This window comes from Bradyrhizobium sp. IC3195, from assembly GCF_020193585.1.
In the GTDB taxonomy this organism is placed as follows: domain Bacteria; phylum Pseudomonadota; class Alphaproteobacteria; order Rhizobiales; family Xanthobacteraceae; genus Bradyrhizobium; species Bradyrhizobium yuanmingense.
The window spans coordinates 114099-170918 of the sequence record NZ_JADYVG010000016.1; the positions used below are offsets into that span (position 1 = coordinate 114099).

The window sequence follows — 56820 nt, forward strand, 5'->3', positions numbered from 1 at the left end:
ATCTGGCGCAACTTACCGCGGAAGACCGCGCCGCGATGGCCGCCTATCTGAAGTCGCTGCCGCCGGTGCAGGGACCGACGCCGCCCAAGCGCAAGGAGGGCGGCTAGCGCTGCCGGCGCTTCGGCCGTTGTTTTGCGCGTGATCTAAAGCGCGATGAGATTGGGATGAATCATCATCGCGCTTTAGGTAGTTGTTTACGCATGATCTTTCCGGAAAACCGCTTCGCACTTTTCCGGATCATGCTTTAGCCGGTGCCGAACGCCTTGAAGGTGATGATGGTGAGAGTGTCCTGGATGCCCGGCAGCACCTGCACCTTCTCATTCACGAAGTGGCCGATGTCGGTATCCTTGTCGACGTAGAACTTCACCAGGAGGTCGTATTGGCCGGCCGTGGAGTAGATCTCGGAGGCGATCTCGGCTTCGGCAAGCGCATTGGCCACCGTATAGGACTGGCCGAGCTTGCACTTGATCTGAACGAAAAAAGGAACCATCGCGGGCACTCCGAAAGCGTATTCTTCCGGCTAATAGGCCAAAACCGGCTGGATTTAGCAAGCGAACTTGCTGGATCATCCGAGGTGCATTCGGGCGCGATGCTAGGATGGGACCACTGCGGCGGCCAATGCATCCCTCAGGCGCTGGGCGAGCTCGACCTTGCGGTAGGGCTTGGTCAGCACGGCCGCTCGCGCCTGCGCGCGGCCCTGCTCGACCAAGGTCTCCAGCGCGTAGCCCGAGGTGAACAGGACCGGCAGGCCGGGACGCACCCGCCGCGCCTGATCGGCGAGCTCCCAGCCGCTCATGCCGCCCGGCATCACGATATCGGTGAACAGCAAGTCGATGCCGGGATCGCCCTGCAGCTGCTGCAAGGCATCCTTGCCGTTGACCGCGGCGACGACGCGATATCCGAGCGCTTCCACCCTGCGAATGACGGAGGAGCGGACGAACGGATCGTCCTCGACGATCAGGACCGTCTCGTAGCCTCGCGGCGCCGTGTCCTCGCCGTCGGGAAGATCGGCTTGCGACCTACCGGTGCTCGCGCGCGGCAGGTAGATCCTGGCCGTGGTCCCAAGGCCAGCCTCGCTGTAGATCGAGACATGGCCGCCTGATTGCTTGGCAAAGCCATAGACCATGCTGAGGCCGAGGCCCGAGCCCTTGCCGACCTCCTTGGTGGTGAAGAACGGCTCGAACGCGCGTGCGGCGACCTCCGGCGTCATGCCTTCGCCGTCATCGGTAACCGCGATCAGGACGTAGCTGCCGGGTGCGACCTCCCGGTGAACGGCACCGTCATCATCCTCGATCGTGATCAGCTCCGTGGCCAGCGTGAGGTGGCCTCCCGATGGCATGGCATCCTGCGCGTTGAGCGCGAGATTGAGCACGGCGGATTCGAGCTGCGCGCGGTCGGCAAAGGCCAGGATCGTGCCGGGCCCGGAGGTCGTCCTGATCTCGATGTCTTCGCGCAAGGTGCGCTTGAGCAGCTTGAACATGGAATCGAGCAGGCTCCGGCAATCGATCGTCTGAGGCCGCAGCAATTGGCGGCGGCTGAAGGCGAGCAGGCGCTGCGTCAGCTCGGCACCCCGTTCGCCCGATTGGCAGATGTCGTCGGCAAAGCGCCCGAGGTCGGGCCTCGCCTTTAGCTGCTCGCTCAGGTGCTCGGCATTGCCGATGATGACGGTCAGCAGATTGTTGAAGTCGTGCGCGATGCCGCCGGAGAGCTGACCGACCGTCTCCATCTTCTGCGCCTGCTGAAGCTGCTGCTCGGTCAGCTTGCGCGCGGTGAGGTCGTGGACGATGCCGACGAAGATCAATTCGCCGTCCTGCCGCGCCTGGCCGACCGACAGCTCCATCGGAAACGTCGTGCCGTCCTTGCGCAGGCCGACGGCCTCGCCGCCGGTCGCGAAATGCCGCGCCTGGCCGTCGGGCGCCGCATCCGCCCAGCATGCCGACGTTGCGGTTCATCACCCCGTCGGCACGGTAGCCGAACAAGCGCTCGCAGGCCGGATTGAACAGCAGGATGCGGTCCTGCGCATCGAGCAGGATGACGCCGTCGACCGCGGTCTCGACGATCGCGGTGAGGCGCGCCACGCTCTCGCGCATCGCGCGCTGGGCGTCGCGGACCTGCTGCAGCAGCAGCGTGGCGTCGCGGCTCTTGATTTCCTCCTCCTCGAGCGCGGCCTGGACCTGTCGCAGCTCGAACGGCGAGGGGATCGTGAGGATCTTCGGCAGCAGCGGCCAGAGCGCGGCGGCGGTGAAGACCGACGCGACCGCCGTGGCGGCCTTGAGCATGCCCTCGATGCCGTAGATCGGAACCCAGAGCGTATAGATCGACAGCACGTGGGTCAGGCCGCACGCCATGATGAAGATCGCGAACGCCCAATAGACCCAGCCGAACTTGAGGTCGCGCCGCTTGGTGACGAGGATAGCGAGGGCGAACGGGATCGAGAAATAGGCAGCGGCAATGCTGGCGTCGGAAACGACGTGAAGCCAGATCAGCTGAGGCTCCCACAACAGGCAGATGCCGTGCGGCGACAGCATGGACGAGTCGAGGAGACGTTCGAAGAAGGCCCACATCGTTCCACCCCAAGGAGTCTTGTTCAGGTGGCTTGCAGGGCCGGCGGCCCGCAACATGGGGGCGCTGGACGGTTCCACCACCTGACGTCTCGCGTAACCGGCGAAGCACGCTAAGGTACGCGACTATAGCAAGGGTCCGGCGCCGTTGCATTTTCAAGCCCGCATCATTGCGGGCCTTGGTCCGCGCTATGTCCGACTGATTCGCAAGGCACGCAATTGATTCGCGAATCACGCCTGGCGGCGGCCGGCGCGCTTGCTGACGCTCCACGGTCGCGCTACGAGAGGCCATGGCGGCCTCCTCAAGCACATGTCTCCCGCGATGACGACCCCGGTCGCACTCACCATCGCCGGTTCCGATTCGAGCGGCGGCGCCGGCATCCAGGCGGACCTGAAGACCTTTGCCGCGCTCGGCGTCTATGGCGCCTCCGTGATCACGGCGCTGACGGCGCAGAACACGCGCGGCGTGACCGGCATTCACGCGGTGCCGGCCGGGTTCGTCACCGAGCAGATCGACGCGGTGTTCTCCGACCTCGACATCGGTGCGGTGAAGATCGGCATGGTGGCCCAGGCCGCCAGCATCGATGCCATCGCGGCCGCGCTGTCGCGCTGGGCGCCGCGGCATGTCGTGCTCGATCCCGTCATGGTGGCGACCTCCGGCGACCGCCTGCTCGCCGCTGAAGCCGTCGACGCCCTGCGCACCAGGCTGATGCCGCTGGCTGCCGTGATCACGCCGAACCTGCCGGAGGCTGCGGCCCTGCTCGATGCGCCGGTGGCGGCGAGCGAGGCCGACATCGAAAGCCAGGGACGCCGCCTGCTGGCGCTGGGCTGCCGCGCCGTCCTGATCAAGGGCGGGCACGGGGAGGGCGCCGAGAGCACCGACTATCTCGTCACTGCCGAGACCGCGATCGCGCTCGCCGCGCCGCGTGTGGCCACCCGTAACACCCATGGCACCGGCTGCTCGCTGTCCTCCGCCATCGCGGCCGGGCTGGCCAGGGGCGAGGACCTCGAGGCCGCCGTGCGCAACGCCAAGGCCTGGATCAGCGCCGCGATCGCCGCCGCCGACCGCTTCAGCGTCGGCCACGGCCACGGGCCGATCCATCATTTCCACAAGTTCTACTGAGGCGGGCACCTGAACGCGCGCCCCATCCTTCGAGACGACCGCTTCCAGCGGTCTCCTCAGGATGAGGCTAAGCAGCACTGTGCCCGTTGAAGCTAGGGCCGCACACTCGGTCCTCATCCTGAGGGCCCGCCAAGGGCGGGCGTCTCGAAGGATGTGCCGCGGGGAGGTTTGCCTCAGAGAAGAGCGGGGGCTTGCGCCCCTGCGGCGCCATGTCGCCTGATTGTCGCATGCGACTGATATTCGCGGGGAGGGCGAGGCAAGGCGTGATTCGTATTTGAAGGTGCCTCAAGGGTTCAATCGGTCATCCCCCTGTCACGGGACATTGTTACAGGCTGGCGCATGGGAAGTTACGATGTGAGTGACGAGAGCCCGGAGCGGCGCTTTCGCACGTTGTTCATCTCCGACGTCCATCTCGGGGCCCGCGGTTCACAAGCCGATCTTCTGCTCGACTTCCTGCGCTACCACGATGCCGATACGATCTATCTCGTCGGCGACATCGTCGACGGCTGGGCGCTGAAATCGAGCTGGCACTGGCCGCAATCGCATAACGACCTCGTCCAGAAGCTTTTGCGCAAGGCGCGCAAGGGCGCCAAGGTCATCTACATTCCCGGCAATCACGACGAGTTCCTGCGCAACTATTACGGTACGCATTTCGGCGGCATCGACGTGGTCGAGAACACGGTTCACACCGGCGCCGACGGCAAGCGCTATCTCGTCATTCACGGCGACATCTTCGATCTCGTGGTGCAGAACGCGCGCTGGCTCGCCCATCTCGGCGACAAGGCCTACGACTTCGCGATCCAGATGAACCGCCTGGTCAACTTCTTCCGCCGCCTGTTCGGCGTGCCCTATTGGTCGCTGTCGCAATGGGCCAAGCAGAAGGTCAAGAACGCCGTCAACTATATCGGCGCCTTCGAGCAGGCGCTCGCCGCCGAGGCGCGGCGTCACCAGGCCGACGGCGTGATCTGCGGCCACATCCACTACGCCGTGATCCGCGACGAGGGCGGCATCCGCTACATGAATTGCGGCGACTGGGTGGAGAGCTGCACCGCCCTGGTCGAGCATGACGACGGTCACTTCGAGATCATCACCTGGGCGGATCAGTTGCGGAAGCCGGAGCAGGTGCCACAGGTCGCAGCCAGAGCTGCATAACAAGGACCTCTTGATGCGCATCCTGGTCGCGACCGACGCCTGGCACCCGCAAGTCAACGGTGTGGTTCGGACGCTGACCAAGCTCGCTGACGCTGCAAAAGCGCTCGGCGTCGAGTTCACGTTCCTGACGCCGCAATCGTTCCGCACCTTCGCGATGCCGAGCTATCGCGACGTGCGCCTCGCCATGCCGCGCCCGGCCCGGATCGCAAGGCTGATCGAGGAGGCGCGTCCCGACAGCATCCACATCGCGACCGAAGGGCCGATCGGCCTGATGGTCCGCCGCTATTGCCGCCAGCGCAAGCTGCCGTTCACGACCAGCTTCCATACCCGCTTTCCCGAATATGTCCGCGCCCGCGTGCCGGTGCCGGGCTCGCTGATCTGGCGGGCGCTGCGGCGCTTCCACAGCGCCAGCCGCGCCGTGATGGCGGCGACGCCGGCGCTCGCGCGCGAACTGACCGAGCGCGGCTTCGACAATGTCGTGCTGTGGCCGCGCGGCGTGGACACCACGTTGTTCCACCCGCGCGTCATCGATCTCTGCCTGCCGGCACCCGTGTTCCTGTCGGTCGGCCGCGTCGCAGTCGAGAAGAATCTCGAGGCGTTCCTCGACCTCGACCTACCCGGCACCAAGGTGGTCGTCGGCGACGGCCCGGCGCGCGCCTCGCTGGAAGAGGCCTACCCCGATGCGATCTTCCTCGGCGAGAAGCACGGCGACGAACTGGCGGATATCTACGCGGCCGCCGACGTGTTCGTGTTCCCGAGCAAGACCGACACTTTCGGCCTGGTCCTGCTGGAGGCGCTCGCGAGCGGCCTGCCGGTCGCGGCCTTCCCCGTGAAGGGTCCCCGCGACGTGATTGGCGATGCGCCGGTGGGCGCGCTCGATCACGATCTGCGCAATGCCTGCTTCGCCGCGCTCGATATCTCCCGGCAGGACTGCGTCGCGTTCGCCGCCAATTACACCTGGGAGGCCTCTGCAACGGTCTTTATCGACAGCATTTTGGCGGTCGGGGCGGTGCTGCCCGGTCGGAACGCCGCGGAACAGCCGCGTTTCGTGGCTTGAGGCAAGAAATCCTCTCGCGGAGGTGTCTTGCCCGGGCCTGATCGGCCGCGATAGCATTCCGCCATGACCGAACAGGCCCTTCCGGTCGGCCCTGCCGACATCGATGCCGCAGCGCGCGTGATCGCGCCTTACGCCATCCGCACCCCGCTGTTGTCCTTCCCCGTGCTCAACGAGCGCGTCGGTGCGAAAGTGTTCCTGAAGCCGGAGATGCTTCAGCGCACCGGCTCGTTCAAGTTCCGCGGCGCCTTCAACAAGGTGTTCTCGATCCCGCAGGACAAGCGCGCCGGCGGCGTCGTTGCGTTCTCCTCCGGCAACCACGCCCAGGGCGTGGCGGCGGCGGCAAAGATCCTCGACATGCAGGCCACCATCGTGATGCCAGCGGATGCGCCGCTGTCGAAGCGCGAGCGCACCAAATCCTACGGCGCCGAGGTCGTGCTGTACGACCGCGACAAGGACGACCGCGAGGCGATCTCGCGCGGCATTGCCGAGAAGCGCGGCGCGACGCTGGTCAAACCCTACGACGATCCGTTCGTGATCGCAGGGCAGGGCACCGCCGGCCGCGAGATCGCCGAGGACATGGCAACGCTCGGCCTCGGCCCCGACATCGTGGTGGCGCCGGCCTCCGGCGGCGGCTTGATCGCGGGTGTCGCGACCGCCGTGAAGGCGCGCTATCCGCAAGCCGAGATCGTGGTCGCCGAGCCCGAGGCCTTCGACGATCACGGCATTTCACTCAGCGCAGGCCATCGCGAGCCGCATCCGCCGGCCGGCCGCACCATCTGCGATGCGCTGATGGCCCTGATGCCGGGCGAGATGACGTTTGCGATCAACAGCAAGCTCTTGGCGCGCGGCGTCACGGCGTCGGACAAGGAAGTCGGCGCGGCGGTCGCCTTTGCCTATCGCGAGCTGAAGCTGGTGGTGGAGCCCGGCGGCGCGGTGGGGCTTGCTGCGCTACTCTCGGGCCGCCTCGATGTCGCCGGCAAGAACGTCGTCATCGTGCTGTCAGGCGGCAATGTCGATGCGGATCTGTTCGCGGAGCTGGTGGCCTGATCGTCATTCCGGGGCTCGCGCAGCGAGAGCTATGATGCGCAATTGCGCATCTGAGAATCCATAACCACGATCGGGAGTATGGATTCCGGGCCTGCGCCTTACGGCGCATCCCGGAATGACCAAGAACAGACATGAAGAAGGGGCAGAGCGTTTCCGCTCTGCCCCTTTGTCGTCTCGCTCGCCGCAATCAGTGCGTGAAACCGCCGCGACGGTTGCCGCCATTGTTCATGCTCGGCGCTTGGTTCATCGACTGCCGGAAGTTGTTGTTGCTGCTGACCATGCGGCTCGGCATCGTGTTGAGCTGCGGGCGGGTGTTCTGCACGTTGGTCTGCACCTGCACCTTCTTCACCGGGTTATTGTTGAGCTTGACGATGCCGGTGTTGCCGTTGTTGAGCCGGATCGGGCGGTTCGGAGTCTGCACGTTGACCGGCTTCGACTCGATGTTCGGGCCACCCTTGCCGACATTCACCGGCATGGTCACGATCTTGCCCGGCTTGATGGTGCCGCCATTCGGCATGGTGCTGGTCGCAGGCAGGGTCACGATCTTGCCGATGCCGACCTTGCCGTTGACCGTGTTGGTCGGCGCAGGCAGCGTGACGATCTTGCTCGGGGTCTGCGGCGGCGTGCCGTTCTGCGGGTTCGGCTGGTTGTTGCCGGCAGGCAGGGTGACGATCTGGCCGCCATTGCCGAGCTTGCCGACGACATTGCCGTCGAGCGGCTTCTGCACGACCGGCAGATTGCCGTTCACCTGCGCGCCATTGCCCTGCTGCATCAGCGGCATGTATTTGGGCTGGCCGAGATTGCCGATCTTGATCGTCGGAGCAATGGTCTGCGGCGCCAGGAACTTGGTCGCCTGCATCAGGGGGATCTGCTTCGGCTGCACCTGCAGCTTCAGCGCGACCTGCGCATAGGGACTGTTGCCGTAGCTGTCATAGAAGCTCTTGTAGGCGAGCGGCGAGTTGGCGAGCACCGCCTTGTGCCAGGCCTGCGAGATCAGGATGTTGTTGAGCAGCCAGCGGATGTGGTCGCACAGCGGGTCGTGCGGGTACATCCGGATGAACTCCTGATAGTACTCCGGCCGGCCCTCGGACACGACGTAGTCATAGGCCTGGCGGGTGGAGCGGCTCGGCAAATTGGAGGCCATCTGCACGACCGGCGCCTTCACCGGCGCGCGGTTGGCGGCAACGGCGGTGTCACCGAAGAAGGTGAAGTCGCTCGTCAATGACGAGCTCTCCCACGGAATCTGCGCGCCGCTGGTGGTCTGGTTGACCTGCAGGCGCACGCGCTTGAACAGCTGCTCGATCGGCACGTTGGGCTCGCGCGCGACGTTCAGGAACGCCTGTGTGTACGGGCTGTGGCCATTGGTGCCGTCGAGCGCCTCGGCACCTGGCGCGGTCGAGTAGCCGACGATCGAGCCGTTCGGCGCATCGACGATTGCCAAGCCACGGCCGGCGTCGTTGATTTCAGGGAAAGGGTTGTTGCGGCAGGCATCGAGGATGACGATGCGCATGCGGCTCGGGATCGTCTCCAGCGTCGACATCACGTCGACGAGGCGCAGCGAATTGTTGACCAGCTCGGTCGGGCTGGAAACCTTGGCGTCGACCGGAACGAGATAGTTCTCGCCGGCGAGCTGCACGCCGTGTCCGGCGTAATAGACCATCGCCACCGTGTTCGGACCGCGCGAGGCGACCTTGGCGGAGAAGTCCTGGACGACGCGGAGCATGTCGTTCTGGGTCAAGTCGGTCGCGGCGACCACTTCGAACCCGGCGGAGTTCAGGAACTGCGCCATCGACTGGGCGTCATCGTCGGGATTCGCAAGCTGCGGCGCGTTCTGGTAGTTGGCATTGCCGATCACCAGCGCCACCCGCTGCTCCGGGCCTTGCAGCGCGGTGGGGGCAGGCTGCACGGGGGCGACTTGCGCGGAAACGGGCCCGCAGGCGAAGCCGAACAGGCTTCCCAGCAGGCTCGCCGTCATGAAAAAGGGCTTTAGGCGGAACATGGCGTGCTCCTTTGGCACTCATCTCGATGCGAGATTGGTTGCGCGCAAGCTTGGCCGCGTTCGACCCTTGCGGTCCGTGATCCCTGTCACCATGCTGGCCTCCGTGATCTGAATCACGCTCGGAACCTGCTATGGTTGGCGATCGATTGGGAGGACGTCCGCCACATGCTGAAATCGATCGATCCGATCCTCACCCCCGATTTGCTCTGGCTGCTCGCCGCGATGGGCCATGGCGACGACCTCGTGTTCGTCGACGCCAATCACCCCGCCACCCGGATCGCGCAGAGCACCTCATCGCAGCGCCTGATCCAATTGCCGGGCATGACGATGGAAACTGCCATCCGGGCCATCATGTCGGTCTATCCGCTCGACGATTTCGATCCCGATCCGGTGCGTGTGATGATGCCGGTCGACGATCCCGACCGCGTGCCCGAGGTGCAGCGCGCCGTGCTCGCGGAGATCGCACGTGCGGCTGGCCGGCCGGTCACGCCCGGCAAGCTCGCGCGTCCCGATTTTTATCGCGCGGCAGCGGCAGGCTTTGGCGTCGTGCAGGTCGGTGACAGCAGGGGCTATGGCTGCTTCCTGATCAGGAAGGGCGTGATCGGTTAGGAATATCATGAAGCATCCTCACTGATCGTGTTCGGCGGCCTTCCAGGTACCGGTAAGACGACGATCGCTCGCGAACTCACCGCCAGGCTGGCGGCAACCTATCTCCGTATCGATGCGATCGAGCAGCCATTGCGGGACGCAGGTTTCATCGTCGGCGCAGCCGGCTATGCCGTTGCCAACACGCTCGCCGCCGAAAACCTCAAGCTCGGGCGCATCGTCATCGCGGACTGCGTCAATCCCGTGCTGGCAAGCCGCGCCGGATGGCGGCAGACTACCTTGCGAACCGGCGCAGGCATCGTCGAGATTGAAGTGATTTGCAGCGAACCGGCGTTGCACCGGCAGCGCGTGGAAAACCGGCTGCCTGACATTGACGGTCACAGGGTCCCAACCTGGGATGACGTCGTGAGCCTGACTTACGAGCCGTGGGATCGGGAGCACTTGGTGCTCGATACGGCCGAGAGTTCGCTCGATCATGTCCTGGACGGCGTTGAAGCGCATGTGCGCACAAGATCGGCTAGTCGTCTTACTGGCGTTTGCTGGGACGAAACGCCTCGCACTCGAATTTGAGTGGCCTTCTCGCATCCGCCTGTCTATCGTCGATTCATGTCTCGCCTTCTGTGTCTCTTCGTTGCTGTCGTCCCGTCGCTGCTGCCGGCTGTGGCACCGGCCGAGCCCGTGCAAAAGCGCCCCAAGCCGGTCTGGAAGGGCTACGGCTTTCTGCCGGGCTATCGGCAGCCGCTCAGCAACAGCATCCCGCTCTACAAGCAGAAAGACGCCATGCGCCGCCTGTCGCGCGCCGACCGGCGCCATTGGTACATCGACCCGGTTCCACAATATTATCGCTGGGACGGCGAGTGGCACTATTTCGGTCGCCCCGGATTCAACGGCGGCCGCTACAACGGCGGCAGCTATGGCCCGTGCTGGACGCGCACGCCGATCGGTCCGATCTGGAATTGCGGGTGAGGCGCTGACAGTCAGGGAAAGCTGCGGACAACCTCGATCAAGCCGACGATTGCGGCATTGAACGCATCGAGGTCCTCGGCCGGAATCCAATACTCCAGATGTGAGCGTCCGCCCGCTTCCTGCGCATCGTATTTTTCGATGAAGCTGCGCTTGACTGCAAAACGGGTCACGAAGCCCGATCCGCTCGCCGGGACATTCCAGTCCCGCGCGATCTTGATGGCGTAGTCTTCGGTCAGCACCGGATAGAAGATCGGCTGGTCGGGCAGGCGCGGCGGAAACGCGCCCATGCCGGATTGCTGGATCAACTCCAGCTCTTTTGGACCGACGGGCCGCCAGAGAGTGAGGGTATCTTCGGTGGGGGACATGGGCGTGAGGTCCAAGATCGACCGTCGTCGTTGCGAGCGCAGCGAAGCAATCCAGAATCCTCCGCGGAGACAGCCTGGATCGCTTCGCTGCGCTCGCAATGACGGTGTGGGGGGAGTGCGCGCCCCTTACGAAAAGAACGCGATCTTCTCGGCCTGGGTCATGCGGCGGATCGGGGCGAGCGGGTCGTTGGCCGGTGCGCGGGGTTTTTGCAAGATGCCGCTGGCGAGGATGGTGGCGCCGAGCGAGGCGTCGGACATGGACGCGGACATGGACGCGGGCAGGGGCGAGGGCATCGGCAGCGTCGCGGTCGGGGCTGCCGCCATTGATGCTGCGGCCGCCATGGCCGGTGCCTGCTGCTCCATCACTTCGGCGGCGGCTTCCGCGATGGCGTCGGTGAGGCGCGCGAGCGAGTCCAGCGCGATCGGCGCGTCCGCGGCGGGCTCTTCGGCGATGGCTGCGAGGACAGGCTCGGCTGCGACCGGCTCCGGCTGTTCGGTGGCAATAGGCGCCACGACATCCGAGAGCGCCGGCTCCGGCGTCGCGGCTGCCATCTCCACCGGCTCGATGATCTCGTCAAACTCGGGATCGGGCGCGGCCATCTCCATCGCGATGGCCTCGAGGATGGCTTCGTCCTCGGCCTCGGCTGCGGCGTCGAGCGAGAACTCCTCGCTTGCTTCCGTCAAGACCTCCGGCTGAGCGGCCGGCTCTTCAAACGCGACGGCTTCGAGCTCGGCATCATTAGGCGCGCCGCTTTCGAGCGCCGCGCTTTCGGAAGGGATCTGGCTTTCGGCCGCGATCCCCTGTGCGGCAGCCGCGTCCATGGCCTGCTCGGCCATGGCGGAGGTTTCAGCGACGGCCGCTGCTTCGACGGCCGCATCGAGTTCCGGAGCTGCCGCGATCTCTTCGCGTGTCTCCGTAAAAGCCACGGATGCATCGCCCGCCATCGCCGCCGACTCGACGGGCGAGGCTGCTGCGACTGATGACGGCGCCTCCTGCGCCGGAGCAGGCGCGGCCTGCGGCGTTGCGTCGCCGTCGAGCTGCTCGACTCGATCCTTCAGCAGATCGAACGCAGCCTTGAGCTCGATCCGGGGATCGAGGGTCGAGATCTGCCCGCAGGCGGCCTCGATCGAGGCCAGCTGCGAATCAATGAGGTCGCAGATTCGCCCGTCGGCGCCGATCTCGCGCCAGCGCCAGGAGATCTCCTTGATGATGCGTACCCCGCGCGGGATCGGCGCGAGACTCGCCTCGATCGCGCCGGGATCGAACGCGGCGAGCGCGATCGTCTCGGCCTCGCGGATGGCGCGGCGGATATCGACCAGCGCCTCGGGCAGGCGGTCTTCGACGACCGGTTGCCGCTGTGCCGCAAGGGTTTCCTCGATTTTGGCAACCGCATCCAGCACCATGCGCGTGTCGGCATTGCGGTTGCGCTTGGCATATTCGCCGAGGAACCAGCGGCCGCGCGCGGTCTCCATGAAGGCTTCGCGGATCGCGTCGTAATCCTGCTCGTTCGGCGCGGCCGCGCGGGCAGACATTGGCGAGAGGGCGAATGCTTCGTTGGCCATGACAATCTCGTCGCGCAAATCAGTGCGCGTTACTGTAACGATCACCACGATATCGACCGAATCGCAATTGGTTTGATGCAGTCCGAATCACAAATCCCCATCGCGGCAGCGACGAAGCGGCGATTCGCCGTGAGCCTCGCCGTGTTCTATTCGGCCTTCTTTGCGGTCCTGGGCACGCATGTGCCGTTCTTCCCGGTCTGGCTGAAGGCGATCGGCATCGACGCTGTCTGGATCGGCATCATCGCCGCGCTGCCGGCGATCACGCGCTTCACCACGCTGCCGCAAGTGACCGCCTTTGCCGAAAAGCGGCAGGCCATTCGCGCCGCCATCATGGTGTCGGCGCTGGCCACCGCGATCGGATTTACGATGGTCGGCCTGCAGCAGCAGCCGCTGGCGCTGTTCCTGGTCTACGCGCTGACCTGCACGATGTGGACGCCGACGATGCCGCTGACCGATGCCTATGCGCTGCGCGGTGTCGCCCGCTACGGGCTCGATTACGGACCCCTGCGACTGTGGGGGTCGGCGGCGTTTGCCGCCGGCTCGCTCGCCTGCGGCTATCTCGTCGACATCATTGCTCCGCGCGACCTGATCTGGGTCATCGTGGCCTGGGCCGTCGTCGCGGTCGCAGCCAGCCTGCTGCTGCAGCCGCTCGACGATCTCAGGCACAGGACGCCGGAGCGGCACGCCGGCAAGCCGCTGCTGCGCGATGCAACCTTCTGGGCCGTGATCGCGTCGGCGGCGCTGATCCAAAGTAGTCACATCGCTTTCTACACCTTCTCGGCCATCAACTGGCAGCTGCAAGGCATCAGCGGGCTGACCATCGCGGTGCTGTGGACGCTGGGCATCGTGGCAGAGATCGTCGTGTTCGCGCTGTCGCCGCGCTTCTCGCTGCAGCCGTCCACGCTGATAGCCATCGGCGGCGTGATCGCCGTGCTGCGCTGGATCGTCACCGCGAGCGAGCCGCCGCTCGTGCTGCTCGCGATCGCCCAGCTCGGCCACGGCTTCAGCTTCGGCCTGACCATCGTCGGCACCATGAACCTTTTGGCGCAGCGCGTGTCTTCGCATCAGATCGCGCGCGGGCAGGGCTATTACGCCGCCTGCAACGGGCTCCTGGGGGCGGCGACGTCGATCGCATCAGGCGTGATCTACGCCCGCATCGGCGACAATGTCTATTACGTCATGGCGGCGATGGCCGCTGCCGGTGCCATTCTGATCTGGTCGGCGCGGCATCGCCTCACGGCTCAGCCCCAGAGCGAAGCGTCCGGCGGGTAGACCAGGCTGCCGTCATAACGCAGGCCGTGGTCGCGGTCGCGCGCCAGCAGCAAGGGGCCGTCGAGATCGACGAAGCGCGCCTGCGGCGTCACCAGCATTGCAGGCGCCATCGACAGCGAGGTCGCGACCATGCAGCCGATCATGATCTCGAAGCCGAGCGCCCGGGCAGCATCGGCCATGGCCAGCGCCTCGGTGAGGCCGCCGGTCTTGTCGAGCTTGATGTTTACGGCGTCGTAGCGTTCGCGCAAGGGCGCAAGCGAAGAGCGGTCATGCACGCTCTCGTCGGCGCAGACGGCGAGCGGGCGCCTGATCCGCGCCAGCGCTTCGTCGCGGCCTGCCGGCAGCGGCTGCTCCACCAGGGTGACGCCCGAAGCGGCGCAGGCGGCGAGATTGGCCTCCAGATCGGCCTCGGTCCATGCCTCGTTGGCATCGACGATCAGCTCGGCCTCAGGGGCGGCCTTGCGCACGGCCGCGATGCGCTCCGGATCGCCGTCGCCGCCGAGCTTGATCTTGAGCAGCGGACGGTGCGCCGCTTTGGCGGTCGCGGCGGCCATGGCCTCGGGGGTCGCTAACGAGATCGTGTAAGCCGTGGTGCGCTCTTCCGGGGCCGGGCGGCCCAGCAGGTTCCAGGCGCGCAAGCCCGCCGCCTTGGCCTCAAGGTCCATCAGGGCGCAATCCAGGGCGTTGCGGGCCGCACCTGATGGCATTGCGGCCTGGAGGGTCTCTCGCGTCAGCCCGCCCGCGACGGCCTCCTGCATGGCCTGGATCGCAGCCAGCGTCGCCTCCGGCGTCTCGCCGTAGCGGGGATAGGGCACGCACTCGCCGCGTCCGGTCAGGCCGCCCCGGCTGACCTCCGCCACGACCGTGACGGCCTCGGTTTTGGCGCCCCGGCTGATGGTAAAGCTGCCGGCGATCGGGAAGCGCTCGATTCGCGTCGCCAGAGCTGCAAATTTCATGGAAGTCATTTTGAACTCTGGCGAAATCTGAACCTGCTAGTTACCTCTAGCAACTAACATTAACCCTTGGGGATACCTTCTCTGGGTAAGGGCGCGTGCGCAATCATCTGATTTTCTCCGCCCCGGCACGGGAGCGGACATGAGTGGCGATCCGAAGCTGGAACGGATTGCCAAGGGCAACGCCCTGGCACTGTGCGCCACCGGCACCTGGACCGCGAGCTTTGCGCCGGTCCTGGAGCGGATGGTCGCCGATGCCGAGAAGCTTGCAGACACCCCGCAAAGCATCTTCATCGACGTCTCCGAGGTCGCCAAGCTCGACACGTTCGGCGCCTGGCTGATCGAGCGGCTGCGCCGCAGCCTGACCAAGGGACCCGTCGAGGCCCAGATCGCGGGCCTCTCCGCCAATTATTCCAGCCTCGTGGACGAGGTGCGGCGGGTCAGGGCGACGGCCATGGTCGACAGCGACCCGATCACCATCTCCGGCATGCTGGAGCAGATCGGACGGGCCGTGGCCGGCGTCGCCGGCACGGTGGCGGGCCTCGTCGACATGCTGGGCGCCGTGCTCGCGGCGTGGTTTCGCGTCCTGATCCATCCGCGCTCGTTCCGCCTGACCTCGACCGTGCACCACATGGAGCAGGTCTGCTGGCGCGCGGTGCCGATCATCGTGCTGATCACCTTCCTGATCGGCTGCATCATCGCGCAGCAAGGCATCTTCCATTTCCGCCGCTTCGGCGCCGACATCTTCGTGGTCGACATGCTCGGGGTGCTGGTGCTGCGCGAGATCGGCGTGCTCCTGGTCGCGATCATGGTCGCGGGCCGTTCGGGCAGCGCCTACACCGCCGAGCTCGGCTCGATGAAGATGCGCGAGGAGATCGACGCGCTGCGCACCATGGGGTTCGATCCGATCGAGGTCCTGGTGCTGCCGCGCATGATGGCGCTGGTGCTGGCGCTGCCGATCCTCGCATTCCTCGGCGCCATGGCCGCGCTCTATGGCGGCGGTCTGGTGGCCTGGCTCTATGGCGGCGTCCAGCCCGAGGCCTTCCTGCTGCGCCTGCGCGACGCCATCTCGATCGACCATTTCATCGTCGGCATCGTCAAGGCGCCGGTGATGGCCGCCGTGATCGGCATCGTCGCCTGCGTCGAAGGGCTCGCCGTGCAGGGCAGCGCGGAATCGCTGGGTCAGCACACCACCGCGTCGGTGGTGAAGGGCATCTTCTTCGTCATCGTCATGGACGGCATCTTCGCCATCTTCTTCGCCTCGATCGGGATGTGACGATGGCAAGAGAAACTCAAAGCGAGATCCAGGACCCGATCATCCGCGTCCGCGGCATCACCGTGCAGTTTGGCTCAACGCGCGTGCTGGACGGGCTCAACCTCGACGTCAAGCGCGGCGAGATTTTGGGATTTGTCGGCCCCTCGGGCGCGGGCAAGTCGGTGCTGACGCGCACCATCATCGGCCTGGTGCCGAAGGTCGCGGGCTCCATCGAAGTGTTCGGCGTTGACCTCGATTCATCGAGCGCGTCGCAGCGGCGCGACGTCGAGCGGCGCTGGGGCGTCCTGTTCCAGCAGGGCGCGCTGTTCTCATCGCTGACCGTGCGGCAGAACATCCAGTTTCCGATGCGCGAATATCTGCGCGTCTCGCAGCGGCTGATGGACGAGATCACCATGGCCAAGCTCACCATGGTCGGCCTCAAGCCCGAGGTCGCCGAGCGTTTCCCGTCCGAGCTCTCCGGAGGCATGATCAAGCGCGTGGCGCTGGCGCGTGCGCTGTCGCTCGATCCCGACCTCGTCTTCCTGGACGAGCCGACGTCGGGCCTCGACCCGATCGGCGCCGGCGACTTCGACGAGCTGGTCCGGACGCTCCAGCGCACTTTGGGGCTGACGGTTTTCATGGTAACCCACGACCTCGACAGCCTATACACAGCATGTGACCGCATCGCCGTTTTAGGGAACGGTAAGATCATTGCGGCAGGGTCGATCGCCGACATGCAGGCCTCGCAGCATCCCTGGCTGAGGCAGTATTTTCATGGCAAGCGCGCCCGCGCGGTCATGGGTTGAGAGCTGGGTTGAGTAGCCGGAGCACCTGATGGAAACGCGGGCGAACTACATTTTGATCGGCTCGTTCACGCTGGCGGTGATCGCCGCCGCGATCGGCTTCGTGCTGTGGTTTCAGTCGCTGCACACCACCAAGCAGCGCAGCCCCCTGCGCGTCGTGTTCGAGGGCCCGGCGGCGGGCCTGCGCAACGGCGGCAGCGTCAATTTCAACGGTATCAGGGTGGGCGAGGTGGTCTCGGTGAAGCTGGACAACCCGCGGCGGGTTGTCGCACTCGCCATGATCGAGAATAACGCCCCGATACGCAAGGACACCCTGGTCGGCCTCGAATTCCAGGGTCTCACCGGCGTTGCGGCGATCTCGCTGAAGGGCGGCGAGGAGGCCGCGCCGGCTCCGCCGCTCGACCAGGACGGCATCCCGACGCTCACGGCCGACCCCAACAAGCTCCAGGATGTCACCGAGGCGATCCGCGCCACGCTGCAGAACGTCAACAAGATCGTCGCCGACAATCAGGAATCGGTGAAGAACTCGCTGAAGAACCTCGAGACCTTTACCCACTCGCTGGCGCGCAATTCCGAAAAGATCGACGCCGTGATGGCCAAGGTCGACGGCGTCATGCTCAAGGCCGACAATCTCATGCTCGGCCTCAACACGCTGGCCGGCGGCAAGGATGGCGGCGAGCTGTTCCAGGCGGTGAAGTCGATCCGCGAGCTAGCCGAAGATTTCGACAAGCGCTCGGGCGCTCTGATGGCCGACGGCCGCCGCACCCTCGGCGACATTAGCCGCGCCGTGAACAATTTCGACCGCAACCCGACCCGCGTCCTGTTCGGCGCCAGCAACTCGTCGCAGCCCGCCCCGCCGCCCGAGCCGCCGAAGCCTGCGACAGCGCCGAGGCGTTAGGCGGTAGGAAAGCGCGAATGGGGAGTGGCGAATAGCGAGTAGCGTATACAGCCTTCCTCACGGATCGATCCCAAACAAAAACGGAGCCCGCGAGGGCTCCGTTTTCATTCGCTATTCGCTATTCGCCATTGGCGAGCTTCCGCTCACCCCAGCCGGCCCGCCGCGTGCGCGAGCAGGGTGTAGACCAGGCCCGTCTCCGAGATCAGGTGGCTGCGCAGCTCCTGCGGGCCGCGGCCGTCGCGGGCGACTTCGTCGAGCAGGCGCTCGAACTCGGCGACGTAGCGGTCGACCGTGCCCTTGAAGTTGCGGTCGGCGCGGTACTTGCGGGCGACCTCGTCGAAGGCCTTCTGGCCGGCGGGCGTGTACAGGCGCTTGGTGAAGGCCTTGTTCTCGCCGCGCTGGTAGCGGTCCCACATCTCGGCGGCGAGGTTGCGGTCCATCAGCCGGCCGATGTCGAGTGACAGCGATTCCAGCGGATTGCTGCTGGCCTGCGGCGCCTGCGGCTGCGGCGCGGGTGCCGCGCGGCCGCGGGGAGCCTGACCGGCCGGTGCGCCCTGATTGGCGTCGGTGCGGTTGAGCAGGTCCGACAGCCAGCCGTCACGGCCCTGGTCGTTGCCGCCGGGTGCGACCGGCGGCGCTTCGGTGCGGCGCGCGGCCGGCATGCCGAGGTCCGGCGGCGGCAGCGTCGAGGCGCTGCCGATGTCGCGCATGCGGGTCTCGGGAGCCCGGCTGCCGACGGCCGCCAGCACCGGCTCTTCCTGGCGTTGCACGGTGGCGCGGCCCGCCGTGGTGACGTCGAGCCCGCGGCCGTGCTGGGCCACGATACGGTTGAGCTCGGCGAGCGCCTCGATCTGGTCGACGATCACCTTGCGCATCTGCGCCGTGCTCTCGGCGGCCTCCTGCGGCATCTCGAGTACGCCGCGGCGCAGCTCGTTGCGGGTGGCTTCGAGCTCGTTGTGCATCTCCAAAGCCATCTGCTTCATGCTGGCGACGAGGTTGGTGAACTTCTCGGTCGACTGCTTGAACATCGTATCCGCCTCGTCCGTGGTCTGGCGGTAGATGTCGTGCATGGCCTCGATGGTCTGCCGGTGCTCCTCTTCGGACGCCGCGCGCACCGCCTCGAACTGGCGGGTGATCGCGGCCGAGCCTGCGCCGGCGGTCTCGGCGACGACGCGGGCGATGTCGCGGGCGCGCTCTTCGGCCGCGGCAAGCGATTCATCGAGCAGGCCGGTGAAGCGCGACAGCCGCTGGTCGAGATCGGCCGTGCGCAGGTCGATCGTGGTGACGAGCGATTCCAGTGCCTGCTTGCGTTCGGCGAGCGAGGCAGTGGTGTTCTTGTTGCTCTGCTCGACGACCTGCGCGGCCTCGACCAGCGCCTGGCCATGCTTGTCGAACTGGGTCGACAGCTCGCCGAGATCCTGCAGCGCCTTCGTGGTCTTGCTGTTGAAGACGTTGAGCTGCTCTTCCAGGTTCTGCGTCGCCGCGCCGTTGCGCGAGGTGACGTCGTTCATCGCCGAGACAAAGTCGGCGACGCGGGTCACCAGCGCCCGCTCGAGCGAGTTGAGGTTGTCGTGCGCACCGGTCAGCACCTCCTGGAGCAGGATGTTGCCTTCGCGCAGGCGCTCGAACAGGGCGACCGTGTCGGTGCGCAGGATCTTGCTGGTCTCCTGCATCTCCGTCACGGCCGCGATCGAGACCTGGCGCGACTGGTCGATCGCGGAACGCGAGGCCTGCTCGAGGTCCTTGAGCGACTTGCCGACGGCGCTGGTGGCGACCTCGCTCGCCGCGTTGATGGTGCGGGCGACTTCCGAGCCGTTGCCCATCATGGTCTGCGAGAAGGCCTGGCCGCGCGTCTCGATCGACTTCAGCGCGTCGGAGGTGACGCGGTCGATGTCGAGCGTGAGCTGGCTGGTCTTCGAGCCGATCGCGTCGACCAGTGCGCCGCGCTTGGCGTCGATCATGTTCGACAGGCGGTCGGCCTGCTGCTGCACGTAGGTGACGATCTCGTCGGTCTTGCCGGTCATGGCCTGACCGAAGCTGGAGCTGGCGGCGAGCACCGAGCGCTCGACGTCGGCCGAGCTCGACTTGACGCGCGAGCTCGCCTCGTTGGAGGCGGAGATCAGCGCGTTCTGGGCGTTGAGCGCGCTGGTCTGGATATCGTTGGTCGCGTTGGCGGCGGCCGCGCTCAGCGTACGCTCGATCTCGGTCGAGATCGTGCGGATCTGGCTCGCGGCGTCGGCCGAGGTAGAGGTCAGCGAGATCTGGGCTTCACGCGCGCTGTTGAGGATGGTCGAGGCGGTGTCGGCGCCGACCGCGGTCAGCGTGCGCTCGATGTCCGTCGTCAGCGACTTGATCTGGCCCGCCGCATCGGTCGAGGCGGAGATCAGCGTGCCCTGGGCCTCGCGCACGCCGCTGGTGAGCGCCTCGATGGTGGCGCCGCCGGCTGTCGCCAGCGCGCGCTGCATCTCGGCCGCGAGCGAACGGACCTGGCCGGTTTGTTCTGCGGAGACAGCAAGAAGGGTGCTCTGGGCGTCGCGGGCGCTGGTGGTGATCGTCTCGGCGGTGGTCTGGCCGACCTGAGAGAGCGAGCGATGCACTTCGGCCGCGAGCGACTTGACCTGGCTCGCCGCGTCCGAGGACGCCGTCACCAGCGTGCTCTGGGCCTCGCGGGCGCCGCTCATGATGGTCTCGGCCGTCGAGGTGCCCGCCATCGTCAGCGAGCGCTGCACGTCCGAGGACAGCGCCTTGATCTGGTTTGCGGTCTCGGTCGAGGCCGCGATCAGCGTGCTCTGCGCATCGCGGGCGCCGGCGGTGATCGACTCCGCCGTGGCGGTGCCGGCCATCGATAGCGAGCGCTGCACGTCGGCGGTGAGCGTCTTGACCTGGCTCGCCGCATCCGAGGACGCGGTGACGAGGGTGGTCTGCACCTCGCGGGCGCCGGCCAGGATCGAGGCTGCGGTGGCGGAGCCCGCCGCCGACAGCGTGCGCTCGACGTCGGCCGCGAGCCCCTTGATCTGGGTGGAGGCTTCGCCCGAGGCCGCGACCAGCGTCGACTGCGCTTCGCGCGCGCTGGTCAGGATCGAGTTCGCCGCACCCGTGCCGACCGCGGTCAGCGCCTGCTCGACCTCGGCGGAGGTCATCTTGAGCTGGGCGTTGACATCGGAGGAGACCGTCAGCAGCGACTGCTGGGCGGTGCGCGCGCCGGTCTGGATGGTCTCGCTGGTGTTGACGACGAGGTTGGTGAGCGAGCGCTCGGCGTCCTCGACATGCGAGCGGATTGCGGTCGAGATCATCTCGGCGCGGGACATCATGTCCTCGCTGGCCTGACGTCCGCTGCTTTCGATGCGGCCGGCGACGGCCTCGACGCGGGAGCCGAGCAGGTCCTCGAACTGAGCCACGCGCACGTCGATGTCGCTGGCGACCGAGCCGACCTTGGTCTCGATGGCCTGCTGGATCTCCTGGAAGCGTGCCGTGACCGTGTCGGTCAGATGCGTGCTGCGGCCGTCGATGATCTCGGTGACGCCGGTGATGCGGCGGTCGACCGCCTCGATCGCCTGCGCGGTGCCGTCGGTGAGCGTCGAGGTCAGCAGCGTCAGGCGCGTGTCGATCGACTGCACGGCCTGCGATGCGCCGTTGGTCACGGCGGTGGTCAGGTAGGTGAGGCGGGAGTCGATGGATTCGAGCGCCTGCGTCGCGCCACCCGTGAGCGTGGTCGTGAGGTGGGTCAGGCGGGTGTCGATCGACTGGATGGTCTGCGATGCGCCGTCGGTCAGCGAGCTCGTGAGGTGGTTGAGGCGCGCATCGATGGTTTCAATGGCCTGCGAGGCACCGTCGGTAAGCGAGCTCGTGAGGTGATTGAGCCGTGCATCGATTGTTTCGATGGCCTGCGACGCCCCGCCGGTCAGCGACGTCGTGAGGTAGGTGAGGCGGGAGTCGATAGACTGGATCGCCTGCGCGGCACCGTCGCTCAGCGACGTCGCCAGCGTGTTGATGCGTCCGTCGATGGTCTCGGTCATCGACTTCGCGCGGCTGTCGAACGACAGCTCGAGCGCGGCGACGCGGCCGACGAGCTGCTCGTCGAAGGTCCTGATGTGGCCTTGGATGGTGCCGTCGAGGCTGGCGATCTTGCCGTTCAGCGAGGCGTCGATATTGCCGACGCGTTCGCCGATCGTGGTCTCGAACTGCACGAGGCGCTGGTCGAGCACCGCCGTGATCTGGCCGCCGTTCGACGTGAAGCGGGTGTCGAAATCGTCGACATAGGTCTTCAGCGTCTCGGCGATGTCCTGCGTGCGCTGGCCCATGCGCTCGACGATCTCGCCGCCGAAGGTCTTCACGGTGCGGTCGAACTCGGAGATGTGGCGGGTGATCAGCGCGCCCAGCGTGCCGGAATCGCGGGCGAACTTCTCGACCAGCTCGGTGCCCTGGTTCCTCACCAGCTCGTCGAACGCGCTCATCTGCAGCGACAGCGAATCGTGCGCGGTCTCGGTCTGGCTGACGACCTTGGCGACCAGGGCGTTGACGGTGGCGTCGAGCGCCTCGCTGGCCTTGTCACCGCTCGTCATGATCTGGCCGGCGAGGCGATTGCCGGCGTCGTCGATCTTGGCGGAGATGTCGTTGGACCGCAGCTCGAGCTCGAGCAGCAGCGAGTCCGACGAGTTCTTCAAGGAATCGTGCACCTGCTCGGTACGCTCGGAGATGCCGTCGACGATCGCGGCGGAACGCTGCTCGAACTCGCCGGTGATGCGGTCGATGCGCTCGTTCAGCATCTCGTGGACGCGGTCGGCGAGGTCGACGAACTCGTCGTGGACATGGCCGGTCTTGAAATTGAGGCTGGTGGTCAGCCGCTCGCTGGCGTCGAGCACGGCGCGCGTGGTCTCGTTGCTGGCCTCCTCGAGACGGTCGAGCAGGTCGCCGCCGCGCTCGCCGAGCGCCAGGATCATGTTGTCGCCGGCATTGCTCAGCGCCTGGGTGATGTGGGCGCCGCGCTCTTCCAGAGCGCCGGTGATGGACTTGGCGACCTCGTCGACGCGGGAGGCGATCGCGTCCGAGATCAGCGCGATGTCGTGGCGCAGGTCGATCTGCACGCCGGAAATGGCGCTGCGAACCTGCTCGGCCTGGCCGACCAGGTTGTCGCGCTGATGCGCGATGTCCTGGAGCAAAGCGCGGATGCGCACCTCGTTGTCGGAATAGGCGCGTTCGAGCGCGGCGACCTCATTGGCGACCAGCGTCTCGAGCTCACCGGCGCGCGCGATCGCACGCTCGATGCCGTCGCCCATCGCCGCGACCTCGCGGCGGATGGCCTGGCCGACGGTGACCATGGAATCGGAGGCCGAGCCTTCCGGCTCGGAGAAGCGGATCGCAACCTGCGCCATCGCCTGCGCGATCATGCGCATTTCCTGGCCGCGCCAGACGAGGCTCGCGAGGAAGTAGAACAGCATGACCGGCGCGAAGAACATCGCGACAAGGCCAGCGATCACGAGCACGCCGCCGCTCTGGCCCATGGCGGCCTGGATCGAGGGCAGGAAGCCGACGGTCAGCGCGGCGCAGGCGGCGAGCCAGATGCCGGCGAAGATGGTGGCGAAGGTGTAGACGCTGCGGGCAGGGCGGCCCTTCTGCAGCGCCTGGAGCAACTGGCCGATGGTCTCGCGATCGTCGTTGGCGGCGCGGCGCGCGGTGCGCGGCTCCTCGACCGGGTCGAACACGGTCGAGCGCTCGTTGGCGGCGGGGCGCGGCTCGAAGCTCGGCTCGTCGAAGACCGGAGGCGCGGCCGGCGGCACCGGGGGCGCCGTTTCGTTGCGCATTGCGGCGTTGCGGCTGGTATCGGCCGCGGTGTCGCTGATGTTCAGAGCTTCCTGGATTGCAGAAAGCGCAACTTCTGTAGGGTCTTTGACCTTTTTCGGAGTGTTCGCCATGTTCAGTCCGAGCCCTCGTTACTTGTACGCGTCCCCCCGCGAGCCCTGCGCGCGACGCAAGCCCACAGACCGGATCATGCCGCTTGCGCGGATCTCCGAGCCGTCCCCACCCGGACGGCTTGTCCGCCAATTTCTGCAACATCCTATTGGCAGAGCGTCGCGAATGAAATGCCCGCAATTAAGACATTCTTAATCATCGTTAACAGGATCGCGCCGTAACGCCTTAGCAATCAACGCAATTCTCAACCAGACTCGGCCAATTGCGGCAACTTTTCGTCAATAAACCGGCGGATCTGCGTCAAATCCCCCAAACATTTCGTTAACCATTTCCATGCTTGGGTGAGGGGAATCTGACCGCCGGACCGGCGGCCGTCGCGCGAAGCCGGGGCCTGCGCCATGACGCCTGAACTGCAAGGGATGGACTGGATGCCTTCGCCCCCGCTTGCGCCCATCGACAGCCCGCTCGACCTCGATCACCTCTCTCGAATGACGCTCGGCGACGCTGAGCTGGAGCAGGAAGTGCTGGCCATGTTCGCGGAGCAGGCGGCCCGTCTGCTCGCGGCGATGACCGCATTGCCGGCCGAGACCGGCACGCTTGCGCACAAGCTCAAGGGCTCGGCGCGCGGGATCGGCGCCTTTGCGGTCGCTGATGCCGCTGCCAGCCTGGAGACTGCGATCCGGACCGGCCATGGCCGGCCCCACGCCTTCGCCGCGCTGAAAGAGGCGGTGGCCGAGGCCCGCGCTGCCATCGCGGCGATGCTGAAGCGTTGAGCCGATGCGGCCGGAGCTGGGTTCTAGTCGCTTGTTTTGACGCGTTTTCTTCCCGCAAAGCGGGAATCATTTGGCTTCAAAACGCTATGGCGCCGGGCTGACCGACCCGTTATAGGACAGCGGGACCCTCCTTCATTCAAAGCACCGCGGCAGCACGAGCACACATGGCCAAGATTCACTTTGTCGACCACAAGGGCGAAACCCGCACGGTGGAAATCGAGAACGGCGCAACCGTGATGGAAGCTGCGATCCGCAACAGCATTCCCGGCATCGAGGCCGAATGCGGCGGCGCCTGCGCCTGCGCAACCTGCCATGTCTATGTCGACGAAGCCTGGCGCGAGAAGGTCGGCAGCCCGACGCCGATGGAAGAGGACATGCTCGACTTCGGCTTCGACGTGCGCCCGAATTCGCGCCTGTCTTGCCAGATCAAGGTCTCCGACGAGCTCGACGGCCTCGTCGTGGCGACGCCCGAGCGCCAGGCCTGATCCGTCTCCAAGCAGACTGTCCAAGTCGACTAAAGCGCGATGCGATTAGGATGAATCGTCATCGCGCTTTAGGTTATTGTTTGAGCATGATCTTTTCGGAAAACCGCTACACACTTTTCCGGATCATGCTCTAAATGCTCGGCGGCGCGACCTCGATGCCGCGCTTGTGCCAGGGTCTGAGCTTCTCGATCACCTCTGCGGTCAGCGGCGCCGGTCGGCGCGTCGCCTCGTCGAGCAGAACGCCGACCGACGTCGCCGACGCAATGCACGTGCCGTTCGAGAACACGACCTGCTCGAATGTCACCGACGTTCGCCCGAGCTTGACCACGCCGAGGCCGAGCTCGATCGAGCCGGGCCAGTGCAGCTCGGCGCGAAAATGCATGTCGAGCCGCACCATGATCCAGGCGAGCCCCGGCGGGGTCAGCCCGTATTCGGGAAGCTTCATCAGCGTGACACGGCCGGTCTCGAAATATGTGGCATAGACCGCGTTGTTGACGTGCTGGTTCGGGTCTAGGTCGCCGAACCGGACGTTGTCGCTGAGGCGAAACGGAAAGTCCTCAAGGCGCGGGGTCGTGTCGAGGCGGGCTGGTGCGTTCACCGATTGATCTCCGTCATATCCATCCTCGTTACAGCCCAGTTATTTTGGCCCGGCAAGTGGGCGCGGCTGCGGGGCGATCCCGCTTTTATGCCTTTCCTGTTCCATCCCCGTTGGCTAGACAGGCAGGGTCACCTCTGCCCAACGGGCGCCGTCCAACCGATAACGATCGATAAAGAGACGACATGAGCGACGTGATCAAAACCGATGTGCTGATTATTGGGGCCGGGCCGTGTGGTCTGTTCGCCGCCTTCGAGCTCGGCCTTCTCGACATGAAGGCGCATTTCGTCGACATCCTCGACAAGGTCGGCGGCCAGTGTGCCGAGCTCTATCCGGAAAAGCCGATTTACGACATTCCCGGCATTCCCCAGGTTTCGGGGCAGGGGCTGACCGACGCGCTGATGGAGCAGATCAAGCCGTTTCATCCGACCTTCCATCTCGGCGAGATGGTCGAGACCGTGGAGAAGATCGGCGATCCCTTGTTTCGCTGCACCACGGATGCCGGCAAGGTGTTCGAATGCAAGGTGGTGGTGATCGCGGCCGGCGGCGGCTCGTTCCAGCCCAAGCGCCCGCCTGTGCCCGGTATCGAGGCCTATGAAGGCACCTCGGTGCATTACGCCGTGCGCAAGATGGAGACGTTCCGCGACAAGAGCGTGCTGATCGTCGGCGGCGGCGATTCCGCGCTCGACTGGACGCTCAATCTGCATCCGATTGCGAAGCGCATCACGCTGCTGCATCGGCGCGACGAGTTTCGCGCCGCGCCCCATAGTGTCGAGCAGATGCGCGCGCTGGTTGCCGGCGGCAAGATGGATCTGCGGCTCGGCCAGGTCACCGCGCTCTCCGGCGCTGACGGAAAGCTCACCGGCGCCACCGTCAAGGGCAACGACAACAGCGTCACCGAAATCGCTTGCGACACCATGCTGCCGTTCTTCGGGCTGACCATGAAGCTCGGCCCGGTCGCGAATTGGGGCATCGCGCTGGAGAACAATCTGGTGCCTGTCGAGACGTCGGCGTTCGAGACCAATGTGCCGGGCATCTTCGCGATCGGCGACATCAACACCTATCCCGGCAAGATCAAGTTGATCCTGTGCGGCTTCCACGAGGGCGCGCTGATGTCGCAAAAAGCCCATCGCTATGTCTATCCGGAGAAGCGGCTCGTGTTCCAGTACACGACCTCGTCCTCCAGCCTGCAAAAGAAGCTCGGTGTCAACTGACGGAAGCGTTCGGGGCGGCGATGCCCCATGTTTCTGGTGCTGGAACCGTTCGTGAAATCGCCGTAGTCTGCGGCCATTCCGGTCATAGGCTTGGCCAGGTTTTTGGCTTAGCACAGTTTGGCTCTGCGAAGTCTTGGCTCAGCAAAGGTGATTGGCTCAGCAAGGTGATCATAATGCGGACTCTCATTTCCAGCTTTCGGCTGCCCTCCTTCCTGGCGCTCGCATTGTCGCTCGCGATCGTGACGCCGTGCGCGGCGCAGACCGCCGAGCCCACTGCGGCGGGCCTTTGGCAGAAGGTCGAAGACGGCAGGACGGTCGGATGGTTCCTCTTCGTAGATCGCAACGGCGTCTTCGAAGGTGTGATCGCCAAGACCTTCCCGCGGCCAACCGACGACCCGAATGAGGTCTGCTCCAAGTGCACCGACGATCGCAAGAACGCTCGGGTGCTCGGCATCTCCTTCGTCCGCGACATGAAGCGCGAAGGATTGAAGTACGAGGGCGGCAACGTGCTCAATCCGCGCGACGGCCAGATCTGGAAGGCCAACATGCGGGTCAGCCCCGACGGTCAGACCCTGACGTTGCGCGGCTATCTCGGCATCGCGCTGCTCGGCAAGGACGAGACCTGGACGCGCCTGCCCGATGCCAACATCGCGCAGGTCGATCCGGCCATCGTCGCAAAATACTTGCCCGCGCAGGCTGCAGCCGCCAAGCAACCGGCGCCCGCGGCGAAGAAGGGCGGCGCGATGATGGCGCCGGCAAAGCAGTAAGGGCGCAAGCCGCGCGCTGCGCGGTCTCAATGGCCCTAGCGCAGGGTCTCCAGCCTGTGCGGCCACCTTCGCCGAAGGGCGAACGTGCCTCGGGCGCCCTCCAGTAGTTCCCCGGAATGCGCGCTGGCGCTGGATTTGCATAGCTGTCGGCAAAGCTGCTGGGGGAGCGAGTCGCCGTCTCCACGCCTGCCGCGCACCATGCGGAAGGCGGACGGCAGCGTTTGCCCCGCGGTGATCACTTCGACCGCGGAGACCACATGAAACGTGCAAGACAGTGTGCCGCCGTGCTGCTGGGGCTGGCGGTTCTGACGCATGCGGCGCTGGCGCGCGACGACGGCCGCTTCGCCAACTCGCCCCTGAAACCCTGGTTCGAGAGTCTGCGTAGCGAGTTCGGGCTATGCTGCTCGGATGCGGACGGCTACGTCATCGCCGACGTCGATTGGGAGTCCGATCGCGGTCGCTACCGCGTGCGCATCGACGACGAGTGGGTCGTGGTGCCTGACGGCGCCGTGATCACCGTCCCGAACAAGATCGGCCGCACCATGGTGTGGAAGCACTATATCGACGGCCATCCGCGCGTGCGCTGCTTCATGCCGGGCAGCATGACGTAGAGGCGCGTGGCCATTCCGGCCGGCGCGGAGCGCCGAGCCGGAACGACAACGCCAAGCTTAGCGCGCCTGGTTGTTCGAACCCGCGCTCGCGAGCTGCTTGATCCGCGGCGACAGCACGGCGACCTGCACGGGCGAGGCCGGCATGCTGGCGACGATCATCGCGGGGCTCGCAGACTGCTCCTGGACGCCGGCGCCGCCGAGCACTTGCACTTGCGTTGTCGTGATCGGAAACGACGTCACTTCGTAGGAGGGAAGCTCGCTGGCGAACGCGGCGGCCGAGCTCGCAATCATGGCGCCGGCAACGGCAATCATCGAGAGAACACGCATTGGAAAATCTCCGTGGAAGATGTCAATCGGAGGTTTGGTCGCCGCGATGGCAGAACAGGTTCGCCCGCGCGCGAACATTCCCGTTGTCTTCGGCGCAGATATTGATTGCGTGATGCGAAGAGACGAAACGCGGAAGACGTTTTCCGCGCCAATGTTTCCGGACGGTTTCGCGAAAAGCGCCGATGCGCCCGCTCAATGCTCTTGCAGATCGAACTGCGCAGATCTCGCCGGCGCGGCGGCCGCGGCAAAGCGCAGGCGCATCGTCGTGCCGTAGCCGGGCGCGGAAGCGACGACCAGCTCCCCGCCATGCGCCGCCATGATCTCGCGGACGATCGACAGGCCGAGACCGGCGCCTGCACCTGCGGCGTTGCCGGTCTGAAACGGCTCGGTCAGCCTGTGTTCGGCGCCGTCGGGCAGGCCCGCGCCATCATCGTGAATAGCCACGCCATCGCAGCCGATCGTGGCGACGATGCGCCGCGCGCCATGGGCGTGGATGAGCGCGTTGCCGACGAGATTGGCAAGTGCACTTCGGATCGCAGCGTCTACGCCCTGCACCACGAAGGGACCTCTTCCCTCGTGCTCGAGCGCAAGCTCGATGCCGGCGTCCAGCGCCGACGGGCTGAAATCGGCCAGCACGTCCAGCGTGATCTGGGCAAGATCGATCGGCCGCTTCTCGATCGCATGATTTTGCAATCGCGCCAGGTCCAGCATCGCGGAGACCAGCGAGGTCAGCCGGCGGACGTCGCGCACCAGCTCGGCCTTCAGGGCCGGCTCGGGCACGTCCTCGATCTTGGCGCGCAGCAGCGTCAGCGGCGTGCGAAGCTGATGGGCGGCATTGCCGAGGAAGCGGCGCTGCATCCTGATATAGGCGTCGATCTCGCCGAAAGCGCGGTTCAGCGCCTCGACCAGCGGCTTCAACTCGCGAGGGACCTCGGACAGCGATATCAAACCTTGCGGCGCCGAGGGGTCGATCGCGAGCGCGCGACGCGCCACCCGCTCGATGCTACGAGAGACGAAACGTGCGGCAAGCGCTGAACCGATGGCGACGGTCGCGGCAAAGGCCAGCGCCACCAAGGCGATCGAAAAGACCCTGCGGAGGAGAAAAGTCCTTGCAATCCGGCCAAAGCGAACCTGAGGCTCGCCGACCATCATCGCGAGCCGCAACGGGCCCCGTTGTACGGCGGAAAGACAGAAGGTGCTCTTCTGGTCGAGCGTGCTGAAAACGGACGAGCCGATGGGCCCGTGGTAGGGCAGCACGAAGGGAAGGGGAGGCCGGTGTTCGCTGCCGTACTCGCTGAGCAGGTCGCCCGCGGACACCACGTACCAGAGGTTTGGGCTGTCCAGCTTCAATTCCTCGAGCGCAGGAGTCGAGCGTATTATCAGTCTTTGCCCTTCGATCACCGTCGCGCGATCGAGAACGGCCGCTACGACCTGGCACGCCCTGAACTCGCGCTCCTCCGTCGGGTAACGCCATATGAAGAGGCCAAGCATGATCAGGAAGATCGTGGTGGCGGCGATACCGAGCGAGAACGCAAAGGTTCGGGCGATTGACTTCATCGCGGCGTTGCCAGCCGCAGGATGTAGCCGATGCCCCGCATGCTGCGGATCTCGACGTCGCCGCCGAGTTCGGCCAGTTTCTTGCGCAAGCGCGAGACCTGCGCCTCGAGCGTGTTGGACTCGATCTCGTCGTCGAAGCCGTAGATCTCCTCGATCAGGGCGGCGCGGGTGATGACGCGGTCGCGCCGCATCAGCAGCGCCCCCAGGATCAGCGCCTCGCGCCGGCGCAGCAGGATCCTGGTGTCGGCGACTACCGCCTCGTTGCTGCCGAGGTGCAGCTCGACGTTGCCGAGCGACAGCACCGATGGGGCCAGCAGCCGAGGCCGGCGCAGCACCGCGCGCACGCGCGCAAGCAGCTCCTGCGGCTCGAACGGCTTGCCGAGATAATCGTCGGCCCCGCCATTGAGCCCTTCGACGACATCCTCCTTGGCGTCCTTGGACGTCAGCATGATGATTGCGGGCCGCTCCGCCGATTGGCTCAGCGCCGTGACCACCTGGAGCGCATCTCCGTCGGGTAGCATCCGGTCGACGATCGCCAGATCATACTTGAAATTGTTCAGTGCCTGGCGGGCATCGGCGATCGAGCCGACGAGGTCGACGATGCCGTGCAATTGCCCGAGCAGCCGGCTGACATAGGCGCCGATCTGTGGTTCGTCTTCGATCACGAGGGAGCGCACGCGGGTCGTCCTTGACTCTGCTGGGGCAACAAAACCCTGACCGTGACGCTCCCTGGCCGAATTCTGGCGCTTCGGCTCGTGCGCGAGGGTTCCCATAAAGGCGGCGAGCTTGGCGAATGAAAGGCAGGACCGAGTGAGCTCGCGGGTATGGCTCGTCACGTTTTTGAGGCGTGATCGCGGCGGTGCAATGTTGGGGCAATGTTGATCCGGCGGGCGTGCCTGCCAGCGCCGGACATGGCCCTGGAAACATCTGATCGCACCTTGCAATCTTCGGGCAATTTAGCCGGACCAGATGCTGTGGCTCCTAACCACAACAGTCGACTCGGCCTGCAAGGCCGGTCCGGGGCCCCGCAATGAATGATTTCGAAGAAGCCGCTCTCCGCCTCACGGCGATTGTGCGGCGGACGACCGCCTGTCTCGCCGCACTCGGTGCGATCATGGCGACTGCGCCATCAGTCTCGGCGCAGACCGCCTTCACGCTGCCAGCGCCGCCATTGGAGCTGCCGATGCTGCCCTCGCCGTCGGGAAACTGGACCGTCATGGTCGGCATCGGCGGCGAATACAAGCCCGAGTTCGTCGGATCGAACAACGGAAGGTTTGCTCCGGTCCCGATCTTCTCCATCCGCCGCGCCGGATCAGTCGACCAGTTTCGCGGACCGCGCGACAGCACCAGCATCGCGCTGCTCGACATCGGCCATTTTCGCGCCGGCCCCGCGTTCAAATACGTCGCCTCAAGGAAGGCCGACAAATATGCCGAGCTGACCGGCCTTGGCAATGTCGACGCCGCCTATGAGCTCGGCGGCTTCGTGGAGTATTATCCGGTCGACTGGCTGCGCCTGCGCAGCGAGTTGCGCCAGGGCATGGGCGGCCATACCGGCACCGTCGCGGATGTGTCTGCCGACGTCATCGTGCCGCTGATTCAAAGGCTGACGATCTCGGCCGGCCCGCGCTTCACCTGGAAGAGCGCCAATGCCACTGCGCCATATTTCGGCGTCACCGACACGCAGGCACTGGCATCGGGGCTTCCGAGATACGATGCCAGGGGCGCTGCGCACTCGGTCGGTTTCGGCAGCCAGATCTCCTACCGCATCAACCCGCAGTGGGAGGTCCACGCCTATGTCGAGTACCAGAAGCTGCTCGGCGATGTCGCGGACAGCCCGCTGGTGAAGCTGCGGGGATCCTCGAACCAGACCACCGTCGGTCTCGGTGCGTCCTATTCGTTCGATTTCAGGATCCGATAGACCATGCGCGGTAGAATTATCCTGGCTCTCGCCTGTGCGATCGCGTCCGCCGTCCTCGGTGCCGCCGCGGCGTTCGAGACGCGCGCGACGAAACTCCAGGCGATCAAGACCCTCGGCATCGTCTCGGCCATCGGCGAGGAGATGAGCCTGACGCAAGCCGGCCTGACCGGGCTCGGCAACACCGCGCAAAGCCTCTCGATCAGCGCCTGGGGACTGGACGAGTTGATCGTCCAGCAGGCGACGAAGCTCTTGAGCGGACGTTTTCGCGTGCTACCGGTGAGCTACAGGCGCGCCGCGTTCGCCGCCGTCAGGGATTCGGCGGTTGCGCCCGTCAATCTCCTGCGTAGCGATCCGTTCAAGGAGCTGGTTCGCAGCGATGTAACGCCTCAGGGGCTCGATGCTTACCTCGTCATCACCCGTGCAAGATCGAAGCTCGGCAACGGCCGCAACGTCGAGGGCGTCGGGCTCGCCGAATACCGGACGCTGCTGGCGGATTACGGCCTGATCCATGCGCTATACGAAGTCCGGATCATCGACGGCAAGGCGTTCGACGTGATCGAGAAGCGTGCGGCGGCGCCGCTCGACAACACCGGGACCGTGCGGATTGCCGGCCCGAGCGGCCCGGTCGACGAGACGCCTGGGGGTTCAGCGTCGAGCGAGCGGCTGCGCGCCGCGGTCGCGGACCTCATCACACGCAGCCTTCCGGTCACGCTGGGCGACATGCACCTGATCGACAGCCAGTGAGGTTCCGTCTTGACGCGTTTTGACGCGAACCGGGATCCACTTCGCTCGAAAACGCCTCAGGTCACCGGCGCGGGATTGAACAGCGTGAGGTCGTTGTGGATGCCCCAGCGGTCCGACCAGGGTTTGGTTCGGCCGCTGGCGACGTCGAGGATCAGGCGGAACAGGTCCCAGCCGGTCTCCTCGATGGTCTTCTCGCCGGTTGCGATCTTGCCGGCGTCGAAGTCGATCAGGTCTTTCCAGCGCCGCGCGAGCTCGCTGCGCGTCGCGACCTTGATCACCGGTGCTGCCGCAAGGCCATAGGGCGTGCCACGGCCGGTGGTGAAAACTTGCAACGTCATGCCCGAGGCGAGCTGCAGCGTGCCGCAGATGAAGTCGGAGGCCGGCGTCGCGGCGAACAGCATGCCCTTCTGCGTCGCCTTCTCGCCGGGCGAGAGCACGCCGGTGATCGCGCTCGAGCCGGACTTGACGATCGAGCCGAGCGATTTCTCCACGATATTGGCAAGGCCGCCCTTCTTGTTGCCGGGCGTGGTGTTGGCGCTGCGGTCGGCGCCGCCGCGGGCGAGATAGGAATCGTACCAGGCCATCTCGCGCACCAGCGCGCGGCCGACGTCCTCGTTGATGGCGCGGCGGGTGAGCAGCTGGATCGCGTCGCGCACTTCAGTCACTTCCGAGAACATCACGGTCGCGCCGGCGCGCACCAGGAGGTCCGCGGCGAAGCCGACGGCGGGATTGGCAGTGACGCCGGAGAAGGCATCGCTGCCGCCGCATTGCAGCCCGATGACAAGATCAGATGCCGGGCAGGTCTCGCGCTTGCGCGTGTTGAGCACCTTCAGCCGCGCCTCGGCCTGGGTCATGATCGCCTCGACGATGGCGCCGAAGCCGTCGAAAGCCTCGTCCTGCATTCGCACGATGGCGTCACCGACGCCTTCCGGCACCAGGCGTTCGGGCGCGAGCTTCTCGCAGCCGAGGCCGATCACCAGAATCTCCCCGCCGAAATTCGGGTTGAGCGCGAGGTTCTGCAGGGTGCGGATCGGCACCACCGCGTCGGGCGCGGTGATGGCGACGCCGCAGCCATAGGCGTGCGTCAGCGGCACGACGTCATCCACGTTCGGATATTTCGGCAGCAGCTCGGCGCGGATGCGCTTCACCGCATATTCCATCGTGCCTTTGACGCATTGCACGGAGGAGGAGATGCCGAGGATGTTCTTGGTGCCGACCGAACCGTCCGGATTGCGGTAGCCCTCGAAGGTGAAGCCTTCGAGCGGCGGCAGCGGTGCGGGGACGGCGGTCGAGATTTCGAGCTTGTCGAGGGCAGGGGCCTCCGGCATGCGGATGCGCGGCTCGTCCACCCATTCGCCGGCCAGGATCGGCGACAGCGCGTAGCCGATGATCTCGCCGTAGCGGACGATCGGTTCGCCTTCCGCGATGTCGACCAGCGCGGTCTTGTGTCCCTGCGGCACGAAGGCGCGCAACGTCAGGCCGCTGGCAAGGCGCGCGCCGGCGGGGAGCCCGAAATCATTGACCACGATCGCGACATTGTCGCGCTCGTTGAGCTTGATGTAGCGGGGCTGCTCTTTCGCTGCGACGTCCTGGTCCATCTGCGCTGCCTCAGAAGTCGTAGGGTGGGCAAAGGCGCAACGCGCCGTGCCCACCGTCCTCACACCGAGCGTAAGTGGTGGGCACGCTTCGCTTTGCCCACCCTACGATATCTCAGCCCGGATTGGTGTAAGCCGTCTTCACCGTGGTGTAGAACTCGCGCGCGTAGGAGCCCTGCTCACGGGCGCCGTAGCTCGAGCCCTTGCGGCCGCCGAACGGCACGTGATAGTCGACGCCGGCGGTCGGCAGATTGACCATCACCATGCCGGACTCGCTGTTGCGCTTGTAATGCGAGGCGTATTTCAGGCTGGTGGTGCAGATGCCGGAGGCGAGGCCGAACTCGGTATCGTTGGAGATGGCGAGCGCCTCTTCGTAATTCTTCGCACGAATGACGGCGGCGACCGGGCCAAAAATCTCCTCACGCGCGATGCGCATGTTGTTGTTGGCTTCGGTGAACAGCGCCGGCTGGAGATAGTGGCCGGGATTCTCGCGCTTTAGCAGCTCGCCGCCGAAGGCGAGCTTGGCGCCTTCGTCCTGGCCGATCTTGATGTAGCGGAGGTCCTGGTCGAGCTGGTTCTGGTCCACCACGGGGCCGATATGCACGCCGGCCTTGAGCGCATCGTCGACCGACAGGCTGTTCAGGCGCTCGGCCATGGCGGCGACGAAGCGGTCGTGGATACCCTCGGTGACGATCAGGCGGGACGAGGCGGTGCAGCGCTGGCCGGTCGAGAAATAAGCGCCGTTGACGGCGACCTCGACGGCAGTCTTGAGGTCGGCGTCGTCGAGCACCACCAGCGGGTTCTTGCCGCCCATCTCGAGCTGGAACTTCTTCATGGGGTTCGAGAGCACGCAGGCCTGCGCGATCTTGCGTCCCGTCTGCACCGAGCCGGTGAAGGAGATCGCGGCGACGTCCGGATGCTCGAGCAGGGTCTGGCCGACCACCGAGCCGGAGCCGACGACGAGGTTGAATACGCCCGCGGGAATGCCGGAGCGGGTGATGATCTCGGACAGCGCATGCGCCGAGCCGGGCACCAGCTCGGCCGGCTTGAACACCACGGTGTTGCCGTAGCAGAGCGCAGGCGCGATCTTCCAGGCGGGGATCGCGATCGGGAAATTCCAGGGCGTGATCATGCCGACGACGCCGACCGGCTCACGGGTGAGCTCGACGTCGAGGCCGGGACGCACCGAGGCGCCCTTCTCGCCGATCAGGCGCAGCGCTTCGCCGGCGAAGAACGCGAAGATCTGGCCGGCGCGGGCGACCTCGCCGATGCCTTCGGGGAGGGTCTTGCCTTCCTCGCGCGCGAGCAGGCGGCCGAGCTCTTCCTTACGGGCGAGGATTTCAGTCGAGATCTTGTTGAGCGCGTCGTAGCGCGCCTGGGGGGTCGACTGCGCCCAGGCGGGGAAGGCGGCCTTCGCGGCGGCGATCGCCTTCTCGGTCTGCGCCTTGTCGGCCTTGGCATATTCGCCGACGAGATCATTGGTGTTGGAGGGATTGATGTTCCTGGTGACGCCGGAGCCGTCGACCCATTCGCCGCCGATGAAGTTCTTCAGGATCGCTGTCATCTTTTTCCTCCAGGGGAACGTTTCTAACGCACGAGGCAGGGACGCTTGTCGTCAAACGTCCAGCCGGGGATCAAGTCCTGCATGGCCATAGCGTCATCCCGCCCCCCAAGTCCATGCTTCTTGTAGAGCTCGTGCGCGGCCTCGATGGCGGGGCGGTCGATCTCGATGCCGAGGCCCGGGCTATCAGGGACGGCGATCTTGCCACCCTTGATCTGGAGCGGCTCCTTCGTCAGCGCCTGACCGTCCTGCCAGATCCAGTGGGTGTCGATCGCGGTGACCTTGCCGGGGGCGGCGGCGCCGACATGGGTGAACATGGCAAGCGAAATGTCGAAATGGTTGTTGGAGTGCGAGCCCCAGGTCAGGCCGTTGTCACGGCAGGTCTGGGCCACGCGCACCGAGCCTTGCATGGTCCAGAAATGGGGATCGGCCAAAGGGATGTCCACGGCCCCGAGCCGCAGCGCATGGGAGAGCTGCCGCCAGTCCGTGGCGATCATGTTGGTGGCGGTCGGCAGGCCGGTGGCGCGGCGGAACTCGGCCATGATCTCGCGGCCGGAGAAGCCGGCCTCGGCGCCGCAGGGGTCCTCGGCATAAGCGAGGATGCCATGCATGCCCTTGCAGAGGCTGATCGCCTCATCGAGCGACCAGGCGCCGTTGGGGTCCAGCGTGACGCGCGCGCTGGGGAAGCGTTTTGCGATTGCGGTAACCGCCTCGATCTCCTGCTCGCCGCGGAGCACGCCGCCCTTGAGCTTGAAGTCGGCGAAGCCGTAATGGTCGTGGGTCGCCTCCGCAAGCCGCACCACGGCCTCTGGCGTCATCGCCTCCTGGTGGCGGAGGTTGAACCAGTCGGGCTTGCCGGTCTCGCCAGTCACGTAGTCGAGCTTCGACTTACGGCGGTCGCCAACGAAGAAGAGATAGCCGAGCGTCTCGACGCTGGTGCGCTGCTGGCCTTCGCCAAGCAGTGCTGCGACGGGCAGTCCGAGATGCTGGCCGAGCAGGTCGAGCAGCGCGGATTCGATCGCGGTGACCGCATGGATCATCACGCGAAGATCAAAGGTCTGCTTGCCGCGTCCGCCGACGTCGCGGTCGGCGAAGGCGGTACGGATATCGGCGAGGATGTTGTTCATCGCGCCGACCGTCTTTCCGATCACGAGGTCGCGCGCGTCCTGGAGCGTCTGCCAGATCTTCTGCCCGCCCGGCACCTCGCCGACGCCGGTGTGGCCGGCATTGTCGGTGAGGATGACGATGTTGCGGGTGAAGAACGGCGCATGCGCGCCGCTCAGGTTGAGGAGCATGCTGTCGCGGCCAGCGACCGGGATCACCTGCATCGCCGTGATAACAGGTGCTCCGGCGACTGACGCGCCGGAAATCTCAGTCTGGGCCATCGCAGGCTCCTCCCTGTCGTCTTGCTATTCTGCAGCCTGTTGTGACGATCGTGCGGCGGGCAGCTTCTGCACCAGTGCGGTTAGCTCCGCCATCTCCTGCTCGGTGAGATCAGTCAGCGGCGGACGGACGGGGCCGGAATCGCGGCCGATCACCTTCATGCCGGCCTTGATGATCGAGACCGCGTAACCCTTCTTGCGGTTGCGGATCGCGATCAGCGGCAGGATGAAATCCTTCAGGCCGGCCTGGATCGTGGCGTGGTCGCGCTTGCGCACCGCGGCGTAGAAGTTGGTGGCGAATTCCGGCACGAAGTTGAACACGGCCGAGGAATAGGTCGTCACGCCCATGTCGAGATAGGGCAGCGCGAAGGTCTCGGCGGTCGGCAGGCCGCCGACATAGGTGAGGCGGTCGCCGAGCTTGGTGTAGACGCGGGTCATCAGCTCGATGTCGCCGATGCCGTCCTTGTAGCCGACGAGGTTCGGGCAGCGCTCGGCAAGGCGCGCGAGCGTGTCGGGCTGCAGGATCGCGTTGTCACGGTTATAGACGATGACGCCGATCTTGACGGCGGCGCAGACCGCCTCGACATGGGCGGCAAGGCCTTCCTGCTCGGAATGGGTGAGATAGGGCGGCAGCAGCAGGAGGCCGTCGGCGCCGGCCTTTTCCGCACCGATCGCGATCTCGCGGGCGATCGCGGTGCCGTAGCCGGTGCCGGCGAGCACGGGCACGCGGCCCTTGGTCTCGTCGACGGCGACCTTCACGACCTGCGGAACTTCTGATGGCGTCAGCGAGAAGAACTCGCCGGTGCCGCCCGCGGCGAACAGGCCTGCGACGTCATAACCGCACAGCCAGTCCATGTTGGCGCGATAGGTCGCCTCGTCGAAGGAGTAGTCCGCCCTGAACGGCGTGACGGGGAAGGACAGGAGGCCCGATCCGATCTTCTGGGCCATTTCCTGCGGGGTCATCTTGCTCATGGGCGCTCCCTTCTCGTGTTGCGGAGGACGCAAGCAGAGGCCGCACGTCCATGCGCCGTGGTTTAGGAGACCGTTCGATGCGCGTCCAAGCCAAAGCCTATATCGACCGATGCGGATTGAGCATCAATCCTCCGCCAGCTCCGCCGAGGACAATTCGCCGGCGATCTTGACCAGCGCCGACAGCAGCGGGTTCTCGTCCTCGCGCCGCCACACCATGAACAGCTCGACCGGAACGCGCGTGCGCAGCTTCAGCGGACGCAGGCGGACGTCGGAGATCTTCAGGCTCGCCGCTGCCGCCGGTACGATGGCGAGGCCGAGGCCGGCGCGCACCATCGCGAGGATCGAGTGGATCTGGCTGAGATGCTGGACGTAGCGCGGCAGCACGTCGGCGCGGGTGAACAGCGCCACCAGGAGATCGTGGAAGTAGCGGCTCTCATAGGGCGAGTACATCACGAAGGGCTGGTCGTCGAAATCCTTGATGGTGATGCCGTCGGCATTCGCCAGCGGATGCTTCTTCGGGATCGCCGCGAGCAGCGGCTCGGCGACGACGCGGCGGCTGGCAAGCTCGGGCCGTGCGATCGGCGGCCGCAGCAGGCCGGCATCGATCTGGCCAGAAGTCAGAGCCTCGAACTGATCGCCCGATACCATCTCCTTCAGAGAGAAATCGACCTCCGGCAGCTTGGCGCGGCAGGCGGCGATGAGTTCGGGCAGGAATCCATAGGCCGCGGCCGCGGTGAAGCCGACCTTCAGCGAGCCGGTCTTGCCGAGCGCGATGCGGCGGGCCACCTGCGAAGCGCTTTCGGCAAGCTTGAGGATGCGTCGCGCCTCCGGCAGGAAGCTGCGCCCGGCCGGGGTGAGGCGCACCGAGCGGCTGGTGCGCTCCAAGAGCGGCGCGTCGATGATGTGCTCGAGCACCTGGATCTGCCGGGACAGCGGCGGCTGCGTCATGTTGAGCCGCACGGCGGCGCGGCCGAAGTGCAATTCCTCCGCCACCGTGACGAAACAGCGGAGCTGGTTGAGGTCGAACATCGATACATGCCTTAGATGAATAAGGCGTTTCCCCGGCACTTCTAGCATCGATCACCCCCAAAACAAAGACGGCGGCCTTGTGGGCCGCCGTTGAGTTGCCTGGTCAAGCTCCCATGGGAGCCCTCAGGAGGAACAGGCTGACGCGAGACCGCCTCACGTCCGCTGCGGACGCCACTGCGCTCATCACGCGCCACTCTTAGGCCTCGGCCGTTTGCCCGACACGAGTCCTAGAGGTGCGCGCGGCGAAGTGTCCAAGTTCAAGGCAGTATCGATCGATGCTGTTTTTGGATCGATGGAACGGCGAAGTGGGGGATGATCGGTGTTGGGAGACCCTATCAAACCACCGCTGTCATTCCCCGCGAAGGCGGGGAATCCAGTACGCAGCGGCGTCTCGATTCAATCACTGCTGTCACGGAGTACTGGATCGCCCGGTCAAGCCGGGCGATGACAGTGAGTGTGTGGAGACAGCACGCTATTGCTGCGCGCTGGGCAACAGCTGCGGCAGCAGTCCGCGCGTCACGTTCGGCGGCACGGCGTCGAGTCCGAGCACGGCGCTCGCCGCCGGCAGCGCCGCGTCGGCCATCGCGGCATGGCCCTCGGCGCTCGGATGCACCGCGCCGCCATAGACGGCGGAGAGCACGCCCCAGGCCGCATCGTGGATGTCGGTCGGCTGGCTCGCCGCCGGCAGGCCCTGCGGATAGGTCATCGCGGCGAAATAGCTGTCATTGGCGTCGCGGATCCAGCGCGCGCGGGGCAGGTAGGCGCGGTACTCCGAGGCGCCGCGGCCGCACAGCATCGGCTGGCTCGCCGCGCTGACGATGTCGGGATCGAAGCTCTGGCCGTTCGCGGCAAAGCAGCTGCGGTCGAATTCGGGATCGTTGCCGGAACGGGCGCAGAAGCCGTGCTCGGCGAACGCGGCCTGGTGCGCATCGACGAAGGTCATGCGGTCGGCTTCGGGATCGCGGCACAGCGCACCGCGGGTGCAGGTGGCGAGCCCCTTCAGCTGCGGCAGGAATTCGCTGTCGACGAAGGCGGAGACGCGGGAAAGGCGCTGCGGATCGGCATTGAAGGACGGGTGGATGTCAAAGCCGGCCCGGCCGCCGCGGCAGGGCGCGCCGCCGTCGGCGAGCGCAGGATTGGCATAGGAGACATAGACCACGTGCGAGAGGTCGCCGCCGACCAGCGGCTTCAGCGCCTCGCGCAGCTTGACGAAATTCTGCGGCAGCTCGCGCTGGAGCGCATCGCGGGAATCGTCGACGCTCGCCAACACGCCGGAGCGGCGGAACAGCGCGCGCTCGGTCGCGGTTTCGACGATGACGTCGGCGACGAGACCGGAGAAATAGACGTCGTTGGCACCGACCGAGAGCAGCACGAGGTCGAGCGTGCGATCGGGCTGGCGCTTCTTCGCCGCAGTGACGGCTTCCCGCAGCTCGGCGACTTGCGCGTTCACGCTGGTGTTGCAGACGCCGGTCTTGCCGGGCGGGCATTCGCGGGCGCGCTGCGAGCCGAGCAGCCCGTCGCCGATGCTCGCGCCGGTGCAGGCGAGCGGCAGGAAGGTCACGGCGATGTGGGTGTAGCGCACCGCGAGCGCCAGCGCGGTGCGCGCCTGATAGCTGTAGAGCGATCGATGGCACGGCGCATTGAACCAGAGCGCGCTGTAGCGCTGCCAGTTGGCGAGCGTATCCGGCGCCTCGCAGGCGCGGCCGCCCTTGAAGCCGTGGCGGCTCGGCCGGTAGTACTGCGCGCCGGCGGTGCCGAGATAGGAGCGGAAGCAGAAGCCTTCGTCCGACAGCGCCAGCGGCCGGTCCGGATTGCCTTCGCCGGAGGCGATGCTGTCGCCGAGACCTGCGATGAAGATGTCGCGGACCTGGATCTCGGTCTGGATCCGCTGGGTCGGATCGGAGCCGGCCGAGACATCGACGGTCGCAACCGTCGGCTTGCCGTAGCGGACACGCAAATTGATCGGCTCGGCGCAGTCGAAGGTCGAGCTCTGCGGGCCATCGCCGTCATCGAACGACCAGGCGCAGGTGGCGCCGACCGGCACCGCGCCGGTCAGGCGCACCGTCACGGGATGGTCGGTCGGCGTGATGTAGTTCTCTTTGACATCGTCGCGGGTGCAGGGCTGGTTGACCCGGCCCTGCAGGTCGATGCAGAGCCGGTTGACCATGTTGCGGGCCCAGCCGCGGCCCTCGCTCTGGAGCTCCAGGGACTGTTCGGCGGCCAGAATGCTGCGGTTGCGCGCGTTCTCGACATGGAGCAGGAAGTCGCGCTCCTCGCGGAATAGCCGGAAGCGGTTACGCACCTCCCAGCTGATCTGCATGCTGCCGGCGTCCTGCGCGGCGGCGCGCTCGGGCAAAGCGAGAAGGCCGGCAAGCAGCACGGCGCCTGCCGAGAGGGTGCGAAGGAATACGGAAATCATGGCCCGCGTTTTCAACGGCAAAGTTGAGGCGGAAATAAGAGAGGATTGCGCGCCTGCCCGCAACCTTTGCCTGATGATTCCGAGGGGCCTTGATTGCCGGCGGCGGCTTGATTGCCGGCGGCGCCTTGGGCGGCTCAGCGCTTGCCGGCCTGCCGCAGCAGCCGTTCGCGCTCCATCGGCGTCACCTCCCTGGGCAGGTTGGCCTGCGCGCAGGCTTCCGCCAGCCGCCGCCGCTCCTGCCACGGCGCGACCACATTCATCCAGAGCTCGCGCGTGCCCATGATGGAAATGGCAAGGCCGAACGGGATCACGAAATAGAGAATGCGGAACACCAGCAGCGTGGCCAGAAGCTCCTCGCGGCCGAACTGGGGCAGCGCCACGAGCATGGCGGCATCGAACACGCCGATCGAGCCCGGCGCGTGGCTGGCAAAGCCGATCAGGGTCGCCAGGATGAACACGACCGCGAGCGACATGAAGTCGATCGGCGGGTTGGCCGGCATCAAGAGGTACATTGCCGTGGCGCAGAAGCCGAGATCGACGACGCCGATCAGGATCTGCACCAAGGTCAGCGGCGCCGATGGCAGCACCACCTTCCAGCCCTTCTGGCCGAGCTCACGGCGCTTCTCGCCCATGCAGAGCCAGACCAGATACGCGCCGATCGATGCGAGACCGCCGAGGGCGATCAACCGGTTGAGCGAGGAGGGCAGCTGATCCATCGAGGAGGCCGCGTCCGGATGGATGGCCATGCCGATCGAGAGCACGAAGATGTTACCGAGCCAGAAGGTCAGGCCGGACAGGAAGCAGATCTTCGCGACGTCGATCGCGTTCAGTCCGTAGTCCGAATAGATCCGGAAACGGATCGCGCCGCCGGTGAAGACCGTGGCGCCGATGTTGTGCCCGATCGAATAGGACGTGAAGCTGGACAGCGCCGCGATGCGATAGGGCACGTGCTTCTTGCCGATCGTTCGCAGCGCAAAATAGTCGTAGAAGGTCAGCGTACAGAACGCGAAGAAGACGCAGATCGCCGCCAGCCCGATGTTGCCGCGGGGAATCTCCGTCAACGCGGTCAGGATGACCCCGGTATCGATGCCCTTGAGCGTCCGCACCAGCGTCGTGATCGCAAACGCGATGATGAAGATGCTCGCGGCGACGCCGAGCCGTCGCCAGCCGATCCATCTATTGAAGCCGCGTTTCAACGCGGGCAGCAGTCCGTGCATTCATCCTCCCGGCGGGGGGCAAGACCGACCGGGCCAGACATTGGCCGGTCGGGTGCGATCACGGCCAAAAGGCAGGCATCGATCGCTAGGCATGATCCAGCTCATTTAAGGCAAAATCAGCGGCTTGTGCAGCCCTTGACAACAATAGGTTCTGCGTTCGGCGGGCAACTTTGTCATACGCGGTTCATATCGGCGGCGCGTTAAGCATATGAGTCGCGAAACCAGGCTCCATCCGCGCGCTCACCGTGCCGATACGATCTCAGATCCCGGCGCCGTCCGCATTGTTCCAGCGCAGAGCCGTATCGGCGTTTTTGGAACGTCGATGCCGCGTGGTCGTTAGCCTCCATCAGCAATCGAACATGGCGGAATACGCGGCTTTTTCGTGCAAGCCGGCGCCTCCGTGTTCCCAAGACCCGAGAGGATCGGAACGATGGGACTGTTCACAAAAGACATCAAGACCATGAACGACCTGTTCGTACATCAGCTCCAGGACATCTATTACGCCGAGCAGCAGCTCACCAAGGCGCTGCCGAAGATGGCGACCAAGGCCACTGATCCGCAGCTGAAACAGGGCTTTTTGACGCACCTCGAGGAAACCAAGCAGCACGTTGCGCGGCTCGAGGAGGTCTTCAAGATGCACGGCGTCCCCGTGAAGGCGGTCGACTGCCCGGCCATCGACGGCATCATCGAGGAAGCCGACGAGACCGCCGGCGAAGTCGCCGACAAGGCGGTGCTCGACGCGGCCCTGATCAATGCGGCGCAGGCCGCGGAGCATTACGAGATCGTCCGCTACGGCAGCCTGATCGCCTGGGCCAAGCAGCTCGGCCGCAACGATTGTGCGGCGGTGCTCGCCAAGACGCTCGAGGAGGAGAAGGCGACCGACCAGAAGCTGACGACACTCGCCGAGAGCAAGGTGAATCTGCGCGCGGCGAGCTGAGTAGAGGAAAGTACGAGCGCCGCGCGACGGTCCGCGCGGCGCTTGTGCTTGTTCGCTTCCCGCTGCCGTGGTGCTGCTTCGGTGCGCCGTCGCGAGGATCAGCAATGTGAGCGAACTCGCTCATCTTCCATTCACCACTTCCGGAGCAGGTTTGTAGCTGGTTACCGATCGTCCACCACTGTCGGCTCAAGTGCGGGTCGATAGGGGCCGGCAATGTATCAAGTTCTTTACTGTCTCACCGACGAGCATGACTGGCGACTGGTGGCCCTTGGGGGCGCGGTGTGCCTGCTCGCCAGCGCCGCGGCGATCAGCCTGTTTCAGCGCGCACGCGCGACGCACGGAGCCGGGCGTCTGGCCTGGATCGCCCTGGATGCGGCCGTGAGCGGATGCGGCATCTGGGCGACGCATTTCATCGCGATGCTCGCCTATGGCCCCGGGAGCGCCGGCGCCTACAACATCCCGGTGACAATTCTGTCGCTGATGCTTGCGATCTCCTTGACCTTCGTGGGCCTGAGCATCGCCGTGGCGTCCTCGCGCCCGGTGTGGATCGTCGTCGGCGGCGCCATCGTCGGCCTGGGTGTCGCGGCGATGCATTACACCGGCATGGCGGCGCTGGAGATGCCGGCACGGCTGGATTGGATCGGGAGCACGGTTGCCGCCTCGGTGCTGTTCGGAATCGTCTTCGCAGCGCTCGCGCTGTTCGTCGCCGCGCGAGGTGACGGCATTCGGCATGCGCTGAGCGCGACTGCTCTGTTGACGCTCGCGATCGTTGCCCATCATTTCACCGCGATGGGCGCGGTGCTGTTGACGCCGGACCCGACGATCGCGATCAGCGGGCTCTCGGTCCCGCCGGCCTCGCTGTCGTTCCTGACTGCCAGCGCCGCCGTCGCGATCATCGCGATTGCGCTCGTGGCCGCGCTGCTCGACCGCCGCGCCAAGGGCGAACTGGGCCGCCAGCAGATCGTGCTCGACAGCGCGCTGGAGAACATGTCGCAGGGGCTGTGCATGTTCGACGCCGACGGCAAGATCATCCTGTTCAACGAGCGCTATGCCGCGATGCTCCGTCGAACCGACGTGCCGCTCACCGGCCGATTGCTGGTCGACGTGCTCAGGGAAGAGCAGGCCAAGGGCCAGTGGCAGGGCGATGCGGATGAATTCTTCGCCCGCCTCGTCGCCGATGCGCGCGAGGGCCGCACCACGACCGACGTCGTCAACCGGTTCGGCCGCTCCATCCGGGTCGTCAACCAGCCGATGCAGGGCGGCGGCTGGGTCGCGACCTTCGAGGACATCACCGAATGGCTGGAGGCGCAGGCCAAGATCTCGCACATGGCGCGACATGACGCGCTGACCAGCCTGCCGAACCGCGTGCTGTTCCACGAACAGCTCGAGCAGGGACTGCGCCAGACCAAGTCGGGCGACCAGCTCGCGGTGCTTTGCCTCGATCTCGATCACTTCAAGGACATCAACGACTCCCTCGGCCATCCCATCGGCGATGCGCTGCTCAAGGAGGTCGGCCGCAGGCTCGAGGCCACCGTCGGCGAACAGGACACCGTGGCGCGGCTCGGCGGCGACGAGTTCGCGGTGGTCCAGATCGGACGCTCCGAGGAGATCGCCGCGCGATCGCTTGCCGGACGCCTCGTCGAGGTGATCTCGGCGCCTTACCAGATCGACGACCATCAGATCGTGATCGGCGTCTCGATCGGCATCTCGCTGTCGCCGCAGGACGGCAGCAATCCGGACGAGCTGCTCAAGAACGCGGATCTTGCGCTCTATCGCGCCAAGGCGGATGGCCGCGGCACCTACCGCTTCTTCGAGACCGGCATGGATGCGCGTGCGCAGGCGCGGCGCCTTCTGGAAATGGATCTGCGCGCGGCGCTGCAACGCGACGAGTTTGAGGTCTATTACCAGCCGATCCGCGAGGTCGCCAGCGGTCGCGTCGTCGCCTTCGAGGCGCTGCTGCGCTGGAACCATCCGCAACGCGGGCTGATCGCGCCGATCAGCTTCATCCCGCTGGCCGAGGAGACCGGGCTCATCGTTCAGCTTGGTGAGTTCGTGCTGCGCTCCGCCTGTGCCGACGCGGCCACCTGGCCCGACGATGTCGACGTCGCCGTCAATTTGTCGCCGGTGCAGTTCAAGAGCCCGAACCTGATCGCGGCGGTGACCGAGGCGTTGGCCATATCGGGACTCGGTGCGCGCCGTCTCGAGCTCGAGATCACCGAATCCGTCCTGCTCCAGAACAGCGAGGCGACGCTGACGACCTTGCACGAGCTGCGTGCCATGGGCGTGCGGATCTCGCTCGACGATTTCGGCACCGGCTATTCGTCGCTGAGTTATCTGCGCAGCTTCCCGTTCGACAAGATCAAGATCGACCGCTCCTTCGTGTCGGAGCTGGCGACGCGCGAGGATTCCATGGCGATCATTCGCGCCGTGACCGGCCTCGGCCGCAGCCTCGGCATCGTCACCACGGCAGAGGGCGTCGAGAACGACGCGCAGCTCGAGCTGCTCCGGCGCGAGGGCTGCACCCAGGCGCAAGGCTATCTGTTCAGCAAGCCGCGGCCCGCCTCGGATGTCGCGATCATGTTGGAACGGCCGCGGCTGCGCGCGTCGGCTTGAGAGGTCAGCTTCGGCGCAGCGCGAAATGCGCGCCGCAGAACGCCATCACGGCGCCGAGACACAGGGCGGCAAGCCCGGCGAGCACGCCCGAGACGGTCGGGATCGGGCTCGGCGCCGACGCCGCCTGACCCGCTCCCGCAAGCAGCAGCACGCCGACCGCGATCAGGAATTGCCGCATCCGCTGTGGGATCTGTCCGGAGACGGCGCTCTGCATCAGGCTCGCCGTGAAATAGCCGCCGGAGAAGCCGACGGTGGCGATCAGCCACCAGGCGATGGCGGCGCCCGCCGGAATGAACTCATGCGTGTCGGAGCGCCAGAGGCGGCCGAGATCGAGACCGTAGCGCGCGCCCAGCATGTGCACCGCGAGCGCCAGTAACACACCGGAGATCATCGCGGCGCCGAGAATCAGGCGGCGCGGAAAAAAGGTCGTCTCAGCCATGCCTCGCTTGTAGGATGGCCGGGGGCGATCGCGCAAGCCGATCGCCCAAGCGATCGCCCATGGGTTCGTTGACGACATGCCGGGAGCGGAAGCGGGTTCGACCACGAGCTATGCCTACAAGGCCTCGCTGATCGGCTCGGCGCATCGCTTCGAGTTGACGGAGCAGGGGCTGTCCTGGCACATCGCCGGCCGCTCCGGCCTGTGGCGCTATGACGAGATTTCGGCGATCCGGCTGTCGTTCCGCCCGGTGTCGATGCAGCAGCACCGCTTCCGCGCCGATATCAGCCGCACGGGCGGCGGCCGCATCGCGATCCTGTCGACGAGCTGGCAGACCGTGGCGCTGATGGCGCCGCAGGACAACGGTTTTCGCGATTTCCTGATCGAGCTGCATGCGCGGATGGCCAAAGCCGGCAGCCGCGCCGAATTGACCGCGGGCCTCGGCCGCAAGACCTATGCGGCGGTGCTGGCGTTCCTGGCCGTGCTCGCTGTGGCAATGGCGGGGCTGTTGATCCGCGCGCTTCTGACCGGCGAGCTCGCCGGCGTGCTGTTCATCCTCGGCTTCGCCGCGCTGTTCGCCTGGCAGGTCGGCGGCTTCGTGCGGCGCAACCGGCCGCAGAGCTACAGTTTCGATCGCGTGCCGAAGGCCCTGCTGCCCTAAAGCGTTTGCGAGCGAAGTGAGGTCCGGTTCGCGTGAAGAAAACGCGTCAAATGAGAGCCCTACTCCGTCGAATCGAAATCGTCCTCCTTGGTGCCGAGCAGCGAGACGATGGTGCGCAGGCCGGAATCGAGCTGCTCAGGCGACGGCGGGGCGAGCGCGAGCCGCACCGCGTTCGGCGCATGACCGTGCGCGATCGCGAAGGTCGAGGATGGCGTCAGCGCGATGCCGCGCCTTGCTGCTGCGGCGACGAAGGTCTGCGAGCGCCAGTGCGGTGGCAGCGTCAGCCAGAGATGATACGAGCGCGGATCGGCGGCGAGCTGGTAGCCGGAGAGCAGCCGTGCGGCGGTCTGCTGTCGGCGCGCGGCATCGATGCGTTTCAGCCGGGTCAACTCGACGACGGTGCCGTCGGCCATCAGCCGCTGCCCGGCCGCGAGCGCATGGCCGGAGGCGATCCAGCCGCCGGTCCGCACCGCGCTCATCACATTCTCGCGCAGATGCGGCGGCGCGACGAGGATGCCGAGCGCGAGCCCCGGTGCGACCTTCTTGGACAGGCTGTCGAGCACGATGCAGCGGTCAGGCCCGAGCGCCGCCAGTGGCGTGTCGTCGGCGAGGAAGCCGTAGACGGCGTCCTCGATGATGGTGAGATCGAGCTTCTCGGCGACGCGCATGATGTCGGCGCGCCGCGTCGCGTTCATGGTGACGCCGAGCGGGTTCTGGATGATGGGCTGCAGATACAGCGCCGACAGATGCGCCTCGCGATGGGCCTTCTGGATGGCGTCGGGCCGCGCGCCGAACTCGTCCATGGGGATCGGGACCAGCGTCACACCGAGCCGCGCGGCGATGCTCTTGACGTAAGGGTAGGTCAGCGCCTCGACGCCGCAGCGGCCGCCGGTGGGCACCAGCGCGGCAAGCGCGGCCGCGAGCGATTGCTTGCCGTTGGCGGTGAAGAAGATCTGCTCGGGCTGCGGCGCAAAATCCTTGCGTGCGAGATAGGCAGCGGCGGCAACGCGGGCGCTCTTGGTGCCGGTGCTGGTCGAAACGCGCAGCGCGGATTCCAGCGCGTCGATGCGCTCGAGCCCCGCGAGGCTCTTGGCGATCATCGCCCATTGCTGCGGCAATAGCGGGTAATTGACCTCGAGATTGATGCGCGCGTCGGCCGGCTCGCGCATGGTCTCGACTTCACGCCTGACGTCGCCGGAGATGAACGTGCCGCGCCCGACCTCGCCGACCACGAGGCCGCGGCGGAGCAATTCCGTATAAACCCGGCTCGCGGTCGAGACCGCGATGCCGCGGTCATAGGCAAAATTGCGCTGCGGCGGCAGCCGGTCGCCGGGTCTTAACGTGCCGTTAGTGATATCGGCCGCAATGGCATCGGCGAGCTTCACGTACTCGAACTTAGACATATTGCACCGAGAGCAATGTTTTGCTTGCTCCGAGGAGTGTACTGGAGCATTTAAGTTCCATCAAGTTCCGCGATTGGGCCGAGGAGAGCGAGAGCAATCCGACGGCAAATGAGGTGCAGGCGCCAACAAGCGTCCACGCCAACGGCACCTGCTTCGCCGCGCGGGACGATAGGCCGGAGAAGAAGAATGACCACGATCTCGCAAACTGCCGGGCGGACCTTACGCCCATCCTCATCGGGCGGATTTTTCAGTGCCCTAGCCCTGCGCCTCACCGCGCTGTTCGACCGCCTGGAGCGCCGCTCCGCCGTCAAGACCCTGAACGAGCTCGACGACCGCGCCCTGCGCGACATCGGCATCACGCGCAGCCAGATCGAGGATGCCGTGTACGGACAGTTCAAGACCGAGCTGTCGCGGTATCTGTGATACTCGCCTGTCCCGGACGCGCTGCAGCGGGAAACGCTGCTGCGCAGAGCCGGGACCCAGCGGATCGCACTCGCTGACGCATGGGCCCCGGCTCTGCAGCGCATCACTTCGTGCTGCGCAGCGTCCGGGGCACGGAAGCGCGAGTGTGGCACGCAGCTGCCTCTACGTCATTGCGAGCGCAGCGAAGCAATCCAGGCTGTTGCCGCGGAAAGACTCTGGATTGCTCCGCTGCGCTCGCAATGATGGAGTCTGCCGCCCCTCAATGCCTGACCACCAGCACCGAGCACTTGGCGTAGCGCACGACGTGGCCGGCATTGGAGCCGAGGAAATAGGTGCGCATCGCCGGCCGATGCGAGGTCATCACGATCAAATCGGCCTTCACGTGCACGGCTTCCTCCAGGATCTCGTGATAGATGCCGCCCTGGCGCACCACGCTGGAGATGCGGGACGGCTCGATGCCGGATTCGCGCGCGACGATGGCAAGGGCCTCTTCCGAGGTCTGGCGCTGCTGCTCGTCGAAATCGGCCGGGACGTACTCGGCCAGCATCACCGGCGTCATCGGCAGCACGTTGAGCAGGCGCACGGTGCCGCTCCAGGTCTGCGACAAAGTCGCCGCGGTCGCGATCGCCGGCTTGGCGAGATCGGTGTCGGCGAGATCGATGGGCACGAGGATGGACTTGAACATCTGCGCCTCCCTGTGAACCAGGCTGAACCAACCGGTCGAGACGGCGCCCGCGCGTCTAGCCCGATCGAAGCAGCTTGGGGCTGACGAACAGCACCAGCTTGCCGCGGCGGTAAGCCACGTCGCCCCAATCCTTGACGTCAAAGTCGAAGATCGCAAGCCCCGCTGTGGGCAGGTTGTCGCCGAGTGCCTTGGCGCCATCGGGATCGCCGCCGCCGATCAGCATGAGCGCGACCTCGTGCATGCCGGGATTGTGGCCGATCAGCAGCAGCCGCTTCGGATCGGCCGGGGCGGTTGCCGTGCGAATGGTGTCCAGGATCTGTGCGGGGTCGGCGCCATAGAGTTCCGGCAGGACCTCGACCTGCGGCGCCGGGACGCGGTCCTTCATCGCCTCCCAGGCGATGTCCCAGGTCTGACGGGCCCGCACGGCGTGGGAGACCAATACGGTATCAGGGAAGGGCGGATGGGCCGCGATCCAGTCTCCCATCCGCGCGGCATCCTTGTGGCCGCGGTCGTCGAGCCGGCGGTCCTGGTCACGGCCGCTCGGTGCGTCGGTCTCGGTCTTCGCGTGACGCAGCAGCATCAAACGGCGCATGGCATTCTCGAATCGTTCCACGTCCAGGATAATCTACAGGCGCCGGTTGAGGACAAGGTGACAAGGGCCCGCACAGTCCTCTAAGAAAACTGCATGAGCGAGACTTTCACAAGCGTGTCCCAGGAAGAAGCCGGCCTTCGCGACCGCGTGCGGCTGTCGTTCGATCTCGATGCCGACATTTGTGTGATCGGCGCGGGCCTGGCCGGGCTTACCGTGGCGCTGGAGGCGGCCCGGCTCGGGGCCAGCGTCGCGGTGCTCGAGGGTCGGCATATCGGCTGGAACGCCTCCGGCAACCAGCTCGGCACCGTGATGCCGGGCTTTGCGCTGCCGCTCACGGACCTGATCGAGCGCATCGGCTTGGAGGACGCGCGCGAATTGTGGACCCTGTCGAAGCAGGGCGCCGAGTTCGTCCGGGCCAACGCCAGCGAAGAGAGCATGCCGGGGATCGGCCTCAGCGACGGCGCGCTGGAGGTCTCCAACGTCGATGCCGGCGACCGGCTGATCAGCCAGCTGCAGATGCTGAACGAGGATTTCGATACCGAGGTCGAAGGCTGGCAGGTCGATCGCGTGCGCGAGGCGCTCAAGACCGATCATTACTTCCACGGCGTGTATTATCCGAAAGCGTTCCAGGTCGACGCCCGGAAATACGTGCACGGCCTTGCGGCGCTGGCACGGCGGGCAGGCGCCCGCATCTTCGAGGACACGCCGGTCGTCAGCATCGATCATTCCGGCATCCGCAAGCGCATCGTCACGCCCTCGGCGCGGCTGCGGGCGAGCCACATCGTGCTCGCCGGCAACATTCATCTCGGCGCCCCCTCCAAGCGCCTGTCGGAGACGTTGCTGCCGGTCTGGCGCTATGCCGGCGTTACCGCGCCGCTCGGCGAGCGCCTGCACGAGATCGTCGCCTTCAAGGGATCGGTGATGGATTCCCACGGCGTCGACCATTTCCGGGTCGTAGACGGCGACCGGCTGATGTGGGAGAGCCCGGAGACCACCTGGGCCGCGCGTCCGCAGCGCTTCGCCGGCGCCATCAAGCGGCGGATCCGGACGATCTTTCCCGAGCTCGGCAATGTCGAGATCACCGACATCTTCGGCGGCGCCACCGGCCAGACCGTGCACGGCATGCCGCAGATCGGCCAGCTGCGCAAAGGCCTGTGGGTGGCGAGCGGCTTCGGCCGCCAGGGCATGAACACCTCCGCCATGGCCGGACAGATGATCGCGCGCAGCATTTTGTGGGGCGATGAGCGCTGGAAGCTGTTCTCGCCGTTCGAGCTGGTCTGGGCGGGCGGCGCCACGGGGCGCGTCGCCGGCCAGCTGGTCGGGATCTGGGGCAGGGCGAGCTCCGCCGCCGCAGGTGCGCTCGCCCGCTATCGCGAGCGCGCGAGGGTCAAGGACAGGCAACGCGAGGCCCGCCTCGCCGAAGCCAACCGCGCCGCCGGCACCGGTCCGCGCCGAGCGCCGCCCGGCGTGCGACCCCGACCGGCGCCACCGCCGAAAGCCGCGGTCGGCGCTGCGGAACCGGTCGTGCACGAGGATCGCGTCTCGCAATAAGTTGAGCGAAATTCCGCTCCGACGTGTAACTTCGGCCGGCAGAAGCCCGTATCTCAGGGCGTGGACTTCCCGCGCACGGAGAATGACATGCTTGACCGCCGCATCCTGCTCACGACTGTCGCCGGCCTGTTCGGCCTTTCGGCCTTGCGCTGGCTGAGAGGAACACCTGCCGAGGCCGGCGAGAAGGCCGCGCAAAAGTTCGAGATCACGAAGACGGAAGCCGAATGGCGCGCCCAGCTCACGCCGCAGCAATATGAGATCCTGCGCAATCACGGCACCGAGCGGCCCGGCTCCAGCCCGCTGCTGAAGGAGAAGCGCAAGGGCATCTTCGCCTGCGCCGGCTGCGACCTGCCGCTGTTTACGTCGGAGACCAAGTTCGAGAGCGGCACGGGCTGGCCGAGCTTCTATGCGCCGATCGAAGGCAATGTCGGCAAGACCGAGGACCGCAGCTACGGCATGGTCCGCACCGAGGTGCATTGCCGGCGCTGCGGCGGCCATCTCGGCCATGTCTTCGACGACGGCCCGAAGCCAACCGGATTGCGCTATTGCATCGACGGTTTCGGCTTGGTCTTCCACCCCGCGGCGGCGTCGGCGACGTAGGTTTCGCGGGAGTCATTCCGGTCCTGCGGACCGCTCCGGAACGACAGGATGCCCCGGCAATTGTTGCCGGTCCCGGCAAATGTGCCCCGGTCGTCAGACCGGGGCTTTTTCCTTAAGTCATTGATTTCCTGAAGATACTCGCATTGGCATAGGCCTTGCGACGTCTCTTTCCGATTGCGGCCATGGTCGACCGGCCGCCGAGATCGGATTTGGAGACAAAGTTATGGGTATCTTCGATGCAATGAACACCTCGGTGGGTGGCCTGCAGGCGCAGTCCTTCGCGCTGCAGAACATTTCCGGCAACATCGCGAACTCATCCACCACCGGTTATAAGGGCATCGGCACCAGCTTCGTCGACCTCATTCCGGACTCCTCGGTCCCGAGCAAGCAGGTGGCAGGCGGCGTGCAGGCCAACGCCAAGGCCACCATCACGACGCAGGGCACGATCTCGTCCTCCAGCGTCGCCACCAACATGGCGATCACCGGCGACGGCTTCTTCTCGATCCAGAAGGCGAGCGGCGTCGTTGACAACGTGCCTGTCTTCACCGGGGTGACCTACTATACGCGGCGCGGCGACTTCCAGCTCAATGCCAACGGCAACCTGGTCAACGGCGCCGGCTATTATTTGATGGGCGTCACCGTCGACCCGAAGACCGGCAACCCGACCGGCAGCGTGGCGAACGTCCTGCAATTCCAGAACAACTTCATTCCGGCGCAGGCGACGACCTCGATCCAGTACGCGGCGAACCTGCCGACCCAGCCGAACACGGTGGCGAAAACCACGGCATCGACCGGCACCTTGCTCGCCGCCGGCGGCCTGAACCCGTCCGATTTCGCCGCCAACCCGCTGCCGGTCGGCACGCCGCCGGCGCCCTATGCCAACGCGACCGTCTCGGGCGCGGCCGCAACCGGCAACATCCGCTCGGCCTATTCGTCAACGACGGCCACCGGCACGGTTGCGCTTCAGAACAATTCCTCGGCGGTGGCTTCGACGACCACGTCGCTCGACAATACCGCCGGCACGCATCTCGCCTCCAGCATTCTGACCGCGCTAAGCGGCCAGACGCTCACAATCAACGGCAACACCATCACCTTCAACGGCGGCACCACGGTCTCGACCGTCGGCAACAACACCACGATCGGTCTCGGTGCGGGTACGACGGCGACTGTGGCCGACATCCTGAACGCGATCCAGACGGCCGGCGGCGCCGGCGTCACCGCTTCGCTCTCGGTCAGCGGCAATATCCAGATCGCGACCGGCACCGGCACCGACGTCGCGATCGGCAGCGGCACGGCCGCCACCGCGCTCGGCATCAGCAGCGTGACGCGTGGCGGCAACGTGCTGTCCTCGCCTGCAATCTCCGGCGCGACGGTGCTGAGCGGCTCGGCCACCGCCGGCGGTGCCCAGGTGCTCACGTCGGGCTTTTCCCCCGGCGACACCATCACCGTCAACGGCCAGACGCTGACCTTCATGGCCTCGGGCGCCTCGGGTGCGAACCAGATCAACGTCACCGACAACATCACGACCCTGCTCGGCAAGATCGACGCGCTCTCCGGCGCCTCGGGATCGTCGGTCAGCAGCGGCGGCGTGATCACGCTGAACACCGGCACCGTCTCCAACCTGACGGTCTCGAGCTCAAACAGCGCGGCCTTCTCCGCGCTCGGCTTCACCTCGACCATCACTAGGAATCGCGAGGGTGGCGGCACGGCCGGCACCGGCGGCGTGATCGGCAACGACATCGCCACCTTCACCAAGGAATCGATCAGCGGCGGCGCGGTGACCGCCTACAACGCCGCCGGTACGCCGGTGAACCTGCAACTGCGTTGGGCCAAGACCGACAGCGCCTCGCTGGGCGCGGGTCATTCCGACAGCTGGAACCTGTTCTACCAGACCGACCCGAACGCGACCGGCACGACGGTCGGCTGGGTCAACACCGGCCAGACCTTCACCTTTGCCGCCGACGGCTCGCTGACCTCGCCGAGCGGCTCGGGCATCACCATCAACAATGTCACCGTCAGCGGCCAGTCGCTCGGCTCCGTCGCCTTCAACATCTCATCCGGAGGGCTGACGCAATATGCCAGCACCAGCGGCGCGGTGACGATCAACACCATCACCCAGAACGGCTACGCCGCCGGTCAGCTCCGATCGGTCGCCGTCAACAACAACGGCGTGGTGGTCGGCACCTTCTCCAACGGCCAGAACCTCAACCTCGCGCAGGTGCAGCTGTCGCATTTCAACGGCACCAATTATCTGAAGGCGATGGACGGCGGCGCCTATGCCGCGACCGAACAATCGGGTGACGCCATCGACGGCGCTTCGGGCACCATCAGCGGCTCGTCGCTGGAGGGATCCAACACCGACATCGCCGACGAATTCACCAAGCTGATCGTGACCCAGCAGGCCTATTCGGCCAACACCAAGGTGATCACGACGGCAAACTCGATGGTGCAGGATCTCCTCAACGTGTTGCGCTGATCGGCGCGTGACGTAACAAAGGCGGGCCAGTGATATGGGTTTGAGTTCAGCCCTCGCCAGCGCGATGAGCGGTCTGCGTGCCAACCAGGCCGCGCTCTCGATCGTCTCCTCGAACGTCGCCAATGCGCAGACGCCGGGTTACGTCGTCCAGACGCCGAACCAGATCGAGGTCACCACCGGCGAGTTCGGCGCGACGGCGATGACGACCGGCGTCAGCCGCCTGCTCGACACCTATGTGCAGAACCAGCTACGGACCGAGACCGGCGGCGGCGGCTACGCCGACCAGATGGCCAACATCCTGAAGCAGCTTCAGAATGTCTACGGCACGCCCGGCAATTCCGGCACGCTCGAAAGCGCGCTGAACAAATTCACCACGGCGCTGCAGGCGCTGTCGACCAGCTCGGGTGCGTCGTCGGCGCAGACCGTCGCGCTCGGCGCGGCCCAGGCGCTCGCGACGCAGCTCAACGTCACCACCAAGGGCATCCAGTCGCTGCGCTCCAACGTCGAACAGGATCTCAGCAATTCGGCGCAGGCCGCCAATGCGGCCATGAAGCAGATCGCCGACATCAACACCAGGCTCCAGGGCCTATCGGCCAACGATCCCTCGGCCGCAACGCTGATGGACCAGCGCGACCAAGCCATCAACACGCTGTCGAAATATGTCGACGTCCGCGTCACCACCGACAATTCGAACCAGGCCAACATCTACACCACGACCGGCATCCAGCTGGTCGGCGCCGGGCTCGCCTCCGAATTCTCCTTTGCCTCCGCCGGCGCGCTGTCGGCAACGTCGCTCTACAACATCGACCCTGCCAAGTCCGGCGTCGGCGCGTTCAACATCAAGCTCCCGAACGGCTCGCAAGTCGACGTCGTCGCCAACAACGTGGTGTCGTCCGGCCAGATCGCGGCCGACCTGAAGCTGCGCGACGACATTTTGGTGCAAGCGCAGAACCAGATCGACCAGCTCGCCGCCACGATGGCGAGTGCGCTGTCCGATAAGACCACGGCGGGCAGCACGGTCACCGGCCCGCCGGCCGGCTTCGATCTCGAGCTTGCCGGTGCGCTGCCGGGCAACACGGTCAACATCACCTATACGGACACGGCGACCAACACGCAGCGCCAGATCACGCTCGTCAACGTGACCGACCCCGCTGCGCTGCCGCTCCAGAACGCGACCAACGCCAACCCGATGCGGATCGGCGTCGACTTCGCCGGCGGCATGGGCGCGATCGCCTCTGCGCTGAACACCGCGCTGTCGGGCACGCATCTGTCGTTCTCCGCCGCCCCGTCGCCGGCGACCGCCACGACGCTGCGGGTGACCGACGACAACACCGGGCTTGCCAAGGTCGGTTCGGCCTCGACCACCAAGACGATCTCGTCGCTGACCTCGGGCAATCCGCAGCTGCCGCTGTTCACCGACGGCGGGCAGGCGCTCTACACCGGCGCAATCACGGCGTCGGGCTCGCAGATGACCGGTCTTGCCGGGCGCATCGCCGTGAACACGCAGCTCGTGACCGATCCGACCCGGATGTCGGTCTACAATACCTCGCCGGTGACGCCCGCAGGCGACACCACGCGTTCGGACTATCTCTACTCGCAGCTCACCAGTGCAGTGTTTTCCTATTCGCCGCAGAGCGGCCTCGGCTCGGCGAGCCAGCCTTTCACCGGCAGCGTCTCGAACTTCCTCCAGCAGTTCTTGAGCGTGCAGGCCAACGCCGCGACCCAGGCGACCCAGCTCCAGCAAGGC

Annotated in this window: 49 protein-coding genes and 1 pseudogene (2 of these 50 running past the window's edge); 27 read left to right on the forward strand and 23 right to left on the reverse strand. The window is 66.0% G+C overall.

Annotation, left to right across the window (positions count from 1 at the left end):
* A protein-coding gene (locus tag I6F09_RS26145; RefSeq protein WP_225189401.1) for a cytochrome c crosses the window boundary here: on the forward strand, positions 1-107 show its end. The gene continues 817 nt to the left of window position 1, outside the view; 107 of the gene's 924 nt are visible here — the last part of the coding sequence; the start codon falls outside the window, past its left edge; the stop codon is at positions 105-107.
* Positions 108-244: 137 nt separating this feature from the next.
* Here I6F09_RS26145 and I6F09_RS26150 read toward each other — a convergent pair whose 3' ends face one another.
* The 3 genes and pseudogenes from I6F09_RS26150 to I6F09_RS37760 all read right to left on the reverse strand — a co-directional run.
* Positions 245-490, reverse strand: a complete 246-nt coding sequence (locus I6F09_RS26150) for an Lrp/AsnC family transcriptional regulator (protein WP_018642903.1) — start codon at positions 488-490, stop codon at positions 245-247.
* Between the two features lie 102 nt (positions 491-592).
* The gene (locus tag I6F09_RS37440) at positions 593-1840 is read right to left on the reverse strand and encodes an ATP-binding protein (protein WP_276573873.1); all 1248 of its coding nucleotides are present in this window, start codon (positions 1838-1840) and stop codon (positions 593-595) included.
* A 154-nt stretch (positions 1841-1994) separates the two neighbouring features.
* A pseudogene (locus tag I6F09_RS37760) lies at positions 1995-2621 on the reverse strand (hybrid sensor histidine kinase/response regulator); the annotation flags it as partial.
* Positions 2622-2883: 262 nt separating this feature from the next.
* Here I6F09_RS37760 and thiD point away from each other — a divergent pair.
* From thiD to I6F09_RS26175, 4 genes are all read left to right on the forward strand, one after another.
* Positions 2884-3684: a bifunctional hydroxymethylpyrimidine kinase/phosphomethylpyrimidine kinase gene (gene thiD, locus I6F09_RS26160; RefSeq protein ID WP_036015562.1), complete on the forward strand. Its 801-nt coding sequence runs from the start codon at positions 2884-2886 to the stop codon at positions 3682-3684.
* A gap of 339 nt (positions 3685-4023) precedes the next feature.
* On the forward strand, positions 4024-4836 hold the full coding sequence (locus I6F09_RS26165; protein ID WP_128264429.1) for a UDP-2,3-diacylglucosamine diphosphatase: 813 nt from the start codon (positions 4024-4026) through the stop codon (positions 4834-4836).
* A gap of 13 nt (positions 4837-4849) precedes the next feature.
* The gene (locus I6F09_RS26170) at positions 4850-5893 is read left to right on the forward strand and encodes a glycosyltransferase family 1 protein (protein WP_225189402.1); all 1044 of its coding nucleotides are present in this window, start codon (positions 4850-4852) and stop codon (positions 5891-5893) included.
* Positions 5894-5956: 63 nt separating this feature from the next.
* Positions 5957-6940 (forward strand): threonine/serine dehydratase, encoded by a 984-nt coding sequence (locus I6F09_RS26175; protein ID WP_225189403.1) that lies wholly within the window; start codon positions 5957-5959, stop codon positions 6938-6940.
* 187 nt (positions 6941-7127) lie between these two features.
* Here the strand turns inward: I6F09_RS26175 and I6F09_RS26180 are convergent, their stop codons facing one another.
* On the reverse strand, positions 7128-8939 hold the full coding sequence (locus I6F09_RS26180; RefSeq protein WP_225189404.1) for a caspase family protein: 1812 nt from the start codon (positions 8937-8939) through the stop codon (positions 7128-7130).
* A gap of 165 nt (positions 8940-9104) precedes the next feature.
* Here I6F09_RS26180 and I6F09_RS26185 point away from each other — a divergent pair, with 165 nt between their 5' ends.
* From I6F09_RS26185 to I6F09_RS26195, 3 genes are read left to right on the forward strand one after another with little or no spacing between them, the layout of a single operon-like run.
* Entirely contained in the window at positions 9105-9548 is a 444-nt protein-coding gene (locus tag I6F09_RS26185) for an RbsD/FucU domain-containing protein (RefSeq protein WP_036015548.1), read from the forward strand.
* A gap of 27 nt (positions 9549-9575) precedes the next feature.
* Positions 9576-10115 carry an AAA family ATPase gene (locus I6F09_RS26190; protein ID WP_225189405.1) on the forward strand — a complete coding sequence of 180 codons (540 nt, stop codon included), beginning with the start codon at positions 9576-9578 and terminating at the stop codon, positions 10113-10115.
* 36 nt (positions 10116-10151) lie between these two features.
* Complete coding sequence (locus I6F09_RS26195) at positions 10152-10511, forward strand: hypothetical protein (protein WP_225189406.1); 360 nt, start codon at positions 10152-10154, stop codon at positions 10509-10511.
* Between the two features lie 11 nt (positions 10512-10522).
* Here the strand turns inward: I6F09_RS26195 and I6F09_RS26200 are convergent, their stop codons facing one another.
* A complete protein-coding gene (locus tag I6F09_RS26200; RefSeq protein ID WP_109145717.1) occupies positions 10523-10876 on the reverse strand; it encodes an ADP-ribosylation/crystallin J1 in 354 nt (117 codons plus the stop codon).
* A gap of 126 nt (positions 10877-11002) precedes the next feature.
* Entirely contained in the window at positions 11003-12439 is a 1437-nt protein-coding gene (locus I6F09_RS26205; RefSeq protein WP_225189407.1) for a hypothetical protein, read from the reverse strand.
* A 75-nt stretch (positions 12440-12514) separates the two neighbouring features.
* Between I6F09_RS26205 and I6F09_RS26210 the strand changes: the two genes are divergently transcribed.
* Positions 12515-13711: an MFS transporter gene (locus tag I6F09_RS26210; RefSeq protein ID WP_225189408.1), complete on the forward strand. Its 1197-nt coding sequence runs from the start codon at positions 12515-12517 to the stop codon at positions 13709-13711.
* Here I6F09_RS26210 and dgcA read toward each other — a convergent pair.
* A complete protein-coding gene (gene dgcA / locus I6F09_RS26215) occupies positions 13681-14676 on the reverse strand; it encodes an N-acetyl-D-Glu racemase DgcA (protein ID WP_225189409.1) in 996 nt (331 codons plus the stop codon). The two genes, I6F09_RS26210 and dgcA, sit on opposite strands and share 31 nt — an antisense overlap.
* A gap of 130 nt (positions 14677-14806) precedes the next feature.
* On the opposite strand from dgcA, the gene I6F09_RS26220 reads away from it, so the two are divergent.
* Genes I6F09_RS26220 through I6F09_RS26230 form a run of 3 tightly spaced genes read left to right on the forward strand, consistent with a single transcriptional unit; the run spans position 14807 to position 17620 of the window.
* On the forward strand, positions 14807-15940 hold the full coding sequence (locus I6F09_RS26220; RefSeq protein WP_036015553.1) for an ABC transporter permease: 1134 nt from the start codon (positions 14807-14809) through the stop codon (positions 15938-15940).
* Positions 15941-15942: 2 nt separating this feature from the next.
* A complete protein-coding gene (locus I6F09_RS26225; protein WP_225189410.1) occupies positions 15943-16725 on the forward strand; it encodes an ABC transporter ATP-binding protein in 783 nt (260 codons plus the stop codon).
* A 28-nt stretch (positions 16726-16753) separates the two neighbouring features.
* A complete protein-coding gene (locus I6F09_RS26230) occupies positions 16754-17620 on the forward strand; it encodes an MlaD family protein (RefSeq protein WP_225189411.1) in 867 nt (288 codons plus the stop codon).
* A gap of 143 nt (positions 17621-17763) precedes the next feature.
* Here I6F09_RS26230 and I6F09_RS26235 read toward each other — a convergent pair whose 3' ends face one another.
* On the reverse strand, positions 17764-23532 hold the full coding sequence (locus tag I6F09_RS26235; protein WP_225189412.1) for an apolipoprotein A1/A4/E family protein: 5769 nt from the start codon (positions 23530-23532) through the stop codon (positions 17764-17766).
* Positions 23533-23928: 396 nt separating this feature from the next.
* On the opposite strand from I6F09_RS26235, the gene I6F09_RS26240 reads away from it, so the two are divergent.
* Entirely contained in the window at positions 23929-24303 is a 375-nt protein-coding gene (locus I6F09_RS26240) for an Hpt domain-containing protein (RefSeq protein WP_085969292.1), read from the forward strand.
* 164 nt (positions 24304-24467) lie between these two features.
* Complete coding sequence (locus tag I6F09_RS26245; protein WP_008143731.1) at positions 24468-24788, forward strand: 2Fe-2S iron-sulfur cluster-binding protein; 321 nt, start codon at positions 24468-24470, stop codon at positions 24786-24788.
* A gap of 130 nt (positions 24789-24918) precedes the next feature.
* On the opposite strand, the gene I6F09_RS26250 is transcribed toward I6F09_RS26245, so the two are convergent.
* Entirely contained in the window at positions 24919-25386 is a 468-nt protein-coding gene (locus tag I6F09_RS26250; RefSeq protein WP_036030229.1) for a thioesterase family protein, read from the reverse strand.
* A 182-nt stretch (positions 25387-25568) separates the two neighbouring features.
* On the opposite strand from I6F09_RS26250, the gene I6F09_RS26255 reads away from it, so the two are divergent.
* From I6F09_RS26255 to I6F09_RS26265, 3 genes are all read left to right on the forward strand, one after another.
* Positions 25569-26597 (forward strand): NAD(P)/FAD-dependent oxidoreductase, encoded by a 1029-nt coding sequence (locus tag I6F09_RS26255; protein WP_036015581.1) that lies wholly within the window; start codon positions 25569-25571, stop codon positions 26595-26597.
* 173 nt (positions 26598-26770) lie between these two features.
* The gene (locus I6F09_RS26260; protein ID WP_225148301.1) at positions 26771-27364 is read left to right on the forward strand and encodes a DUF2147 domain-containing protein; all 594 of its coding nucleotides are present in this window, start codon (positions 26771-26773) and stop codon (positions 27362-27364) included.
* 257 nt (positions 27365-27621) lie between these two features.
* Positions 27622-27975 (forward strand): hypothetical protein, encoded by a 354-nt coding sequence (locus I6F09_RS26265; protein ID WP_036015590.1) that lies wholly within the window; start codon positions 27622-27624, stop codon positions 27973-27975.
* Between the two features lie 57 nt (positions 27976-28032).
* Here the strand turns inward: I6F09_RS26265 and I6F09_RS26270 are convergent, their stop codons facing one another.
* The 3 genes from I6F09_RS26270 to I6F09_RS26280 form a co-directional block, all read right to left on the reverse strand.
* Positions 28033-28302 carry a hypothetical protein gene (locus I6F09_RS26270; protein ID WP_225189413.1) on the reverse strand — a complete coding sequence of 90 codons (270 nt, stop codon included), beginning with the start codon at positions 28300-28302 and terminating at the stop codon, positions 28033-28035.
* 192 nt (positions 28303-28494) lie between these two features.
* Complete coding sequence (locus I6F09_RS26275) at positions 28495-29859, reverse strand: HAMP domain-containing sensor histidine kinase (RefSeq protein ID WP_036030218.1); 1365 nt, start codon at positions 29857-29859, stop codon at positions 28495-28497.
* Complete coding sequence (locus I6F09_RS26280) at positions 29856-30536, reverse strand: response regulator transcription factor (RefSeq protein WP_036015597.1); 681 nt, start codon at positions 30534-30536, stop codon at positions 29856-29858. The genes I6F09_RS26275 and I6F09_RS26280 overlap by 4 nt, the downstream gene beginning before the upstream one ends.
* A 353-nt stretch (positions 30537-30889) precedes the next feature.
* On the opposite strand from I6F09_RS26280, the gene I6F09_RS26285 reads away from it, so the two are divergent.
* Entirely contained in the window at positions 30890-31777 is an 888-nt protein-coding gene (locus I6F09_RS26285) for a MipA/OmpV family protein (RefSeq protein WP_225189414.1), read from the forward strand.
* Positions 31778-31780: 3 nt separating this feature from the next.
* Entirely contained in the window at positions 31781-32521 is a 741-nt protein-coding gene (locus I6F09_RS26290; protein ID WP_225189415.1) for a hypothetical protein, read from the forward strand.
* Positions 32522-32577: 56 nt separating this feature from the next.
* Here the strand turns inward: I6F09_RS26290 and garD are convergent, their stop codons facing one another.
* The 7 genes from garD to I6F09_RS26325 form a co-directional block, all read right to left on the reverse strand.
* Positions 32578-34119: a galactarate dehydratase gene (garD, locus tag I6F09_RS26295; protein WP_225189416.1), complete on the reverse strand. Its 1542-nt coding sequence runs from the start codon at positions 34117-34119 to the stop codon at positions 32578-32580.
* Positions 34120-34231: 112 nt separating this feature from the next.
* The gene (locus I6F09_RS26300; protein ID WP_036044516.1) at positions 34232-35680 is read right to left on the reverse strand and encodes an aldehyde dehydrogenase family protein; all 1449 of its coding nucleotides are present in this window, start codon (positions 35678-35680) and stop codon (positions 34232-34234) included.
* A gap of 23 nt (positions 35681-35703) precedes the next feature.
* Positions 35704-37062 (reverse strand): glucarate dehydratase, encoded by a 1359-nt coding sequence (gene gudD, locus I6F09_RS26305; protein WP_225114193.1) that lies wholly within the window; start codon positions 37060-37062, stop codon positions 35704-35706.
* 24 nt (positions 37063-37086) lie between these two features.
* The gene (gene kdgD, locus I6F09_RS26310) at positions 37087-38031 is read right to left on the reverse strand and encodes a 5-dehydro-4-deoxyglucarate dehydratase (protein WP_036030198.1); all 945 of its coding nucleotides are present in this window, start codon (positions 38029-38031) and stop codon (positions 37087-37089) included.
* Positions 38032-38154: 123 nt separating this feature from the next.
* A complete protein-coding gene (locus I6F09_RS26315; RefSeq protein ID WP_109143167.1) occupies positions 38155-39060 on the reverse strand; it encodes a LysR substrate-binding domain-containing protein in 906 nt (301 codons plus the stop codon).
* 472 nt (positions 39061-39532) lie between these two features.
* Positions 39533-41479 carry a hypothetical protein gene (locus I6F09_RS26320; RefSeq protein WP_225189417.1) on the reverse strand — a complete coding sequence of 649 codons (1947 nt, stop codon included), beginning with the start codon at positions 41477-41479 and terminating at the stop codon, positions 39533-39535.
* A 134-nt stretch (positions 41480-41613) separates the two neighbouring features.
* On the reverse strand, positions 41614-42696 hold the full coding sequence (locus I6F09_RS26325; protein ID WP_057028777.1) for a YbhN family protein: 1083 nt from the start codon (positions 42694-42696) through the stop codon (positions 41614-41616).
* A 430-nt stretch (positions 42697-43126) separates the two neighbouring features.
* Between I6F09_RS26325 and I6F09_RS26330 the strand changes: the two genes are divergently transcribed.
* Both I6F09_RS26330 and I6F09_RS26335 read left to right on the forward strand, forming a co-directional pair.
* On the forward strand, positions 43127-43633 hold the full coding sequence (locus tag I6F09_RS26330) for a ferritin-like domain-containing protein (RefSeq protein ID WP_036015620.1): 507 nt from the start codon (positions 43127-43129) through the stop codon (positions 43631-43633).
* Between the two features lie 213 nt (positions 43634-43846).
* The gene (locus I6F09_RS26335) at positions 43847-46246 is read left to right on the forward strand and encodes an EAL domain-containing protein (RefSeq protein WP_225189418.1); all 2400 of its coding nucleotides are present in this window, start codon (positions 43847-43849) and stop codon (positions 46244-46246) included.
* Between the two features lie 4 nt (positions 46247-46250).
* Here I6F09_RS26335 and I6F09_RS26340 read toward each other — a convergent pair whose 3' ends face one another.
* Positions 46251-46685: a hypothetical protein gene (locus tag I6F09_RS26340; RefSeq protein WP_036015623.1), complete on the reverse strand. Its 435-nt coding sequence runs from the start codon at positions 46683-46685 to the stop codon at positions 46251-46253.
* A gap of 76 nt (positions 46686-46761) precedes the next feature.
* Between I6F09_RS26340 and I6F09_RS26345 the strand changes: the two genes are divergently transcribed.
* Entirely contained in the window at positions 46762-47343 is a 582-nt protein-coding gene (locus I6F09_RS26345; RefSeq protein ID WP_225189419.1) for a hypothetical protein, read from the forward strand.
* Positions 47344-47402: 59 nt separating this feature from the next.
* On the opposite strand, the gene I6F09_RS26350 is transcribed toward I6F09_RS26345, so the two are convergent.
* Complete coding sequence (locus I6F09_RS26350; protein ID WP_225189420.1) at positions 47403-48746, reverse strand: PLP-dependent aminotransferase family protein; 1344 nt, start codon at positions 48744-48746, stop codon at positions 47403-47405.
* 186 nt (positions 48747-48932) lie between these two features.
* On the opposite strand from I6F09_RS26350, the gene I6F09_RS26355 reads away from it, so the two are divergent.
* Positions 48933-49169 (forward strand): DUF1127 domain-containing protein, encoded by a 237-nt coding sequence (locus I6F09_RS26355; protein WP_036015631.1) that lies wholly within the window; start codon positions 48933-48935, stop codon positions 49167-49169.
* 259 nt (positions 49170-49428) lie between these two features.
* On the opposite strand, the gene I6F09_RS26360 is transcribed toward I6F09_RS26355, so the two are convergent.
* Positions 49429-49854 carry a universal stress protein gene (locus I6F09_RS26360; protein ID WP_036015633.1) on the reverse strand — a complete coding sequence of 142 codons (426 nt, stop codon included), beginning with the start codon at positions 49852-49854 and terminating at the stop codon, positions 49429-49431.
* 55 nt (positions 49855-49909) lie between these two features.
* A complete protein-coding gene (locus I6F09_RS26365; protein ID WP_225189421.1) occupies positions 49910-50446 on the reverse strand; it encodes a histidine phosphatase family protein in 537 nt (178 codons plus the stop codon).
* Positions 50447-50539: 93 nt separating this feature from the next.
* Between I6F09_RS26365 and I6F09_RS26370 the strand changes: the two genes are divergently transcribed.
* From I6F09_RS26370 to flgK, 4 genes are all read left to right on the forward strand, one after another.
* A complete protein-coding gene (locus I6F09_RS26370; protein ID WP_225189422.1) occupies positions 50540-51997 on the forward strand; it encodes an FAD-binding oxidoreductase in 1458 nt (485 codons plus the stop codon).
* Positions 51998-52084: 87 nt separating this feature from the next.
* Positions 52085-52597: a peptide-methionine (R)-S-oxide reductase MsrB gene (gene msrB, locus I6F09_RS26375; RefSeq protein ID WP_036015643.1), complete on the forward strand. Its 513-nt coding sequence runs from the start codon at positions 52085-52087 to the stop codon at positions 52595-52597.
* Between the two features lie 223 nt (positions 52598-52820).
* A complete protein-coding gene (locus I6F09_RS26380) occupies positions 52821-55073 on the forward strand; it encodes a flagellar hook-basal body complex protein (RefSeq protein WP_225114200.1) in 2253 nt (750 codons plus the stop codon).
* A gap of 34 nt (positions 55074-55107) precedes the next feature.
* Positions 55108-56820, forward strand: the 5' portion of a protein-coding gene (gene flgK, locus I6F09_RS26385) for a flagellar hook-associated protein FlgK (RefSeq protein WP_036030176.1). Its footprint extends 171 nt past the window's final position; 1713 of the gene's 1884 nt are visible here — the first part of the coding sequence; it begins with the start codon at positions 55108-55110; its stop codon lies beyond the right edge, outside the window.

Bases quoted from the DNA above. Each gene is read 5' to 3' on its own strand.
- I6F09_RS26270 (WP_225189413.1), bottom strand. From the start codon at position 28,302: ATGCGTGTTCTCTCGATGATTGCCGTTGCCGGCGCCATGATTGCGAGC.
- I6F09_RS26340 (WP_036015623.1), bottom strand. From the start codon at position 46,685: ATGGCTGAGACGACCTTTTTTCCGCGCCGCCTGATTCTCGGCGCCGCG.
- I6F09_RS26315 (WP_109143167.1), bottom strand. From the start codon at position 39,060: ATGTTCGACCTCAACCAGCTCCGCTGTTTCGTCACGGTGGCGGAGGAA.
- I6F09_RS26325 (WP_057028777.1), bottom strand. From the start codon at position 42,696: ATGCACGGACTGCTGCCCGCGTTGAAACGCGGCTTCAATAGATGGATC.
- I6F09_RS26245 (WP_008143731.1), top strand. From the start codon at position 24,468: ATGGCCAAGATTCACTTTGTCGACCACAAGGGCGAAACCCGCACGGTG.
- I6F09_RS26235 (WP_225189412.1), bottom strand. From the start codon at position 23,532: ATGGCGAACACTCCGAAAAAGGTCAAAGACCCTACAGAAGTTGCGCTT.
- I6F09_RS26180 (WP_225189404.1), bottom strand. From the start codon at position 8,939: ATGTTCCGCCTAAAGCCCTTTTTCATGACGGCGAGCCTGCTGGGAAGC.
- I6F09_RS26225 (WP_225189410.1), top strand. From the start codon at position 15,943: ATGGCAAGAGAAACTCAAAGCGAGATCCAGGACCCGATCATCCGCGTC.
- I6F09_RS26350 (WP_225189420.1), bottom strand. From the start codon at position 48,746: ATGTCTAAGTTCGAGTACGTGAAGCTCGCCGATGCCATTGCGGCCGAT.
- I6F09_RS26285 (WP_225189414.1), top strand. From the start codon at position 30,890: ATGAATGATTTCGAAGAAGCCGCTCTCCGCCTCACGGCGATTGTGCGG.
- I6F09_RS26320 (WP_225189417.1), bottom strand. From the start codon at position 41,479: ATGATTTCCGTATTCCTTCGCACCCTCTCGGCAGGCGCCGTGCTGCTT.
- I6F09_RS26165 (WP_128264429.1), top strand. From the start codon at position 4,024: ATGGGAAGTTACGATGTGAGTGACGAGAGCCCGGAGCGGCGCTTTCGC.
- I6F09_RS26175 (WP_225189403.1), top strand. From the start codon at position 5,957: ATGACCGAACAGGCCCTTCCGGTCGGCCCTGCCGACATCGATGCCGCA.
- I6F09_RS26255 (WP_036015581.1), top strand. From the start codon at position 25,569: ATGAGCGACGTGATCAAAACCGATGTGCTGATTATTGGGGCCGGGCCG.
- I6F09_RS26240 (WP_085969292.1), top strand. From the start codon at position 23,929: ATGACGCCTGAACTGCAAGGGATGGACTGGATGCCTTCGCCCCCGCTT.
- I6F09_RS26220 (WP_036015553.1), top strand. From the start codon at position 14,807: ATGAGTGGCGATCCGAAGCTGGAACGGATTGCCAAGGGCAACGCCCTG.
- I6F09_RS26370 (WP_225189422.1), top strand. From the start codon at position 50,540: ATGAGCGAGACTTTCACAAGCGTGTCCCAGGAAGAAGCCGGCCTTCGC.
- I6F09_RS26265 (WP_036015590.1), top strand. From the start codon at position 27,622: ATGAAACGTGCAAGACAGTGTGCCGCCGTGCTGCTGGGGCTGGCGGTT.
- gudD (WP_225114193.1), bottom strand. From the start codon at position 37,062: ATGGCCCAGACTGAGATTTCCGGCGCGTCAGTCGCCGGAGCACCTGTT.
- I6F09_RS26200 (WP_109145717.1), bottom strand. From the start codon at position 10,876: ATGTCCCCCACCGAAGATACCCTCACTCTCTGGCGGCCCGTCGGTCCA.
- garD (WP_225189416.1), bottom strand. From the start codon at position 34,119: ATGGACCAGGACGTCGCAGCGAAAGAGCAGCCCCGCTACATCAAGCTC.
- I6F09_RS26170 (WP_225189402.1), top strand. From the start codon at position 4,850: ATGCGCATCCTGGTCGCGACCGACGCCTGGCACCCGCAAGTCAACGGT.
- I6F09_RS26335 (WP_225189418.1), top strand. From the start codon at position 43,847: ATGTATCAAGTTCTTTACTGTCTCACCGACGAGCATGACTGGCGACTG.
- I6F09_RS26345 (WP_225189419.1), top strand. From the start codon at position 46,762: ATGCCGGGAGCGGAAGCGGGTTCGACCACGAGCTATGCCTACAAGGCC.
- I6F09_RS26150 (WP_018642903.1), bottom strand. From the start codon at position 490: ATGGTTCCTTTTTTCGTTCAGATCAAGTGCAAGCTCGGCCAGTCCTAT.
- I6F09_RS26365 (WP_225189421.1), bottom strand. From the start codon at position 50,446: ATGCGCCGTTTGATGCTGCTGCGTCACGCGAAGACCGAGACCGACGCA.
- I6F09_RS26330 (WP_036015620.1), top strand. From the start codon at position 43,127: ATGGGACTGTTCACAAAAGACATCAAGACCATGAACGACCTGTTCGTA.
- msrB (WP_036015643.1), top strand. From the start codon at position 52,085: ATGCTTGACCGCCGCATCCTGCTCACGACTGTCGCCGGCCTGTTCGGC.
- I6F09_RS26290 (WP_225189415.1), top strand. From the start codon at position 31,781: ATGCGCGGTAGAATTATCCTGGCTCTCGCCTGTGCGATCGCGTCCGCC.
- I6F09_RS26205 (WP_225189407.1), bottom strand. From the start codon at position 12,439: ATGGCCAACGAAGCATTCGCCCTCTCGCCAATGTCTGCCCGCGCGGCC.
- I6F09_RS26195 (WP_225189406.1), top strand. From the start codon at position 10,152: ATGTCTCGCCTTCTGTGTCTCTTCGTTGCTGTCGTCCCGTCGCTGCTG.
- I6F09_RS26380 (WP_225114200.1), top strand. From the start codon at position 52,821: ATGGGTATCTTCGATGCAATGAACACCTCGGTGGGTGGCCTGCAGGCG.
- I6F09_RS26230 (WP_225189411.1), top strand. From the start codon at position 16,754: ATGGAAACGCGGGCGAACTACATTTTGATCGGCTCGTTCACGCTGGCG.
- I6F09_RS26275 (WP_036030218.1), bottom strand. From the start codon at position 29,859: ATGAAGTCAATCGCCCGAACCTTTGCGTTCTCGCTCGGTATCGCCGCC.
- I6F09_RS26260 (WP_225148301.1), top strand. From the start codon at position 26,771: ATGCGGACTCTCATTTCCAGCTTTCGGCTGCCCTCCTTCCTGGCGCTC.
- I6F09_RS26185 (WP_036015548.1), top strand. From the start codon at position 9,105: ATGCTGAAATCGATCGATCCGATCCTCACCCCCGATTTGCTCTGGCTG.
- kdgD (WP_036030198.1), bottom strand. From the start codon at position 38,031: ATGAGCAAGATGACCCCGCAGGAAATGGCCCAGAAGATCGGATCGGGC.
- I6F09_RS26360 (WP_036015633.1), bottom strand. From the start codon at position 49,854: ATGTTCAAGTCCATCCTCGTGCCCATCGATCTCGCCGACACCGATCTC.
- I6F09_RS26300 (WP_036044516.1), bottom strand. From the start codon at position 35,680: ATGACAGCGATCCTGAAGAACTTCATCGGCGGCGAATGGGTCGACGGC.
- I6F09_RS26210 (WP_225189408.1), top strand. From the start codon at position 12,515: ATGCAGTCCGAATCACAAATCCCCATCGCGGCAGCGACGAAGCGGCGA.
- I6F09_RS37440 (WP_276573873.1), bottom strand. From the start codon at position 1,840: ATGGAGCTGTCGGTCGGCCAGGCGCGGCAGGACGGCGAATTGATCTTC.
- I6F09_RS26355 (WP_036015631.1), top strand. From the start codon at position 48,933: ATGACCACGATCTCGCAAACTGCCGGGCGGACCTTACGCCCATCCTCA.
- dgcA (WP_225189409.1), bottom strand. From the start codon at position 14,676: ATGACTTCCATGAAATTTGCAGCTCTGGCGACGCGAATCGAGCGCTTC.
- thiD (WP_036015562.1), top strand. From the start codon at position 2,884: ATGACGACCCCGGTCGCACTCACCATCGCCGGTTCCGATTCGAGCGGC.